Genomic DNA, 54,894 nt, shown 5'->3' on the forward strand with positions numbered 1-54,894 from the left:
GCGGCCGTTGCGCGGGTTCACGAGCGCGAAGTCGCTGCCTGCCTCGACCGCGTGCCAGAACGAATCGGGCGTCGAGAGCGACACGTTGAAGTTGCTGAGCTGGCCACGCTCCGCCTTGGCGCGGATGAAGTCGACCACGTCGGGGTGGTCGACGCGCAGGACGCCCATGTTCGCGCCGCGCCGCCGCCCGCCCTGCTTGACGACGGCCGTGGCCGCGTCGAAGACGCCCATGAACGCGACCGGCCCCGAGGCGACGCCCGCGGTGCCCTGCACCACGTCGCCGGCCGGGCGCAGCGAGGAGAACGAGAAGCCGGTGCCGCCACCGGACTGGTGGATCATCGCCATCTGCTTGAGCGCGTCGAAGACGCTCTCGAGGCGGTCCTCGACGGGCAGGACGAAGCAGGCGGCGAGCTGCCCGAGCGGGGTGCCGGCGTTCATCAGGGTCGGTGAGTTGGGCAGGAACTCGCCGCGCGTGATCGCCGCGGAGAACTCCTCCTCGCGCCGTGCCACGTCGCCGCCCCACTCCTTCTCGACCGACGCCACCGCGCGCGCCACGCGCGTCACGAGCCCTTCCCAGTCCTCGCAGACGCGGCCGTCCTCGCGCCGCGCGAGGTAGCGCGCTTCGAGCACGCGCCGTGCGTTCGCCGACAGCTCCATGCTCCCAAAGCTAGCGGGAAGCCCATGCGCCTCCGAGGCGACGAGGTTGAACCCGGGGGGAGCACGGGTAGACTGCTCGCCTCCGGAGGAGCCCCCGTGTCCGAGCCCCGCGTGATCCGCAAGCCGATCGGCAACTTCCTCGAGGACTTCGTGCCGGGGCAGACCTTCCGGCACAAGGGCGGCAAGACCCTGACCGAGGGCCTCTTCAGCACCTTCACCGAGTTCACGATGACCACGAACCCGCTGGCCAAGAACGCGCGCTATGCGCGGACCTACGGCTTCGAGGGCCTCGTCTGCCCGCCCGGGCTCGTGATGCTGCTGGCCTTCAGCCAGACCGTCGAGGACGTTTCGGAGAACGCCCGCGCCAACCTCGAGTACATCGACATGCGCTTCGGCGCGCCCGTCTACGTGGGCGACACGATCGAGGTCGAGACCAAGGTGCTCGGCGTCTCCGCCTCGAAGTCGAACCCGCGGCTCGGGGTCGTGCACGTGCAGTCGGTGGCGCGCAAGAACCTGGGCGCGCGCGACGAGGCCGTCGTGCTGGCCTGGCAGCGCAAGGTGCAGGTCTGGAAGCGCGACGAGGCGGCCGAGCTGCACACGGGCAGCGCCGAGCCCGACGCGGTGGCGGTCGAGCTGTGGCTGCCGTCCTTCGACCCGGCGCGCGACTACAAGGCGCTGGCCCATCTCTCCAACGCCGACACCTACTTCGAGGACTTCACGCCCGGCACCCGCATCGAGCACTCGCGCGGCCGCACCATGACCAGCGAGCACATCCACCTGACGGCGGTGCTCGACAACACCAGCCAGGTGCACTGCAACCAGTTCATGATCGACCTCGACCCGAAGCAGTACGTGGGCGGCGAGCTGATCATCTTCGGCGGGATCCCCTTCGTGCTCTGCCTCGGGCTCTCGTGCCCGAACGTCGGCGACAACGCGCTCGGCGACCTCGTCTACGCGACCGGCCGCCACACCGCGCCGCTCTTCGCGGGCGACACCGTCTTCGCGGCCACCGAGATCCTCGCCAGGCGCGACCACCCGACGCGCGAGGACCTCGGCATCCTCGAGACGCGGCTCCTCGGCCACAAGTTCGTGCGGAGCAAGGACGGCGAGGAGGAGAGCGCCGAAGCCCCGCCGGGCTGGAAGAAGGTGCAGATCTTCGAGCTCGAGCGCGCGCTGGTCGTGAAGCGCCGCAGCCACTACGCGTGATCGACCTCCACTACTGGCCGACCCCGAACGGCTGGAAGATCTCGATCGCCCTCGAGGAGATGGGGCTTCCCTACCGGGTCGTGCCCGTGGACATCGGGCGCGGCGAGCAGTTCCGCCCCGACTTCCTGGCGATCAGCCCGAACGGCCGCATCCCGGCGATCGTCGACCACGCGCCGCCCGGTGGCGGCGCGCCGCTCCCGGTCTTCGAGTCGGGCGCGATCCTGCTCTACCTCGGCGAGAAGAGCGGGCGCTTCCTGCCGGCCGACCCGCGCGGGCGCGTCGCGGTGAGCGAGTGGCTGCTCTGGCAGGTGGGCGGCCTCGGCCCGATGCTCGGCCAGCACGGCCACTTCCGGCTCTACGCCGCCGACCGGATCCCCTACGCGATCGAGCGCTACCGCCGCGAGGCCGAGCGCCTCTACGGCGTGCTCGACCGGCGGCTCGCCGGCCACGAGCACGTGGCCGGCGCCTACTCGATCGCCGACATGGCGATCTGGCCCTGGATCGTGACCTGGAAGCAGCAGGGCATCGAGCTCGCACGCTTCCCGCACGTGCGGCGCTGGTACGACGCCCTGAAGCAACGCCCGGCCCTCCGCCGCGGCTACGACCTCGGCCGCGCCTGGCGCGGGCAAGCGAGCGAAGCGAGCGCGCAGCGAGCCGAAGGCGAGCGAAGTGCATGAGGACGCGAGCGAAGCGAGCGCGCAGCGAGCCGAAGGCGAGCAAATGTCGTAAGGACGCGAGCGAAGCGAGCTACGCGCCCGTCCTCAGCTCCTTCGGGCGCCGCTTGCGCAGGTAGCGGCGCGGGCGGCTGTAGAGCCGGGGCTCGGGGACCCTGGGCGCCTCGCGGTCGAGCGGACAGGGCGCGCCGGTGGCGCAGATCGCGTTGCCGTACCAGCGCCCGTCGACCTTCGCGGAGGCGAGCCCGAGTGCGCGCCCGCAGCGCACGCACGAGCCGCTCGCCGCGACCATCGCCAGCTCCTCGAACACGGCCGGATCCCCGGGATCCTCGAACACGGCGCCTCCCGCTGGTCGGCGCGGACGATGACGGACCGGCGGGCGCCTTTCAAGCAACGCGGTGCGGGTAGACTCCGCGCATGGCGAAGCGTTCCCGGTGCCGGCTCGCGCTCCTCTTCCTCCTGCTCCTCGCCCCGCCCGCCCGCGGCGCCGACGGCTGGCTCGTGATCGAGGCGCCGGGGCCGGGCGCACGCACCTCGCTCCCGCTCGTCGAGGTGCGCGGCCAGGCCGCCCCGGGCGGGGCCGCCGCCCACGACCTCGTGATCGCCCTCGACGTCTCCGACTCGGTGCTGCTGCCCTCGGGCTGGGACGTGGACGGCGACGGGCCCGGCGACCGCTCGGAGCCGTGGTGGGCGGAGGCCTACGGCCGCGATCCGGTGCTCGCCCGGCGCGCCCGCGAGACCGACCTCGACGACAGCGTCCTGATGGCCGAGATCACCGCCGCCCGCGCCCTGCTCGACCGCCTCGACCTCACGCGCGATCGCGCCGCGCTGGTCGCGTTCTCCGATGCCGCGAGCGTGCTCGCCCCGCTCGGCAGCTCGCGCGCGGCGCTCGACGCCGCGCTCGCGGCCCTGCCCCGCGAGCTCACGCGCTGGGGCCGGGGCACCAACTTCGGCGACGCGATCGCCGTCGCCCAGCAGGCGCTCGGCGACGACCCCGACGCGCTCGCGCGCGGTGAGGACGGCGCCCGGGCGGGGCGGCGGCGCGCGATCCTGTTCCTCTCCGACGGCGAGCCCACGATGCCGGCCGGCCGCGACATGCCCCGCCAGCACGCGCTCTGGTCGGCGGGCGCCGCGGCCGCCGCCGGCATCCGCATCTACTCCTTCGCGCTCGGCGACGGATCCGGCGCGGGAGGCCTCCCGGAGGACCAGGCCGGCCTCGACACCTTCGCGGAGCTGGCGGCGCGCACCGGCGGCCGCTTCGAGCGCCTCGCGCGTGCCGGCGACGCGATCGCCCGCCTGCCCGAGACCGACCTCGTCGGGCTCGCCTCGCTGCACGTCGTGAACGCGACCACGGGCCGTCCGGCCCGCGCCCTGCGCCGCTTCCCGGACGGCCGCTTCGACGGCTTCGTCGAGCTCGCGCCCGGCCCGAACCGGCTGCAGGTCGAGGCCGAGGCCAGCGACGGCGCCCGCGCCAGCGCCGAGCGCGACGTGCAGCGCACGGCAGGGCCTGCCGACGCGGCCGCCACCCCCGCGCTCCTCGAGGAGCTGCGCCGCCGCACGCGTGAGGTCGAGCTGCGCGCCGAGATGGAGCGCACGCGGCGGGTGCGCTCCTCGCGCGAGCTCGAGATCCGGGTCGAGGACCCGCCTCAGGTCTTGCCGTAGTAGTACGGCGTCATCTGGTTGTGGATCGCCCCCGCCTTGACCAGGGCGTCGATCACCGGCGCCTCGATGAGCGCGCGGCGGCCGATCTCCTCGGCCTCGAAGCGCAGCGAGCTCACGCGCTCGAAGACGGGCCGCGTCCGCTCGGCGTCCTCGCCGGCCTCGAGCATCTCCTCGAGGTGCTGGGCGGTGTTCGCGACCAGGCGCATCGTCTCGAGCAGCTCGTAGTAGGTCGTGCGCTGGGCGATGTTGTGCGACATCGGGCTCTTGCGCACCGCCTCCCGGGCCTGCTTCACGGCGGCCGTGAGGTCCTGCGCGAGCTTGGTGACGCGCGCCTGGTCCCAGCGCACCGGCTCGCCGGCCGGCCGTGCCTGCGCATGGGCCGTGCCGGCGCCCAGCGCCAGCACCACGGCAGCGACGGCGATCCCCCTCCAGAAGTACGGCTGGACCATGGCTCGAGTCCTCCCCCTGAGAGCCGTCCCGCCGGACGGCGAGCGCGCGCAGCGTATCACCGATCGCGATCCCGGAGCGGGAAAAACCGCCGTGCGGCTCAGCGGATCGGCACGTCGAAGGCCCGGTCCGGGTAGGGCTCGGGCTGGTAGCTGAAGTGCCACCACTCCTGGGCGAGGGGCCGGAAGCCGCGCCGCTGCATGGCGTCACGCAGGCGACGCCGGTTCTCGCGTGCCTCGGCCGGGACGCCCGTCGAGTCGGCGTGGGAGCGCTCGTCGAAGAAGTCGAAGGGGGTGCCCATGTCGAGCGGGGTCGCCCCACCCCAGGAATCGAGCGCGACGAGCGTCAGATCCACGGTGGCCCCGCGGCTGTGCGCGGACGTCGCCGCGATGTAGCCCCGGGTCACCAGCTCGCCCTTCGGGACGCGCGGGTAGTAGGCCTCCTTGGTGTGCTCGCCGGGCTCGGCCGCCCAGCGCACGAAGCGGTCGACGGCGCGCTTCGGGCGGTAGCAGTCGAAGACCTGGAGCCCCATCCCGACCGCGCGCAGGTCGGCCTGCACCGCCACGAGCGCCCGCGCGGCCGGCTCGACGAGCAGGCAGCGGGGCGCCTCGTAGCCGGGGATCGGTGCGCCCACGAAGTTGTCGGCGCCGGCGTAGCGGATGTCCTCGAGGATCGTGTCGTCGAGGTCCGCGACCGCGACGAGCGGAGGGCCGGGCGGCGGCTCGGGCTCGCGCGGGCCACCGCCTCCGCAGCCGGGGAGCGAGCCCAGGGCCCAGAGCGCGAACGCGATCGCGAGCGCCCGACCCGACGCTGCCCCCTTGCGGCGTGTCACTGCGAGGCCTCCCACCCGCGCGGCAGTGTCGGCGAAGTGCGGCCGGCCCGCCAGCCGGCCCGGGCCATCCGCGTCGCCCTACACCAGCCGCTTCACCGCCTCCGGCATCTGCGTGGCGACGCGCACGATCGGGATGCCGGTCTGCACGTTCTGGTGCATCTCGTGGAAGGCGCGCGGCAGGTCCTCGAAGGCGTAGATCTCCTTGTGCACGGTGGGCTTGAAGACGCGGCCGTAGAGCTCGGTCGCGGCCCAGCAGCCGTCCACGGTCTCGTAGTGGGTGTGGTCGATCGTGACCTGCTTCACGCTCATCAGGGTCGAGTTGTACTCGACGACCTGCGAGAGCTGCCAGCCGGCCGAGACGTTGACGCCCTCGCGGGCCGCCACCGCGAGGCCGGCCGCGAAGACGGGGCCGCGCAGCATGTCGGCGACGATGTGCATCTGCTCGCCACCGGTGAGCTTCTTGCACGCCTCGGTGAAGGCCCGGACGTCGCCCTTGCCGGCGAAGCGGTGGAACTGCTTCTGGTCGATGCCGACGATGCCGAGCTTCTGGAGCGCGTCGCGCCGCTCGGGCGTGCCCGAGCAGAAGAAGGCGTTGTGGCCCTCGCTCCGGGCGAGCATCAGGAAGCACTCGCCGACGCCGCCGCCGAAGGAGAGCACGTTCAGCACGGCCTTCCGCTCGCGCGACACCTTGAGCCGGTAGATCCCGAGCGCGCGCCGCCACATGTGGTAGGCGGTCGGCGCGCGCAGCGGGAGCGCGGCGATCTCCCACAGGTTCAGCCCGCAGTCGAGCGGCGCCGGCACGAGCTGCCACTCGCCGACCACCGCCTCCTCGCCGTACCAGCCGATCGACTCGGGCTGGTCGTAGGCCCAGATCCGCAGCGGGTAGCCGTAGACGTCGGGCTCGCCGTTGCAGTGCGTGACGACGATGTCGCCCGGGGCGAACTTCGTGACGTTCGCGCCGACCGCCACCACCTCGCCCACCGCCGAGTTGCCCGGGTAGATCTTGCCGCCGCGCAGCTCGGTGATGTTCACCGTGTCGGCGAGCGCGGCGTGGTTGATGTTGTGCTCGCCCGAGACGGCGAGGATGCGCAGGTGCACGTCGCCGGGCCCCATCGGGCGCAGCGCGGTCTCTTCGAGCTTCACGACGCGCGCGATGTCGAAGTCCTCGAGCCGGCCGCCGACGCGCTCGCGCTCGGCGGCGATCGAGGGGGCGCTGATCGAGTAGGCACGCGGCATCGGGGGGCCTCCGGAGGGCGGGAAACGGGAGCGCGCATGCTAGCCGACGGGACCCCCGCGCGCCTTGCTGCGCGTCGGGAAAGCGGATACCGTGCGCGGCCTTAGATCGCTGGAAGGATCCCCCCTCGATGCGCTTCTACGAGTACGAGTCGAAGGCGCTGTTCCGGCGCCACGGGATGCCGCTCCCGAAGAGCGGGCTCGCCCGCGAGGCCGCCGACGCGCGCCGGATCGCCTCCGAGATCGGCGGCCCGGTGGTGCTGAAGAGCCAGGTGCTCTCGGGCGGGCGCATGAAGGCCGGCGCCGTCCGCTTCGCCGAGACGCCCGACCAGGCGGCCGCCCACTACGAGGCGATCGTGCCGATCGTGGTGAACGGCCAGCGCTGCCGCGCCGTGCTGGTCGAGGAGAAGAAGGGGATCGCGCAGGAGTACTTCGCCGCGATCACCTGGGACGGCCGCCGCAAGTGCCCGGTGCTGGTCTTCAGCGACATGGGCGGGATCGACGTCGAGGAGGTGGCCGAGAAGCACCCCGAGCACGTCTCGAAGACGCACTTCTCCTCGCTCTTCCCGATCACGCCGCGCATCGCGAAGGAGGCGATCGGCGCCACCGGCGTCACGGGCGACGCGCTCAACCGCCTCACCCCGATCGTCTTCGAGCTGATGCGCGTCTTCCTGGCCTACGACCTCACGCTCGCCGAGATCAACCCGCTGGCGCGGCTCGAGGACGGGCGCTTCGTCGTCCTCGACGGGCACATCGACATGGAGGCCGAGGCGCGCGGCAAGCACAAGCCGCTCCTCGCGGAGCTCGCCATCGCGCCCGAGGAGACGCGCCAGGCGCGCGAGGCGACGCCCTTCGAGATCCGCGGCGCCGAGATCAACGCGCAGGACCACCGCGGCGTGGCCGGCAACGTGGTCGGCTTCGACGGCGACCTCGGGCTCGTGATCGGCGCCGGCGGCGGCTCGCTGACCCTCTTCGACGCGGTCCGCAAGCACGGGGGCCGCCCGGCCAACTACTGCGAGATCGGCGGCAACCCGTCGGTGAACAAGGCCAAGGAGCTCACCAAGCTGATCCTCTCGAAGCCGGGCGTGCGCAAGATCGCGGTGATGATGAACGTGGTCTCCAACACCCGCGTGGACATCGTGGCGCGCGGGGTGATCAAGGGCTGCATCGAGGCCGGCAAGAAGCCCTCGGAGGTGATCGCGATCTTCCGCATCCCGGGCGCGTGGGAGGGCGAGGGCTTCAAGATCCTGCGGAAGTACGGCGTCGACTACTGCGACCGCTCGGTCTCGATGTACGAGGCGGCCGGCAAGGCCGTCGCGAAGATGAGGGCGTGATGCGCACCTTCCCCGGCCGTACAGAACGCCGAAGGCGAGCAAGGTCCACCGGATCCGCGCTCGCGAAGACGGGGGCCTGAGCCATGTCGATCCTGGTCGGCAGGGACACGACCTTCCTGGTGCAGGGCATCACCGGCCGCGAGGCGGTGAACCTGACCCGCGAGTGCCTCGACTACGGCTCCCAGGTGGTCGCCGGCGTCACGCCGGGGCGCGCGGGCCGCGACGTCTACGGCGTGCCGGTCTACGACTCGGTCCGCGACGCGGTCGCCAAGCACGGGCCGGTGCACGGCTCGGTGATCTCGGTGCCGCCCGGCTTCGTGCGCGACGCCGCCTTCGAGGCGATCGAGAACGGCGTGAAGCTGATCGTGATCGTCACCGAGAACATCCCGCGCCAGGAGGTGGCGCAGATGGTGGAGCTGGCCGGCCTGCGCGGCGCGCGCATCATCGGCCCGAACTGCCTGGGCCTGATCACGCCGGGCGAGTGCAAGATGGGCGGGATCGGAGGCCCGGCCGCGAACACGCGCCAGGCCTACACGCGGGGGCCGATCGGGATCATGTCGCGCTCGGGCGGCATGACCACCGAGATCGCGAGCACGCTCACCGCCGCCGGGCTCGGCCAGAGCACGGCGGTGTCGATCGGAGGCGACGCGATCATCGGCACCACCTACGCCGAGCTGATGCCGCTCTTCGAGGCCGACCCGGAGACGCGCGCGATCGCGATCTACTCGGAGCCGGGCGGCCGCATGGAGGCGGAGCTGGCCGAGTGGGTCACCGCCAACCGCAGCCGGCTCCCGGTGGTGGCGTTCATGGCGGGCCGCTTCATGGACGAGATGCAGGGCATGCGCTTCGGCCACGCCGGCACCATCGTCGAGGGCAAGGAGGACACCACGGCGGCCAAGATCGAGCGCATGGAGAAGGCGGGCATCTCGGTGGCGGAGCGCATCGAGGAGATCCCGAAGCTGCTCCAGAAGCGCCTCGGGGAGGGCGCCTGATGGCCGGCCTGTTCATCGACGTCCAGGTCGACGCGAGCGTCGCCAAGGACCCTGCCCTCACGAAGAAGCTGGTCGAGGTGTGCCCGGTCAACATCTTCGCCGCGAACGACGACGGCAGCGTGCGGATCGTCGAGGCGAACCTCGACGAGTGCACGCTCTGCGACCTGTGCGTGCGCGCCGCCCCCCCCGGAACCGTCCGCATCCTCAAGCTCTACGAGTGAGCCCGAAGGAGGCCCCATGCGCAGCCCCCGCGACTTCCTGAAGCCCCAGGCCGTCGGCGCCCCGGATCCGGTCACCGAGATCCCGGTCAAGCCGTCGCGCATGATCCACTTCTTCGACCCCTCGAACGAGAAGATGGCGGCGAAGCTGCCGGAGATCGCGAAGAAGACCGACATCCTGCTCGGCAACCTCGAGGACGCGGTCCCGGCCGATCGCAAGGAGGCCGCGCGCGAGGGGCTCGTGAAGATCGGCAAGGCCGTCGAGCTCGGCGACACCGCCCTGTGGACGCGTGTCAACTCGCTCGACAGCCCCTGGGTGCTCGACGACCTGCTCCGCCTCGTCCTCGAGATCGGGGACCGGCTCGAGGTGGTGATGGTCCCGAAGGTCGAAGGGGCCTGGGACATCCACTACGTGGACCGGCTGCTGGCGCAGCTCGAGGCGAAGGCGCGGCTGCGCCGGCCGCTCCTCGTGCACGCGATCCTCGAGACCGCGCAGGGCGTCGCCAACGTCGAGGAGATCGCGCAGGCCTCCCCGCGCATGCAGGGCATGAGCTTCGGCCCGGCCGACCTGGCGGCGTCGCGGCGCATGAAGACGACCCGCGTCGGCGGCGGGCACCCCGGCTACCGGGTGGTCTCGGACCCCGACCCGCAGAACCCCGAGGCGCCGCGCGCCGCGGCCCAGCAGGACCTCTGGCACTACTCGATCGCGCGCATGGTGGACGCCTGCACCTCGAACGGCCTGCTCCCCTTCTACGGCCCCTTCGGCGACATCAGCGACGCGGTCGGCTGCGAGGCGCAGTTCCGCGCCGCCTTCCTGATGGGCTGCGTCGGGGCCTGGTCGCTGCACCCCGCGCAGATCGAGATCGCCAAGCGGGTGTTCTCGCCGGATCCGGCCGAGGTGGCCTTCGCGCGCCGCGTGCTCGAGGCGATGCCCGACGGCCGCGGCGTCCTCATGCTCGACGGCAAGATGCAGGACGACGCCACCTGGAAGCAGTGCAAGGTGATGATGTCGCTCGCCGAGCTGCTCGCGAAGAAGGACCCGGAGCTCGCGAAGCAGTACGGGTTCTAGCGAGCGCCGCCCCGGGTCGCCCGCGCCGCCTGCACGGGCCACACCAGCTGCGCCGCCCAGCCATCCGGTACCGGCTCGCCTCCGCCGATCCCGTAACGCGCCGGCCAGCGCTGGCCCGGCAGGTACCCGGTGCCGAACAGCCGGTCGAGCCACGCCCAGTGCACGGCGAAGTTGCGGTCGCGCGCCTCGGGCTCGGCGGCGTGGTGCCAGTGGTGGAAGCGCGGCGACACCAGGACCTGCTCGAGCCAGCCGAAGCGCCAGCCGACGTTGGCGTGGATGACGGTCGCCTGCACCGCCACCCAGAGCAGATAGGCGGAGAGCGCCGCCGGCGAGAAGCCGAGCAGCAGCAGCGGCGCGAAGACGGCCGCACGGCTGCCGACGACGTCGACCAGGTGCAGCCGCGAGCCCGCCAGCCAGTCCATCGCCTCGCTCGAGTGGTGGATCGCGTGGAAGCGCCACAGGAACGGGACGGCGTGGAAGGTGCGGTGCGCCGCGTAGCCGCCGAGGTCCGCCACCACGAGCGCGCCCGCGAGCTGGAGCGGCAAGGGGGCCGCGCCGACCGCCGAGCGCAGCGCGTCGAGCGCCGGCCAGCGCAGCAGGCCGAAGAGCACGACGGCCGGCGCCATCGTCAGGAAGGTGAGCCCCTGCACGCCGACGTGGCTCACGAAGAAGTGCGCGAGGTCCGTGCGCCAGCCCGCGCGCAGCACCGGCTGCTCGCGGCGCCGCGCGAAGACGCGCTCGAGCGGGACGAAGACCAGCGCCAGCAGGAACAGGTCGAGCACGAACCAGTCGAGCCCGAGGTGGTGGGAGCGCGGCACCGGCTCCGGGACCGCGACGCCGGCGCCCCCGAGCGCGAGCCCGAGCGCGGCGAGCGCGAGGCCGGCCCCGCCGAGCCGGCGGCCACCCCCCGCGAGCAGGGCGAGCGCACCCAGCGCCAGCGCGGCGGCCAGCCCGCCCGCGATCGCCGCCCGCACCAGCGGCATCGGGTAGATCGCCCGCAGCTCGGGCGTCGTGAGCAGCGCCGGGAAGCGCAGGCACAGGACGGCCAGCAGGCCGAGCGCGCCGAGGAAGAGCGCCAGCGCCCCGGGGAGCGCCTGGCGGGAGCGGGCGGAGGGAGCGGCGGGCACCGGGATCACGGCCGCCTCATCGACGGCCGAGAGCCGCGACTGAACCGGTCGGGCGCGACCCGGCGCGCCCGCTCCGAGGGGCCGCTCGGCCCGCGCCCGGCGGCCCGCTCCCGGGCGACGGCTGAGCCCGTCGGAGCGCCGGCTACGACGCCTTCGAGAGCTCCAGCATGCGCTCGAGCGGCCGCAGCGCCCGCGCGCCCACCTCCTCCGGCACCGTCACCTCGGGCGCGAGGTCGCGCAGGCACAGGTAGAGCTTCTCCATCGTGTTGAGCCGCATGTAGGGGCAGCGGTTGCACGAGCAGCTCTCGTCGAGACCCGGGACCTGCACCAGCTCCTTGTCGGGCACGCGCTTGCGGATCTGGTGGAAGACGCCGTCCTCGGTGCCGATGATCAGCATGCGCGCGGGGGAGGCGATCGCGCGCTCGATGATCTTCTTGGTCGAGCCGACGAAATCCGACTGCGCGAGCACGGCCGCGTCGCACTCGGGGTGCGACAGCACCTCGGCGTCGGGGTGCGCGACGCGCAGCTCCGCCAGCGCGCGCGCGTTGAACTGCTCGTGCACGATGCAGATCCCGGGCCACGCGATCAGGTCGGGCCGGCCGGCCTCCTGCGCCACCCAGCGCGCCAGGTGCCGGTCGGGCGCGAAGACGATCGGCCGGTCCGCGAAGTGCCGCACGATCTCGACCGCGTTCGACGAGGTGCAGATCACGTCGGAGAGCGCCTTCACCGCCGCCGAGGTGTTCACGTAGCTGATCACGACCAGGTCCGGGTGCTCGCGGCGGTGCTCGGCGAGGAAGGCCGCGAAGTCCTCGGCCGGGCAGCCGTCCGCGAGCGAACAGCCCGCCTCGAGGTCCGGCACGACGACGCGGGTGTCGGGATTCAGGATCTTCGCCGTCTCGGCCATGAAGTGGACGCCGCAGAAGGCGATCACGGCCTGGCGGCTCTGCTGCGCGACGCGCGCCAGCGCCAGCGAGTCGCCGACGTGGTCGGCCAGGTCCTGGATCGCGTCGTCCTGGTAGTAGTGGGCGAGGATCACGGCGTCGCGCTCGCGCTTGAGGCGCCCGATGGCGTCCTCGAGGTCGCCGGGAAGGGCGTCGAGGTCGCCGGGACGGGGGCCGGAGCGGCGGGCGGGGGCGGCCATGGCGGCAACGTAGCGCCCACCCGGTCGCTGGGCGCACGGAACGACCTTTCCACTCCTTTGGGAACGCGCCTTCCCACCAGAGCCGCCGCCGGCTCCGGGCAGACTCAGAAACATCAATGATTTCGATATCTTGAGATTCTTGCTGCCAGCCCGCGGAGCGGCATCCGGCTTGCATGTCATGCAGCGGGCATTCCTTCGGGAAGGGGAAAGCATGCGACGCAGTCTGCTCTCGGCTCTGGCTCTACTCCTGGCGCTCGGCTGGTCCGTCCGGGCGGATGCGCTCCAGCTCGTTCCGGCCGCGACGGCCCGGTTGCACACCCTGGCGAGCGGGCAGCCCGGAGCCCAGTGGAATACCAGCGGCCTCGGGACGGGCGGCCAGTTGAGCTTCGATTCCGGCACCGGCGTCGCCACCCTGACCGGCGTCCTCGACGTCCTCAACTGGTTCGACACCGCCAACGGCTCGTGCGCGACGGACGCCGGCTCGAACTGCGCGTTCAACTACTCGCCGGACCTCACCTTCAGCCTCGACGCGCAGTACGCGGGCACGGTGGTGACGCCGGTCGCCCCGAACCTCGTGAACGTCACGCTGAACTTCGCGACCACCGCCAACGGGCTGCCCGACCTCACCCTGAGCGACCCGACCGACCCCGGCTTCGGCAACGTCCTCGAGGGCGACTGGCAGGCGGGCCTCTTCAACGGCAACCCGACCACGGGCTTCTCGATCAGCGTCCTCTACAACACGCTGTCGGGGACCGCCACCTTCCAGACGGCGAACTCGAGCGCCTTCCTCGCCGTCGACCCGGGCACGGCCTACGCGAGCCTGTTCGAGAGCGGCTCGAGCTACTTCGGCCTCAACATCGCGAGCCTCTCGGACTTCGGGGGCCCCGGCGGCAACCTGAGCTCGATCATCGCCTCCGCGATCGCGAGCGGCACGCTCCCGGACTTCACGGCCGAGGGCAACGGGCAGGTGTACCGGGTCACCTCCGGCGAGTTCGTGCCCGAGCCGGGCACGGTGCTGCTCCTCGCGAGCGGCCTCACGCTGCTCGTGGCGCGCCGCCGGAGCTCGTGAGCGGAAGCGGGTGAGAGGACCCGGGGCTGGATCGAGGGGAGTTCGAGGCGGGCCGGCCCGCTGGAGGTGAGAGAGGGATGACGAGAACCCGGTCGATCGCCGCCATTGCGGCGGCTGCGCTGCTCTTCCCGGCCAGCTCCTGGGCCTTCTCCTTCGGCAGCTTCGCGCCCGGCGAGCAGATCCTCTCGATCCAGCTCGCCGCGGGCGACCAGAACAGCCCGACGATCACCTTCGACGGAACGACCAACACGATGATGTTCGACGCCTCGGTGTCGACCGTCACCACGAACCTGGGCGTCTACACGGTGCCGCTGGGGGACGTGGTGTTCTCGAGCACCGTGACGATCCAGCCGGGAACGGAGTCGGTCTACCAGCCGGTGGCCCCCTTCTTCGGCGGGCAGGTGGCGGCGCAGTTCTCGAACGGCATGGCGGCGGACCTCTCGATCGTGGACATGGGGCCCGGCGGCGCCGGCCTCCTGCTCCAGGGTGACTACGCCGGCATCCTCGACTTCATCGCGAACGCGCCGGGCGGCTACGGGTTCCCGATCGTCGGCAACCTCGACGGCGACTTCTCCGTGACCGGCGGAGACGCCTCGTTCACGGCCGCGTTCGGGTCGGCCGGGAGCTACTTCGCGAACCTCGCCAGCTTCCTCACGGGCAGCGGGACGCCGGTCGGCTCCAACCTGTGCCTGATGATCGCGGGCGGCTGCCCGGGCGGAACCACGATCGGCGACTTCACGGTGAACCCGGCTGCAACCATCATCCCGGTCCCTGAGCCCGGGATCGTGGCGCTGACCGGGATCGCGCTCGTGCTGCTGGCCCGCCGTCGCGTCGTGCCCTAGCGATCCCTGGATCCGGGGCCGTCCTCGCCGCGCGCAGACCCGCCGGGTCCGCCGGACGGGGTGGACCTGGTGAGTGTCGATGAAGCGAGCCGTGCTGCTCCTGCTCCCGATCTTCGCCCTCGCGGCGGCGGGGTCGAGCTGCGAGCAGGGGACGCCGCCGACCGTCACGCTGGGGCTGAACGGCATTCCGGAGGAGATGAGCGCTCTCCTCGTCGTCCCGCCCTCGGGCTTCGTGGTGAACCTGACCATCACGCCGGGCGAGGACGCCGTCGAGCCGGCGAGCCTCCTGGCCGGGGCCAGCCGCTGGGGCGGCGGCACGTCGCCGCCGCTCGAAGGCCTGTTCGTGGCGACGCCGGGCGGCATCCAGGCAACGATCCCCCCCGCGCTTGCGCTGGCCTCGGGCACCTGGACGTTGTTCGTCATGGTCCGCGACGTGGAGGGCCGGACCGGCACCGGCTCGATCTCCTTCGCAGTTCGTGACTTCGCCGGCGGGACCCCTCCGATCGGCCAGGGCCAACAGATCTGGCTCGACTTCGAGGCGGACCGCGACGCGACGCCGGGCCCGGACTTCGCCGTCGACCTCGAGCGCTTCGGGCTCGCGTCGCCGGCGGCGCCGGCGATCGCCGCGGACGCCCGCGCCCTCGTGACCGAGGCCGTCCTCGCGCGGGTGCGCGAGGCCTACGGGCAGGACGCCGGCGGCTCGGGCGAGGGCGCCATCGCGGTGGCCTTCGGCGCCCTGCCGCCAGGGGCGGGCGACGTGACCCGGATCTGCGTGGGAGGCGAGGATCCCGGTGGCGGCTCCACGATCGGCAGCATCCAGCTCGACCCGAACAACGCCGCGCGCAACAGCGTCGAGTGCGGGACGATCCCGCCGACCGGCGTGTTCCCGCGCGAGCTTCTGGCCTACCAGAGCCAGTCCTCGTTCCACGACGTCTTCGACCCGCTGCGGCCCGAGGCCGGCGGCATCCGGCTCGGCGAGCTGCTCTGGGACGCCTTCGTGCTCGATCCCGCCTTCGACCCGCAGAGCGCTCCGCCCGAAGCGGCTGCCCGACATGCCGTTGTGATGGCGGCGATCGAGGCCTTCGCGAACGTGTTGGGATCGATCGTCGCGCACGAGGCGGGCCACGCGCTCGGCCTGGTGGCGCCGGGCCCCCCGGGCGGCGGGCTCTTCGGCGGCGGGGACGGCGCCGCCTACACGCACGCGCTGAACCCCGACGGCTCGACCCCGAGCGAGAACTTCCTGATGAAGGCGGGCAATACCTTCAACTTCGCGAAGCTCGCGGGGATCGGCTACGGGCTCCCGGCCTTCCGCCCGATCGAGCTCGCCTACCTGCGCGACCAGCTGGTGCTGGCGCCGCAGGTGAAGCAGCTCCTGGCCCCTCCCTTGCTGACGGGCATCGCCCCGTGGCAGATCAGCGGCTCGGCGCAGCTCGTCACGATCACGGGCAGCGGCTTCGCCGCGATCCCGACGGTGCGCCTGCGCAACGCGGGCTACACCTACCACGCGATGGGCGAGGCGCTCCAGTCCGGGGAGCAGATGACGTGCTGGGTGATTCCCGGGCAGGTGCCGGACGGGAGCTACGATCTCGAGCTCACCAACCCCGATGGCCAGCAGGCGCTGCTGCCCGCCGCCGTCGAGGTCTGGTGAGCCCCGCCATCAGGCGCCGCTCGCGACCCGTTCGAGCTGCTCCTCGAGCTCCCGGGTCTCGCCCTCCCAGTAGGTCGCCGTTCCGAAGTGCGGGAACGTCGAGCGGAACTGGGGCTCGTCCCAGCGCCGCGCGATCCAGCTCGAGAGCTTGAGGAAGCGCGCCGCGCGCAGGGGCTCGACGAGCTCGAGCCAGCGCGGCTCGAAGTCGCGGAACTGCCGGTAGCCGGCGAGCAGCGCGTCGCGCTGGCGGCGGCCCTCGGCGTCGCGCCCGGGCGACAGCACCCACACGTCGTGCACGGCCGGGCCGACCACGAAGTCGTCGAAATCGAGGAAGAACCAGCCCTCCCGGCCGCGCAGCAGGTTGCCGCGGTGGCAGTCGCCGTGGATGCGCAGGAAGGGGACGCCGGCGAGGCGTGACTCGTAGACGTCGGCCAGGCCCTCGACCGCCAGCGCGTAGCGATCCTCGCAGTGGGGCGGGAGGAGCCCGCGCTCGAGAAGCTCGTCGAGCGGGTCGAGGAGCGCCGTCTCCGCGTCGAGGGCGGGGCGATCCTGGGGGCGGCGCAGCGCGCCCACCGCGTGGATGCGAGCGAGCAGGCGGCCCACGATCGCGAGCTGCCCGTCGTCGAGCTCGTCGGGCTCGCGGCCACCGGTGCGGGGCCAGACGCCGAACCAGATGCCCTCGCGCTCGCCGAGCGTCGTCCCGTCCGCGAGGGCCAGGGGCGCACAGACGGGGATCTCGGCCTCGCGCAGGTCGAGGAGGAAGCGGTGCTCGTCCTCGAGCGCGGCGCGGCTCCAGCGCCCGGGCCGGTAGAACTTCACGACCACGCTCGAGGACCCAGAGGGCTTCGCGGGGGCGCCGTCCTCGAGCCGCACGTCGTAGACGCGGTTCTCGAGAGCGCGCAGGACCGCGCAGTGGCCGCTCGGGCGCAGCCCGGCCGCCTCCACCGCCTCGAGCGCGGCCTCCGGCCCCAGTGCCTCGAAGCGCGCGCTGGCCACGGCGGCGGAAGCTAGCCCCTCGGGGCGTGTTTCGGTAGCTTGGTCGCGCAGTTACACCGCGAGGCCCCGACCCCATGCGCAGCTCCCACCGCGACCGCCCCTGGGTCTTCCGCACCTACTCGGGCCACACCTCCGCGCGTGCCAGCAACGAGCTCTATCGCAAGAACCTGGCCAAGGGCCAGACGGGGCTGTCGGTCGCCTTCGACCTGCCCACCCAGACCGGCTACGACGCGGACCACCCGCTCGCGCGCGGCGAGGTGGGCAAGGTCGGGGTCCCGATCGGCCACGTCGAGGACATGCAGCAGCTCTTCGCCGAGATCCCGCTCGAGCGGATGAACACCTCGATGACGATCAACGCCACGGCGGCCTGGCTGCTCGCGCTCTACGTCGCGACGGCCGAGCGCCAGGGCGTGGACCCGAAGCGGCTCGAGGGCACCACCCAGAACGACATCGTGAAGGAGTACCTCTCGCGCGGGACCTACGCGTTCCCGCCCGAGCCCTCGATGCGGCTGATCAGCGACCTGATCGCGTACACGGTCGACGCGATCCCGAAGTGGAACCCGATCAACATCTGCTCCTACCACCTGCAGGAAGCGGGCGCCACGCCGGAGCAGGAGATCGCCTTCGCCATGGCGAACGCGATCGCCGTGCTCGACGCGGTGCGCGCGCGCCCCGACGTGCCGGCCGAGGCGCTGCCGCGCGTGGTCGGGCGCATCTCGTTCTTCCTGAACGCCGGCATCCGCTTCGTCGAGGAGACCTGCAAGGGCCGCGCGATGACGGAGCTGTGGGACGAGATCACCCGCGATCGCTACGGGGTCGCGGACCCGGCCCTGCGCCGCTTCCGCTACGGGGTGCAGGTGAACAGCCTGGGGCTCACCGAGAGCCAGCCCGAGAACAACATCATCCGGATCGTGCTCGAGGCCCTCGGCGTGACGCTCTCGAAGAAGGCCCGCTGCCGCGCGCTCCAGCTCCCGGCCTGGAACGAGGCGCTCGGGCTCCCGCGGCCCTGGGACCAGCAGTGGTCGCTGCGCATCCAGCAGATCCTGGCCCTCGAGACCGACCTGCTCGAGTACGAGGACCTCTTCGACGGCTCGCCCGTGATCGAGCGCAAGGTGCGCGCCCTGCTCGCGGGCGCCCGCGAGGAGCTCGAGCGCGTGCTCGCGATGGGCGGCGCGGTGGCGGCGGTCGAGAACGCCTACATGAAGCGGCGGCTGGTCGAGTCGCAGACGGCGCGCCTGCGCGCGATCGAGAAGGGCGAGATCCCGGTGGTGGGCGTGAACTGCCATCCGGAGAGCGAGCCCTCGCCGCTGGCGCAGGGCGCGCAGGCCTTCCTGAAGGTCGACGAGAGCGCCGAGCGCGAGCAGATCGAGCGGCTGCGCGCCTTCCGCGCCCGCCGCAACGCCAGCGAGGCGAAGGCGGCGCTGCGCGGGCTCCACGACGCGGTCGCGGCCGGGCGGAACGTCCTGCCTGCCTCGATCCGGGCCGCCCACGCCGGCCTCACGACCGGCGAGTGGGCCGGCGTGTTCCGCGAGCGCTACGGCGACTACCGCGCGCCGACCGGCGTCGCCGTCTCCACGGTGGCGGAGGCCGACCCGCAGCTCGAGGCCGTGCGCGGCCGGGTGCGAAGGCTCGCCGACGCCCTCGGGCGCCCGCCCAAGCTCCTGGTCGGCAAGCCCGGGCTCGACGGCCACAGCAACGGCGCCGAGCAGATCGCCGTGCGCGCGCGCGACGTCGGCATGGAGGTGGTCTACGAGGGCATCCGCCTGACCCCCGAGGAGATCGTGCAGTCGGCGCGCGACGAGGGCGTGCACGTGATCGGGCTCTCGATCCTGTCGGGCTCGCACGGCGTCCTGGTGGTCGACCTGCTCGAGCAGCTCCGCGCCGCCGGGCTCGCCGTGCCGGTCGTGGTGGGCGGGATCATCCCGGACGACGACGCGGCGAAGCTCCGGAGCGCGGGCGTGCGGCGCATCTACACGCCGAAGGACTGGGACCTGAACCGGATCATGAGCGAGATCGCGGAGCTCGCCGGCGAGTCGGCCGCTGCAGCCTGAGCGGCGCCCCGACGACGCCGACCTCGTGCGCCGGCTCCTGGCGGGCGACCGCGACGCCGTGCCGGCGGCCCTGAACCTGATCGACGACCGCCGGCCCGGCCGGCGCGAGGCGGCGCTCGCGATGCTCGACGCGCTCGAGCGCGAGGCGGCGGCGCGCGCCGCGCGCGGCACGCGCCGCGACCCGCCGCGGATCGGCGTCACGGGGGCCCCCGGCGCCGGCAAGTCGACGCTGCTCGACGCGCTGGTGCGCCGGCTGCGCGCGCGCGGCGAGACGGTCGGGATCGCCGCCGTCGACCCCTCGAGCCGCCGCTCGGGCGGCGCGCTGCTCGGCGACCGCGCCCGGGTGCGCGCGAGCGCCTACGACCCGGGCGTGTTCCTGCGCTCGATGGCGGCCCGCGACCGGCTCGGTGGCCTCGCCGACGCCACATGGGCCGGTGTCACCGTGCTGGCGGCCGTCTTCGACCGCGTCTTCGTCGAGACCGTCGGCGTGGGCCAGTCGGAGGCCGAGATCGTGGACCTCGCCGACACGCTGCTCTTCGTCGCCCAGCCCGGCGCCGGCGACGTGCTCCAGTTCATGAAGGCGGGGCTGCTCGAGCACCCCGACGTCTTCGCGGTGAACAAGGCGGACCTGGGGCCGCTCGCGGAGCGCACCGCCAGCGAGCTCGCGAGCGGCGTCGCGATGAGCGCGCGCGACGGCACGGGCTGGGCCCCGCCCGTGCTGCTCGTGTCCGCGCGCGACGCCCGCGGCGTCGACGAGGTGCTGGCGGCGCTCGACGCCCACCGGCGGCACCTGGAGGCGTCGGACGAGGGCGCAGCCCGGCGGCGGCGCGGGCGCGAAGCGCTGGTGGCCGGCGCGCTCGAGCGCCGCTACGGGAGCTTCGGCCTCGAGCGGATCGGCGGGCTCGACGGCCTGCGCGTGCGGCTGCGCGAAGCCGGCGACCGCTCCGGCTTCGCGCTCGTGCTCGCCCTCGGGCGCGAGATCGAGGCGGCGCTCCGTGCGCAGCCTGCCGGATCACCGGACCTGCGGTCCTCGGGATCACCGGACCTGCGGTCCTCGGGATCGCCGGAGCTGCGGTCCCCGGGATCGCCGGACCTGCGGTCCCCGGGCTCATCGGGCGAGACGCCCCGATGAGCCGCGCGCGGGCGATCCTGCGCACGGTCCTGCTCGCGCTGGCGCTGGCCTTCGGCGTCGGCTTCGCGATCGGCACCTGGCTGCGCTGTGCGGCCGAGAAGCCCGCGGTGATCCTAACGCGGGCGGCCCTCCCACTCGACGTCGGGCACGCCGGCGCGGCGGTTCTCGAGGCGGGCGAGCACGAAGAGCAGGTCGGAGAGGCGGTTCAGGTAGCGCACCGCCGCCGGGTCGAGCGTCTCCAGGCGGTCGAGTGACACCACGTGGCGTTCGGCACGGCGGCAGGTGGTGCGCGCCACGTGGAAGGCGGCGGCGGCCGGTGTCCCGCCCGGGAGCACGAAGCGCTCGAGCGGCGCGAGCTCGGCCTCGAAGATGTCGATCTTCGCCTCGAGGGCCGTCACCGCCAGCTCGTCCGGCGCGGCGATGCCGGTCTTCGCGCGGTGCCGCTCCTCGGGCGTCGCCAGGTACGCGCCGAGCGAGAACAGCTCGCGTTGGATCCCCTGGAGCAGGGCGCGCAGGTCCTCGTGCGCGGTCGCAGCGGCCGCCACGCCGAGCGCGGCCTCGAGCTCGTCCACCGCGCCGTAGGCGCCGACGCGCGGATGGTCCTTCGGCACCCGCCCCGCACCGATCAGGTCGGTCTCGCCCCGGTCGCCGCGGCGCGTGTAGATCTTCACGCCCGCAGCTCCTCGTCGATGCGGCGCTCGATCTCCGGGTCGAGGGGGGCGCGTGGCCCCGGCAGCGGCGCGCGGGCGCCCGCGCCCTGGCGGCGCAGGAAGACCCACACGATCGCGCCGCCGGCCAGGAACGCGACGACCGGCAGCACGTAGGCGGCCATCCCGAAGCCCTCGGCGCGCGGCGCCTGCAGGATCACGTCGCCCCACTGCGCATAGAGCTCGTCCTCGACGGCCTGGCGCGGGCGGCCTGCGCGCTCCTGCTCGGCGATCCACTCGCGCATCTCGGCCGCCTGGCTGCTCGGGCAGGCCATCAGCGTGCGGCCGGGGCAGAAGGGGCTCATGAGGCCGTTGTAGAGCTCGACCGCGTACGGCGGCTCGGCGGCGGCCGCCGGCAGCGCGCTCGACGCCGCCAGCAGCACGCCCGCGAGCAGCGCGGCGATGCCGAGGCTTCGCATCGTGATGGTGTCCTCTCTCAGATGTCCCAGTGGAGCTGATCGGGCTGCTCCGAGCAGTCCTGGTCGCGCTGGAGCTGGAGGTGCGCTTCGATCTGCACCTTCGAGCAGGGCGGCACCGAGTGGGTGAGCCACACGTTCCCGCCGATCACGCTGCCGCGGCCGATCACGGTCTCCCCGCCCAGGATCGTCGCGCCGGCGTAGATCGTGACGTCGTCCTCGATCGTCGGATGGCGCTTCACCCCGCGCAGCACCTGGCCCGCGCGCGGCGCCTTCGCGCCCAGCGTCACGCCCTGGTAGAGCACGACACGGTCGCCGATCTCCGCGGTCTCGCCGATCACCACGCCGGTCCCGTGGTCGACGAAGAAGCGCCGGCCGATCTTCGCTCCGGGGTGGATGTCGATGCCGGTCCGGGCGTGGGCGTGCTCCGCCATGATGCGCGGCACGAGCGGCACGCCGAGCGCGCAGAGCTCGTGCGCCACCCGATGGGTCGCGATCGCCCGGACGGCCGGGTAGGCGGCCACGATCTCGGCGTAGCTCCGGGCGGCCGGATCGCCCTCGAAGGCCGCCTCGACGTCTTCGGCGATCGCCGCGCGCACCCTCGGCAGGCGCGCGACGAAGACGGAGACGACGGTCTCGGCGTCGACCCCGGCCGGCAGGCTCAGGCGGGCCAGGATCCGGCGCAGCCAGTGGACCAGGTCCGGCAGCTCCGCTTCGAGCACCGCTCGCTCCCGGCGGTGGAGCACGAGGCGCAGGATCCGGTCGGACCAGGCGACCACGTCCTCCCACTCCGGAATGCCCTCGGCGGCGGCCTTCGAGAGCGCGTCGCCGTTGCTCGTCGAGAGGGCGGCGATCGTGGCCTCGAGCCGGTTGCCGTCCCGGGGACGATCGGGGATGCCGTCGGTCATGCGCGGAAGCTCCTGGGGCGCGCGTCGCGAGCAGGGCGAAGGTAGCGCGGCCGGGCGTCCGGCCGCCTCGGGGGATCCGGCCGGTCCCGGACGCGGCGCGCCGTGGTATCGTCGCGCCGGGCGCGCCTCCCGCGCCCGACTCCAGTGCGCAGCGGGTCGCCCTCCCCCGGACCCGAGGCCAATGCCGTCCCTGGCCGCCCCGGCGCGCCGGGGCCCGGCGCGCGGCGAAGGGTCTCTTGGCGACGGTCTACAGCCACTCCCGCCTGTCGAGCTTCGAACACTGCCCGCGCCAGTTCCACTATCGCTACGTCGAGCGCCGGGCCGTCGACACCGAGGGCATCGAGGCCTTCGTCGGCAAGCGCGTGCACGCGGTGCTCGAGCGGCTGAACCAGTTCGTGGAGCGCGGGCTCGTGCCGCCGCTCGCGAAGGTGGTGGGCCGCTTCCGCGCCGAGTGGGAGGCGCACTTCGATCCCGCGCGGATCCGCATCGTGCGCAGCGAGAACCCGGCCGCGGCCTACCGCGAGAACGGCGAGCGCTGCCTCGCCAACCACTACCGCCGCCACTACCCCTTCGACCGCGACGAGACCCTCGGGATCGAGGCGCACCTCGCGTTTCCGCTCGACGAGGCGGGCAGCTACCGGATCCAGGGCTTCGTGGACCGCCTCGCGCGCGCGCCGGACGGCGCGATCGAGGTCCACGACTACAAGACCGGCCGCTGGGTTCCCTCCCAGGAGCAGCTCGACGCGGACCGCCAGCTCGCGCTCTACCAGCTCGGGGTCCAGGCGCGCTACGGAACCGACACTCCCGTGCGTCTGGTCTGGCACTACCTCCTGCGCGACCAGGTGCGCGTCTCCACCCGCACCCGCGAGCAGCTCGACGCCCTGCGCGCCCGCACCATCGAGCTGATCGATCGCATCGAGTCCGAGCAGGCCTTCGACCCCCGCCCCGGCAGCCTCTGCACCTGGTGCGAGCACAACGACGTCTGCCCCGCGATGGGAGCCCGCAAGGCCGCCGCCGCTCCCGCCGCCACCGCCGCTCCCGCCGCGCCCCGCCAGCTCCCCCTCCTCTGAGGACCGCGCGGATCGCGCGGGAGAGCGGGCGCGGCCGGGTCGGCTAGGCTGCCCGCATGGCGCTGCGCATCGAGCGGATCCCCACCCTGTCCGACAACTACAGCTATCTGCTGCTCTGCGAGGAGAGCGGCGAGGCGGCCGTGGTGGACGCGCCCGAGGCCGAGCCGGTCGTGAAGCGCGCCGACGCGCTCGGCGCGCGCGTGACCCGGATCCTCTCCACCCACCACCATCCCGACCACGCGATGGCGAACCCGGAGCTCGCGGAGCGCTGGAAGGTTCCGGTCTTCGGGCACGCGTCCGACGCGGGCCGCCTGGCCGGCTTCACGAACGGGCTCGAGGAGGGCGACACCGTCCCGGTCGGCCGGCACCACGCACGGGTGCTCTTCATCCCTGCCCACACGCGCGGCCACATCGCCTACGTCTTCGACCAGGCCCGGGCCGCCTTCACCGGCGACACGATGTTCGCGGGCGGCTGCGGCCGGCTCTTCGAGGGAACGCCCGAGATGATGTTCGCCTCGCTCCAGAAGCTCGGCGCCCTGCCCGACGACACGCGGATCTTCTGCGGCCACGAGTACACCGAGTCGAACCTGGTCTTCGCCGCGCACCTCGAGCCGGACAACGCGGCGGTGCGCGAGAAGCTCGCCCGCGTGCGCGCGCTGCGGGCGCGCCGGGCCGCCGACTGGCACGACGCCACGCCCGGCGAGATGACGATCCCGTCCACGATCGGCGAGGAGCGCGCGACGAACCCCTTCCTGCGTGCGGCCGACGCCGCCGAGCTCGGCCGCCGCCGCGCGCTCAAGGACTCGTTCCGGGGCTGAGATGGCGCGCCCCGTCCTGCTCGCCCCGGCCGGCGCCGCCTCCTCCACTCTCGAGCATCGCGTCGCGTTCTACGAGACCGACGCGATGGGCGTCGTCCACCACTCGAACTACGTGCGCTTCCTCGAGCTCGCACGCGTGGTCTGGATGGACGAGCACGACCGCCCCTACCGCGAGTACGCAGCCCAGGGCCTGCACTTCGCGACCACCGCCGTGGAGCTCCGCTACCACCGCAGCGCCGGCTTCGACGACCTGCTCGCCGTGACCACCTGGATGGAATGGCTCCGGCGCGCCTCGCTGCGGATGGCCTACGAGATCCGCCGCGCCGGCACGCTCGTCGCCAGCGGCGCCACCGAGCACGCGATGGTCGACCTCGAGGGCCGCCCGCGCGGCATCCCGCCGGAGCGGCGCGCGGTCCTGCTCACGCGGATCGGCGCCGCGCCCCGGAGCTGAGCCCCTACGGCCGGAGCGCCTTCGGGAGCACGCGGCGCAGCAGGCCTCGCACCTGGCCCTCGGCCCAGCCGCTCGCACGCTGGATCGCGTCGAGCGCGTCGCCCTGTCCGGACCAGTGCGAGCGCACGACGTCGGGATGGACGTAGTTGAGGACGCGCGAGAGCGTCGCCGCCACGATCAGCAGGTCGTCGAGCAGGCCGAGCGGCCCGAAGAGCGCCTCCGGGAGCAGGTCCACCGGCGAGAGCACGTAGCCGACCCCGAAGAGCGCGATCGCCTTGCCGCCGGGCGGAACGCGGGGATCGCGCAGCAGCCGGAAGAGCAGCACGGTGAGGTCCGGCAGCAGCAGCAGCACGTCGCGCACGCCCGAGCGGCCGCCCGGGTGCGGCGCCACCAGCGCCTCGCGCACGCGGTCGTAGAAGCGCCTCTCGCGCGGGTTCAGGTCGATCGTCACGTGGCGGTCGCTCATCCCGCGATGGCCTCCCCTCCGTCGACGCGGATCACGTTGCCGGTGACCCAGCCGCAGCCCGGCTCCGCCAGCGCCACCAGCGCGCCGGCCACGTCCTCGGGCTGCGTGAGGCGCCCGCGCGGGTTGCGCACGCGCGAGAGCTCGAGCATCCGCTCGGAGCCCGGGATCTTGCGCACGGCCGGGGTGTCGGTGACACCCGCCTGGATCGCGTTGGCACAGGCCTCGAAGGGTGCGAGCTCGATCGCGAGCTGGCGGACCGCCGCCTCGAGCGCAGCCTTGGCCACGCTGACCGGCCCGTAGCTCGGCCAGGCCCGGCTCGAGCCCTCGCTGGTCATCGCGAAGACGCGCGCGCCGCGCTCGAGCAGCTCCGCCCCGACGAGCGCCTGCGTCCAGTCGACGAGGCTCGTCGCCATCACCTCGAGCGTCATCGCCATCTGTTGCGCGCTCACCACGCCGGCGGCGTCCTTGGCGATCAGCGGACGCAGCGTCCCGAACGCGAGCGAGTGCAGCAGCACCCGCACGCCGGGCCCACCGCACCGCTCTTCCGCGAGCGCGCCGATCACCTCGGCGCGTCGCGCCGGGTCCGCGGCGTTCACGTTGAACCAGAGCGCGCGCCGGCCCGCGGCCTCGACGTCGGCCCGGACGGCCGCGGCGAGGGGCAGCGTCGCGCGCCGGTCGAGGTGCACGCCGGCGACGTCGAGCCCGGCACGCGCGAAGGCACGCGCCGCCGCGGCGCCGAAACCGCTCGACGCTCCGAGGATCAGGCACCAGCCCGGCGCGAGGCCCATCCGCTCTCCTCCGTCAGCCCGCTCGTGTCACGGCTGGAGCACGCCGGCGAGCGCGCGGCCCTCGGCGCCCGCGAGCGGGACCTCGAGCAACGCGGCGAGCGTCGGCGCGACGTCGATCTGCCGCAGCTCCGGCACCCGCACCGCCGGGCGCAGCCCGGCCCCCCACGCCACGAGCCCCGTCGCCATGCGTGGCTCGCCGGGAGCGTACCCTCCCGCCGCCCGCTGCGAAGCCGGGCCGAGCCGCGCGCCCTCGGCCCCGTCCTCGAACACCCAGCCGGGCGCCGCGTCGATCCCGAACCACGCCTGGGGATCCGCGCCGCGCGCCAGCATCTCCTGCGCCGAGACGACGTGGAAGGCGCCCGTCTGGCCGGCCGCCTCCTCGAGCGCGCGGCGCGCGAGGAGCGCGTCGTCCTCCTGCCGCGCGTAGACGAAGGCGCTGCCGCCGTTGCTGCGGGCGAGGGCATTCCAGCGCACGACGGAGCCCCCCTGCGTGGTGATCAGGCCCACCTCCGCGAGCACGGCGTTCGGGCGTACGGCGGTGTGGACGGGGAGCGTGCCGTGGTCGCCGGTCACGACGAGCGCGCTGCTCGCAAGCCGCCCGGCGCGGCCGAGGCAGTCGACCAGGCGGCCGAGCTCGGCGTCGGCTCCGGCCACCGCCGCCTCCGCCTCGCGCGAGCCCGGCGGCGCGGCGGCGCGTGCGATTCCGGCCTGTGCGAGCACGAGCCCGAGCAGCCGCGGCGGGCTCGCGCCGGTGAGGAGGGCGCAGGCCGCCCGCACGAGCGCGGCGTCGCGTGCTGCGCCCGGCTCCGCCGGCGCGTCCGGAAGCGACTGCGCCACCGGCGATCCGTCGGTCCCGGGCCAGTCGAAGGCCGCTGCGGCACCGCCCCCGCGCCCCACCGCCTGCCAGAGCGTCTCGCCCTCGATCGCGCTCGCCGGGAGCGGCCGCGGCGCGCCGACGCCGTTCGCCTCGAGCGGCCGCAGCGCGAAGGCGCCGTGCCGGGCCGGGCTGCGGCCGGTCGCGAGCGAGACGAGGGCGGGCAGCCCCGCCGGCGGGAACACCGGATGGAGCACCTCGACGGCAACGCCGCCCCCGGCGAGCGCGGCGAGCCGGGGCGCGAGGGCCGCAGCGGCCGGCGCCGGGAGGAAGTGCGCGGGCTCGAGCCCCGGGATCGCGACCAGGACGACGCGTTCGGGCCGGCGCGGCAGGCGGTCGGCGGCCGGCAACGCGGCCTCGTCACGCGGGGCTCCCGTGAATCCACCCGGGCCACCCGCGCAGCCCGAGGCGACGGCAAGCCCGACCAGCGCAGCGGTGCGCACCGCCGCCCCCCAGCGCCGGCGGATCATGCGAGCGCGCACCGGGACGTCAGGTGAAGACCCCCCTGCGCTCCGCGAGCCCGCGCGCGAAGAGCGCCTCGATCGCCTCGCGCACGCGCGCGACCTGCTCCTCGATCACCGCGTCCTCGTCGGTCGGCGAGCCCTGGAAGTGCATCGGCTCGCCGAAGTAGATCCGGTACTTGACCGGCAGGGGCAGGAGCCCGAGCGGGCCCAGCCACGGGAAGGTCGGGGTGATCGGGAAGGCGGGCATGCCGAGCGCCTGGCCGAGCCCGCGCAGATTCGCGAGCCCCGGCTGCTGCTCCTCGGAGCCGACCACCGCGATCGGCACGATCGGCACCTGGGCCGCGAGCGCGAGGCGCAGGAAGCCGGTGCCGAAGCGCTGGAGCCGGTAGCGGTCGCGGTAGAGCTTGTTCATGCCGCGCACGCCTTCCGGGAAGACCAGCACCGCCTCGCCGGCGTCGAGCATCTCGCGGCAGGTCTCGGGCGTGCCCGCCACCGCGCCGCCGCGCGCGGCGAGCTCGCTCACGAAGGGCAGCTGCGGCACCCAGTACTCGGCCATGCTGCGCAGGATGCGCGGCGGGTCGGCCTCGAGCAGCATCGCGGTCATGACCATCGCCGCGTCGAAGGGGAGCTGCCCGGCGTGGTTGGCGATCAGCAGCACGCCGCCCGGTGGAACCTGCTCGATGCCCGCGGTCTCCACCCGGAACCAGTAGCGGTAGAGCAGGAGCACGGGGAGGATCGACTGGCGCACGCTCTCCGGATGCAGGCCCCAGGGGTCGAAGCCGAACTCGTTGAGGCGGGTCGGGATCTTCCGGATGCGGTCGTCCACCTCGTGGAGGAGGTCGCGGGCGGCGAGCGGGAGCAGCGCGCCGCCGAGGTCGCCGAGCGCGCGCTGCCAGCCGGGTCGCGGGCTCATCGTCGCACCCTCAGCGCCGCACGCTGTGGAAGATCTCTTCGAGCCCGAACAGGGGCCGGAATCCGGTCGCGTCGGCGAAGCGCTTGCCCGACAGCGTCACCGGATACTTCACGTAGTCGATCGCTCCGGACGGATAGGGCACGACGCCCCACGCGAAGAGGCGGTCGAGGAGCGGGCGCAGGATCGGCTCGGGGATCGGCCAGGCGGTGCCGCCGCTCTCACGGATCGCCACCGACAGCGGCGTCGCACCCGGCCCCACGACGTTGAAGACGCCCTGCAGCCCGTGCTCGAGGGCGAGCGCGATCGCCTCCGAGACGTCCTCCTCGTGGATGAACTGGAGCATCGGGTCGAAGCCCATCACGGTCGGGACCCGGCGCTGGCGGAGGTACTCGCCGATCATCGAGTGGACGTAGTACCCGAGCACGTTGACCGGCCGGAGCACGGAGGTGCGGATGTGGGGGTACTTCCAGATGAAGGCGGAGGCGAGCGTGTCCACCTCGACGAGGTCGCGGATCTCGGGATAGGAGCGGCTCGCACCGAGCGGATGGTCCTCGTCCATGTAGAAGGGGTTCTCGGGGAAGGCGCCGTAGACGTAGCTGCTCGAGATGACGACGAGCTTCTGGACGCCGTAGCTCACGCAGTGGTCGAGGAGCTGCTTGGTGCCGCGGACGTTCACCTCGTGGCGGATCCGGTCCGGCAGCCGGAAGTGGCGGACGAAGCCCATGTGGACGAGGGCCGTCGGCTGCTCGGTGCGCAGCACGTCCTCGAACTTGCGCTTGCGCAGGTCCACCTCGTGGACCGTCACGCCCTTCGGGCGCCCCTCCCAGGGAACACGGTCGGCACCGGTCACCTCCCAGGTGTCGAGGAGCCGCCGGGCCAGCAGACGGCCCTGGCCGCCGGCAATGCCGGTGATGAGCACCTTCTCCATGGTGGCGGGTTTTCCATGGTAGCGACATTTCCATTGATTCTCCGGGTAGTTGCGAGCCGAGAGTATCGTCCGGACCGGGCCCGGGCCAGACCCATCTCGCGGCTCTCGTGGTATAACCCAACCCGAACGACCCCCCGGAGGGATGTGCTTTGGTGGCGCCGACGGCGCGCTTCGAGGAGATCCGGATCCCGCTCGAGGAGCCGCAGCACGAGCTTGCGGCGGTCTCGGGCGTGCTCGGCGTGCCCGAGTGGTGGCCGACGGGCGCGCGGATCGGCGTCGTGCTCGCGCACGGTGCGGGCCGCGACATGACCGACCCGCTCGTCGCGGGCCTCCATCGGGGGCTCACCGAGCGCAGGTCGCTCACGCTGCGCTTCAACTTCCCGTTCGCGGAAGCGAAGCGCCCTCGCCCCGACAGTCTGGGCGTGCTCGAGCGCACCTTCCGCCAGGCGGCGGCGCTGCTCGGCCGCGATCCCACGGCGGCGCCGGCGCATCTCTTCGTCGGCGGGATCGGGCTCGGCGCGCACGCGGCGGCGCAGGCGGCCGCGCGGCTGCGCGTGAACGGGGTCTTCCTGATCGGCTACCCGCTCCACAGCCGCGACCACCCGACCCGGAACGTGAAGGCCGACGCCCTCTACCGGCTCGTCTCCCCGCTCCTCTTCATCCAGGGCACGCGCGACCGCAACTGCGACCTCGACGCGCTGCGCGCCACCCTGACGAGGGTCGGCACGCTCAAGACCCTGCACGTGGTCGAGGAGGCCGACGGCGCCATGGCCGTGCCGAAGCGCTCGGGGCGGCCCGCCGAGGACGTGACGCGCGAGCTCCTCGACGCCCTCGACTCCTGGTTCCACCAGGTCGTCGAGGGCCCCTAGCGAGAACAGGAGCGCAGGTGAGCGAAGCCGGCGACGAGCTCTACTTCGTCCAGGCTCCCGTCGGGGAGATGGCGAACCTCGCCTACCTGATCGGCAGCCGCTCGACGCGGGAGGCGCTGCTGGTGGACCCCGCCTGGAGCGTGGACGCCCTGCTCGACCGCGCCGAGGCCGACGGGATGCGCGTGGTGGGCGCCCTGGCCACCCACTACCACCAGGACCACGTCGGGGGCTCCCTCTTCGGGATGTCGATCGAGGGCCTGGGCCGGCTGATGGCGCGCCGTCCCGTGCCGGTCCATGTGCAGGCGCACGAGGCCGAAGGCGTGCGGCGGGTGACGGGCGTCTCGGCTTCGGATCTCGTCGCACACGAGGGCGGCGACGTCCTCGAGCTCGGCCGCGTGCGGGTGCGGCTCCTCCACACGCCCGGGCACACCCCCGGCTCGCAGTGCTTCCTCGTCGAGAGCGGCGCGGGCCCCGGACGGCTCGTGTCCGGCGACACCCTGTTCCTGAACGCCTGCGGCCGCGTCGACCTGCCCGGCGGCGACCCCGAGGCGATGTTCCGCAGCCTCGACGGCGTGCTGAAGCGGCTTCCCGACGAGACGATCCTCTATCCCGGCCATCTCTACGCGCCCGAGCCGTCCGCGACGATGGGCGAGCAGAAGCGCACGAACCCCTACCTGCGCGCCGCGACCGTCGATCAGTTCCTGACCTTCGTCGGCTTCTAGCCGGCGGGCTTCGGTCGCCGCGGCTCGCTGCGCATCCGCCGACGCGCGTGTCAGTCTCCTCGAGCGGAGCAGCCAACTTCGCGATTTGCTGCGGCTTTTCGACTTGCGGTCAGCTTGCGGCCCCTACCTGCGTCCGTTAGCGTTCGCCGTCCTTTCCGTCCCGGAGCGCCCGCTCCGGCGCTCTCCCGCCCGCATCGGAGGCCCCCGGTCCATGAAGATCATGGTCTGCATCAAGCAGGTCCCGCACCAGGACGCGCGTCTCGACGTCCGCGGCGACGGCACCTGGATCCAGGACGAGAACATCAAGTTCGAGATCAACCCCTACGACCAGAACGCCCTCGAGGCGGCGCTCCAGCTCAAGGACGCGGGCGGCGGCGAGGTGGTGGTGGCCTCGATCGGGCCCGAGCGGGTCACGCAGTCGCTGCGCACCGCGCTCGGCATGGGTGCGGACCGCGCGATCCACGTGAAGGACGCGGCCGCCGACGGCTCGGACGCGCTCGGCGTCGCCAAGCTCCTGGCGGCGCTCGCCAAGGCCGAGAGCCCCGACCTGATCTTCACCGGCTTCATGTCCGACGACGGCAACATCGCCGCCGTCGGCCCGATGCTCGCGACCCTGCTCGGGATCCCGCACACGACCACCGCCGTGAGCCTGAAGAAGGAGAACGGCACGGTGCAGGTGGAGCGCGAGCTCGAGGGCGGCGCCCTCGAGGTGGTGGACCTGAAGACGCCCTGCCTCGTGACGACCCAGACCGGCATGAACCAGGTCCGCTACGCGTCGCTCAAGGGCATCATGGCCGCCAAGAAGAAGCCGATCGACGTCAAGACGGTTGCCGATCTCGGCCTCGCCGGGCAGGTGGGCGCCGGCGCGGCGAAGGTCCGGATCGAGAAGCTCTACACGCCGCCCAAGGGCCAGGGCGCCGAGATCGTGTCGGGCTCGGCGGACGAGGTGGCGGGCAAGCTGGTCGGCAAGATCAAGGAGCTGGGGCTCCTCTAAGCCTCGCCCCGAAGGAGACACGCGATGGGTTCGATCCTCCTGGTGGCGGAGATCCAGAAGGGCAAGCTGCGCGAGGCCAGCCTCGAGCTGGTCAGCGTGGCGCGCAAGATCGGCGAGGCGACCGGCCGCGAGGTCAAGAGCCTGGTCGTCGGCCAGGGCGTCTCGGGGATCGCCGAGGAGCTGGCCAAGAAGGGCGGCGGCGAGGTGTTCCTCGCCGACGACGCCGCGCTCGCCAACTACAGCGTCGACGCCTACCACGCAGCGGCCAAGGCGGCGATCGCAGCCGGCTCGCCCGAGATCGTGCTGCTCTCGAACACGCCCACGGGCTGGGACCTGGCGCCGCGGCTCGCGGCTGCGCTCGACGCGGCGTTCGTGTCGGACTGCTTCGACGTCGAGGTGGCGGGGGCCGAGCTGGTGTTCCTGCGCCGCTTCTTCAACGGCAAGCTCGACGCGCGGCTGCGCCCGGTGGGCCTGCCGATCGTCGCCACGATGCAGCCGGGCGCGACGGCGGCCTTCAGCGGCTCCGCCGACGGCAAGGTGACGGCGCTCGCGGTCTCCGTCGGCGAGGGTGGCACCCGCTTCGTCGAGACCAAGGTGGCCGAGGCCAAGGGCGTCGACCTCACCAAGGCCGAGGTCATCGTGTCGGGCGGCCGGTCGCTCGGGGGTCCCGAGAAGTTCCAGGAGGTGATCAAGCCCCTCGCCGACGCGCTCGGCGGCGCGATGGGCGCCTCGCGACCGGTGGTCGATGCCGGCTGGCTGCCGCACGAGTACCAGGTCGGCTCCTCCGGCCAGATCGTGGCGCCGAAGCTCTACATCGCCTGCGGCATCTCGGGCGCGATCCAGCACCTGGTCGGCATGAAGGGGTCGAACTTCGTCATCGCGATCAACAAGGATCCCGATGCTCCGATCTTCGAGGTCGCGAACCTCGGCGTCGTGGGCGACCTCTTCGAGGTGGTGCCGAAGCTCACGGAGGCGGTCAAGGCCGCCAAGGGCTGATCTTCTTTCGTTGACACCACGGACCCCAGGGAGTACCAAGGACGGGTCGGCGAACGCACGTCGTCCCCCCATGGCTGCTCCCGCTGCTCCTCCGTCTGCCGCTCCGCGGTCATCGCCGCCGACGCGAGAGAAGGGTGCAGGCCCGCGAGCTGGCGTCGCGGGCCTGGTGAAGGGCCGGGGGGTCCCATTCCGCGACGCATTGCGGTGCTCAACGAGAAGGGCGGCAGCGGCAAGACCACGCTCGCTGCCGGATTGGGCGCGCACCTGGCGCTGTGTGGCGGCCGGCGCGTGCTCGCGATCGACATGGACCCGCAGGGGCAGCTCGGCAAGGTGCTGGGCGTGGAGGTGCGGCAAGCCCGCCGCAGCGCGATCGAGCTGCTCGTGGACGCGGTGCTCGGCCCGCCCTCGGGCGCCGGGGAGGAGGCCGCCCCGGCGCGGGCGGCCGAGCTCCCGATCCTGCCGACACGGATCCCGCGGCTCGACGTCGTGGTGGCCCACAAGGCGCTCGGGCTCGCGCCCGCCCTCGGCGCCGGCGAGCCGGAGCCCACGGGGCGCCTGCGCCGGCGCCTCGACGCGGCCCGGGGCCTCGCCCCCTACGACTACGTCCTCGTCGACGGCCCCCCGAGCTTCGGCCTGCTCACCTTGAACGTGCTGCGCGCGGTGGACGAGGTGGTGGTGCCGGTTCCGCTCACCTTCCTCGCGCTCGACGGCTGCGCGGAGCTGGTGCGCACGATCGAGAGCGTGCGCACGCGCTACGACCATCCGGGGCTGCGCATCACGATGGTCGTACCGACCTTCCATCGCCGCACGCGCCTGGCTGCCGAGGTGCTGGCGGCGCTCGAGCAGCGATTTCCCAAGGAAATCGCACACACGGTCGTCGGCTGGCACGTCAAGATCGACGAAGCGCAGGCCCGCGGGCTCTCGGTGTTCGAGTACGCGCCGGGGGACCGGGGCGCGCGGGCGCTGGCGGCGCTCGCGCAGGAGCTCGAGGCGCGCACGCCGGCGGGAGCCACCTAGGCACGCGGAGTCGGGGGAGGATGAGCGCACCCACGAACGGGGACTCGCGGCGGCAGCCGCTCCGGCTCGGGGACCCGTTCGCGCCGGTGGTCGGGCCCGATCCGCTCGCGCCCTGGCTCGATGCGCTCGACCGGCGGGCGCCCGGCGCCGAGCTGCGGGCCGCGCTCGCCGTCGAGGTCGCGGCGCCCGAGCCGGAGCCGCCGGCCGCGCCGCCGCCGGCACCGGCACCTGCCCCGCGCCCGGCCGACCTCGAGCTCGACGAGGACTGGCAGCGGCTCGCGCGGCGCGTCGGCGAGGAGCCGGCGCGCCGGCTCGCGCTGGTGGCGTCGGGCGTCGAGGGCTGGGATCGCTTCGGCCTCTCGCCGGGCGCGCTCCGCCAGGCCTTCCCCTTCTTCCTCGGGCTCTACCGCTCGTGGTTCCGCGTGCGGAGCGAGGGACACGCGCACCTGCCGGCAGAGGGTCCCTTGGTGCTCGCCGCCAACCACGGCGGCCTGCTGCCCTTCGACGGGGCGATGGCGGTGATCGACCTGCTCCTCCATGGCGACCCGCCGCGCCTCGCGCGCGCGATCGTGGACCGCTGGGCCGGCTCGCTGCCCTGGGTGAACGTCTTCTTCGCACGCGTCGGACAGGTGGTCGGCACCCACGAGAACCTCGCGCGCCTGCTCGCCGACGGCGAGACGGTGCTGGTGTTCCCGGAAGGCATGGACGGGATCCGCAAGCCGATCACGCAGCGCCACCGCCTGCAGCGCTTCCACGCCGGCTTCGTCGAGCACGCCTTGCGCGCGCGGGCGCCGATCGTGCCGATGGCGATCGTCGGCAGCGACGACCAGGCCCCGGTCCTGTTCGACGTGAAGCCGCTGGCGCGCCTGCTCGGCCTGCCCGTCGCGCCGATCACGCCGACCTTCCCCTGGCTCGGCCCGCTCGGCCTGCTCCCCTACCCGGTGCGCTACCGGATCGCCTACGGCGAGCCGCTGCGCTTCCACGAGCGCTTCGCGCCCGGCGCCGCCGCGGATCCCGCCGTCGTGCGCGCCCTGGCAGGGCAGGTGCGGCGCGCCATCCAGCACCTGATCGACGCGCGCCGATGAAGGCGGTGGTCGTCACGCACGCGGATCTGCCGCTCGGGCGGCGGATCGTGAAGCTCCTCTGGCACGAGCCCGGGATCGGGCGCCTCGTCGCGATCGGCGAGGGACCGCCGCCGCGAGCCTTCGACGCGCTCCGGGCCGGTACCGAGCCGCGGCTCGTCTACGAGCAGCTCGACCACGCCCGACAGCGATCGATCGCGGACTGGTTCCATTCGCGGCGGCTGCGCGAGATCGCGCCGGAGGCGGTGGTGTACGTGCCCCACCACGGAGCGGCGCCGGAGGGTTTGCCGGTGGTGGCGCAGGTGCCCAAGCGCGTCGCGGAGGCGCGCCTCGTGCTCCACCACGCGCTCGAGCTGCGCAGCATCCGCACGCTCGTGGCGCTCGGCAGCGCCTTCGTCTACGAGCTGGCGCCCGGCAACGCGAACCAGCTCTGCGAGGACTCCCCCCTCCGGCTCGATCCTTCCGCGCCGCCCGCGCTGCGCGCCTGGATCGACAGCGACATGCTCTTCCAGGCGGAGATCGGCAGGGCGCATGGCGCCTGGCCCTCCGGTTCATCACCCTCCGGTTCATCGCCGTCCGGTTCATCGCCGTCCGCTTCCTCGGGCCGGGCGCGCCTGCGCGTCGTGCTGCTGCGCGTGCCGACGGTGGTGGCCTCGGGGGGCTACGTGTACCTGCACCCGCTCCTCGAGGGTGCCGCCGGGCCGCGGCCGCGGCCGGCGGGCTTCGACCCGCTGTGCCCGGTGATCGCCGACAAGGACGTGGCACGCGCCGTGGCGGCGGCCCTCGCGAGCGGGGCCTGCGGGGTGTTCCAGGTCGCGGGGCACGAACGCCTGCCGCTCTCGGTCCTGGGCCGCTGGACCGGCCGGCCCACGCTGCCGGTGCCGGGTCCGCTGCTCGGCCTGGCGGCACGCGGCGCGGCGTGGCTCGGCCTCGCCGAGGCGGCTCTCGACGCGCCGCTCGCGCGCCACGGGATGAGCCTCGACGTGCGCCGGGCCGAAACGGGGCTGGGCTTCCGGCCGCGCTATCGGATCGGCCTCGCCCGGGCGGGGGACGGCGCGCTGCGCCTCGAGGCGGTTCCGGCGCCGGCCTGAGGCGCAAGGCCCCGGTGGCCGCTATCCTGCGCCCCCTTTTCGCGAGCCACAGGCGAGCGAAGCGCACCAGCCCGGGAGCCCCACCGTGGAAGTCGACACCTCGCAGTTCCGCAACGGCCTCAAGTTCCTGCTCGACGGCCAGCCCTTCGTCATGACCTTCTTCCAGCACGTGAAGCCGGGCAAGGGCGGCGCCTTCGTGCGTACCAAGGTCAAGAACCTCCTCAACGGCAAGGTGCTCGAGCGCAACTTCCGCTCCGGCGAGCGGGTGGAGCTTGCCGACATCGAGGAGAAGCACATGCAGTACCTCTACCTCGACGGCGAGAGCCTGGTCTTCATGGACCAGGAGAGCTTCGACCAGATCCCCTTCTCGCAGGAGGTGGTGGGCGACGCCCGCAAGTTCCTGAAGGAGAACACGGAGGTCGACGTGTTGTTCTGGAACGGGCGCCCGGTGAACGTCGAGCTGCCCTCGTTCATCGAGCTGCTCGTGACCCGCTGCGACCCCGGCCTCAAGGGCGACACCGCGTCCGGCGCGACCAAGCCCGCCACGCTCGAGACCGGTGCGGTCGTGAACGTCCCGCTCTTCGTCAAGGAGGGCGACGTCCTGCGCATCGACACCCGGACCGAGGAGTACGTCGACCGGGTGCGGTAAGGTCCGGTCGCGATGCGCGGCGACCAGCTCGCGAGACAGTGGAAGCTGATCCAGCGGCTCGCCCGCAGCCGTTGGGGCGCCGGCCTCGACGACCTCGTCGAGGAGCTCGGCTGCGTGCGCCGCACGGTCTACCGCGACCTCGAGGCGTTGATGGCGGCGGGCTTCCCGGTGACGACCGAGAAGCGCGACGGCCGCGTCTACTACCGCTTCGTCGAGACCTTCAAGCTCGGCGACGTCCCCTTCACGCCCGACGAGATCCTCTCGCTGGCCTTCGGCGAGGACCTCTTGCGGGCGCTCGAGGGGACCGTCTTCCACGACTCGATCCGCTCGGCGCTCGACAAGATCCGCAGCGCGCTCGGCCCGTCGGTGAGCGAGTTCCTGGCCCAGCTCGGCGAGTCGTTCCGCGTGCTGCCCGGTCCGCACGAGAGCTATGCCGCGCTGCGCGACACGATCCGGGTGCTGAACGACGCCGTGCTCGCGCGCCGCACCGTGCGCATGCGCTACCGCACGGGTGCCACGGGCCGCGAGAGGACGCGCGAGCTCGACCCCTACCGCGTCTGGTACCGCGCCGGCGCGCTCTACGTGGTGGGACACGACCACCTCTCCGACGAGGTGCGCACCTTCGCGGTCGGGCGCATCCGCGAGATCGAGACCACGGCGGCACGCTTCCGGGTCCCCGAGAGCTTCGACTTCGAGGCGCGGGTGGGGGCGGCCTTCGGCGTCGTGGCCGAACCGCCGATGAAGGTCCGCATCCTCTTCGACCGGCGCCATGCCGGTTGGGTCGGCTCGCGCACCTGGCATCCGAGCCAGCAGCTCGTGCCGCGCCGCGGCGGCGCGCTCGAGCTCACGATGGAGGTGGGCGGCGCGGCCGAGGTGCGCAGCTGGGTGCTCTCGTTCGGCTCGGGCGCCGAGGTGCTCGAGCCGCAGTCGCTGCGCGACGAGGTGCGCGAGGAGCTCGCCGGGGCGGCGGCACGCTACGCGCCGCCGCCCCGGCGCTGATCGCTCGCGCGCTCGGCTAGTGCGCCGCCGGGGCCTGCTCGCGCGAGGCCCGGTCGTAGAGCATCCCGAGGCTCCGGTACTGCGCCTCGGTCCGCTCGGTGATGAGGCCGAGGTTGCGCAGGTTCGGGATCACGGTGTGCATGTAGGGCATGCTGTTCAGCTCGGACCAGTTCGGCATCGCGAGGGCGGCCCGGGTCAGGTTGGCGCCGTCGATGCCGTACTTGGGGCCCAGCACGTGGAGCATGTCGAGCTGTTGGTTGGCGTTGAGCGCCTCGAGGATCCCGAAGGCCCAGTCCTCCATCTCCGCCTTCTCGGCGGCGTCCGCCTCGCGCACCGCGCGCCGCATGCTGAGCACGCCGAAGGCGGCGTGGCGCGACTCGTCCTGCTCGACGCGGCGGATCATCTCCTCGAGCAGGGGGTTGCGGGTCTCGCGCCGGATCAGGTCGAAGATGCCGACCGCCATGCCCTCGAAGAGCGTCTGCATCCCGAGCGTCTTCTTGCGCGCGGTGTCGGCCTGGAGCAGCCGGTCGAGCAGGACCTTGAGCGTCGGACTGATCGGGTAGATCGTTCCCATCTTGCGGGACACGAACTTCGCGATCGCCTCGATGTGGCGCGCCTCGTCGGTCACCTGGCTCGCGGCGTACCACTTCTCGTCCATCTTGGTGCAGGCGTTGGTGAGCTGGCCACAGAGCTGCAGCGCCGCCTGCTCCCCGTGCAGGAGCTGCGAGAGCAGGTGGGCGAGCTCGTCGAAGGCGGCGGCCTTCTGGGTGGCCTCGTCCTTGCCCATCAGCTTGCAGATCTGGGCCAGCATCGAGCCCTCGGGGTTCATCAGCCACTCGTCCTTCGAAACCGGCTGGGACCAGTCGAGGTCGCGTTCGGCGTTCCACTGGTTGACCTTGCCCTTCTCGTAGAGGGCGCGCAGCTCCTCGACCTCGGAGCCGTACTCCCAGGTCCAGTTCAGGGTGAGCGGCGCGGCGACGTCGGTCTTCTCGCGCAGCCGGGCGATCTCCGTCTCGTCTACGAACTCGATCACCTCGAACTGCCCGAAGCGCTTGCGATGGTCCTCGATGAGCTTGTGCATCGTCGTTCTCCCGTTGGGCGTGCGTGGGGCGCTGGTTCACCTGGATCCGGCGGGCGACGCCGCCAGACCGTGGTGGAGGAAGGCCTTGACCTCGTCCTTGTGACGCCGTACGGCGTCGGCCGAGAGCAGCGAGCCGCCGAGCAGGCCCTCGCCGAACTCGCCGGACGCGAAGTGGTAGACGGTGGCGCCGATCAGGGTCTGGAGGGTGTGGGGGCCCGCGCTCGGGCGGAAGGCGCCGCTCTCCGTCCCCTCGCGCAGGAGGCCCAGGATCCCGCCGAGGACCGACTGCAGGCGCTGCTCGGCAGCGCGCCCCTCGTCCCAGGCCTCGGCCTCGAAGGCGTCGTCCTCGAAGAGGGCGCGCAGCAGCAGGCGCGCGGCCGGCTCGCGTTCGGCGAGCGCGTCGACGAGCTCGTCGACGAGGCGGTCGAGGCGCTCGGGCGGCGAGCCGGGAGCCGCGAGCGCGACACCGAGCCGGTCGTCGAGCTGGGTGAGCAGCCGCTCGAGCACGGCGAGATAGAGCTGCGCCTTGCTGCGGAAGTGATGGAAGAGCGACGACTTCCCGAGCCCGGCGGCGTCGGCCACCTCGCGCATGCCGACCCCCTCGAAGCCGCGGCGCGCGAACAGCGCCTCGGCGACGTCGAGGATCTTGTCGCGCGAGCTCGGCGCGGCGAGCGGATCGTTGGGGGGCGTCGTCACGTGGGATCCCTGGATTCCATCGGCTTCCGGACTCGATCCGACCGACTGGTCGCCCGAACAGCCTACTCGACCATCTGGTCGGGTGCCAGACAGGATTCGGCCAGCCCCGACTCGATCTGGAGGCCCTCCTGGCAGGGGCTCCCGGGGAGGGCGTCGGGGTTGGAGCCAGGCGGCGCTAGTGAGAGCGGCCGAGGCAGCGCCCGCACGTAGGCGTCGGGCTGCCGTTCGACCGCGAAGCCCCCGGCCGCGAGCAGCTCCGGCACGCTCTCCGGGCCGATCAGATGACCGGTGCCGATCACCACGAAGCGGGCCCGCCCGTCCGCCGCCAGGGCCGTGAGCCGCTCCGCCATCCGGTGGTTGCGCTCGACGAACACCGCGCGATGGAAGGCGGCGAGCACGGGGTCGCTGCGGCCTCCGAGCAGCAGCTCGAGCAGCCGTGCCTCGTCGCCGACCTCCCAGGCCTGGAGGATCTCGCGCGTGGTCGCGAGCAAGGTCGGCGTGTTCTCGAGCATCTCGCGCAGGAGCGCGTCCTCGACCGGCGGGCCGAGCCTCCCGAACAGCGCCATCTGCTCCTCGAGCGACTCGAGCTGCGCCACCGGCTTGCCCTCTGCGGCCGCCCGGCGCAGGAACCAGGCGTCGACACCGCTCTCCGGATCGATGCCGTCCGCCTCGAACTCGAGCTGCGCGACGAGCTGCGCCAGCAGCCAGGGCCGCATGCGGCTCGCCGCCTCGAGCGGATAGCCGCGGGCGCGCAGGTAGGGCAGCAGCGCGTCCCACGTCCGGGACGAAACCACGTCGCGCAGGGTCCGCTCCGGCGGCAGCAGCCCATGGCGCTGCACGGCCTCGAGCCGCTCCAGGTCCGGCAGCCGGTCGAGGTCGACCTCGACCACCAGCGCGCCCGCGCGTGCCCAGTCGAGCTCCATCTCGAGGGGCGGCACGAGCTCGCGCCCGTCACCCACGTGGACCGAGCCGAGCAGGAAGAGCACGGCGCCGCCAGGGGCGCGAGCGTGCCAGTAGAAGGCGGCGGGAGGCGGCGGCGCGGGAGGCGGCGGCGCGGCGCAGCCGAGCCAGGCCAGCCCGAGCAGCAGCACGGCCCACGCCCATCGACGCACTACGGTTTCACGACCTCCACCGGTCCGAAGCGCTCGAGCTGCGGGCGCAGCACCTCCAGGGGGCCGACCGCCACGATCACCATCCGATCGGGGTGCAGGAGGCGGAGCGCGGCCTCGTGCACCTCCTCGAGCGTGACGTCGTTGAGGCGCGTGCGGTAGGTGTCGAGCGAGTCCCGCGGCAGGCCGTAGACATCGAGCTCCACGAGCGCGCCGGCGATCGCCGCGGAGGTCTCGAGCCCGAGCACGAAGCGGCCGGCGCTCAGACTGCGCGCGTTGCGCAGCTCGTCCCGGGAGGGGGCCTCGCGGCGCAGCCGCTCGATCTCCTCGAGCACGATGTCGACCACCCGGCCCGCCTCCGGCGCCCGCGTCGAGGTCGAGACGACGAAGGGGCCCGGGTGGCGGCGCATCGCGAAGCCCGATCCGATTCCGTAGGCGAGGCCCTCGTCGGCGCGTACGCGGCTCATCAGCCGCGCCAGGAAGCCGCCGCCGCCCAGGATCGTGTTCATGAGCCCGGCCGCGATGCGGCGCTCGTCGGTGCGCGCGATCCCCTCGTGGGCGAGCGCGAGCTGGGCCTGCCCGAGATCGGGCCGGTCCACCAGCACGACGCCGCGTGCGGGCGGGGTCGGCGTGGGGGGCGGCGGGCCGGGCGCCGGCGGCGTCCCCGCCTCCCACGCGCCGAATCGCGCGCGCACCTGCGCGAGCGCGTCCTGCTCGGCGACGTCGCCCACCACGTAGAGGATCGCGTTGCTCGCGACGAACAGGCGCCGGTGCATCGCGCGCAACACCGCGGCGTCGAGCCCGGCGACGGGCGCGGGCGCTCCCGACACCGGGAGGCCGTAGCGATGCCCGTCGTAGAGCGTCCGGGCGAGCTGGCGGCCGAGCAAGGCGCCCGGGTCGTCCTTCTCCTGCTCGAATCCGGCCAGCGTCTCCGCGCGCGCGCGCGCTACCTCGGGCGCGTCGAAGCGCGGGCGCAGGGCCACGTCGGCCAGCAGGTCGAAGAGCGTGCCCGTGTCGTCCGAGAGGCCCGAGAGCTCGACACTCACCGAGTCCATGCCTGCCGCGACGCCGAGGTCGGCGCCGATCCGCTCGACCGCGCGCGCGAGCGCCAGCGCGTCGAGCCCTCCGGCGCCCCGCTCCATCACGTCCGCCATCAGCGCCACCGCGCCGGCTTCGCCCTCCGCCTCGATCTCCGCGCCGCGCCGCAGCAGCAGGCCGACCTCGAGTCGCGGCAGCCCGTGGTCCTCGAGCACGAGCACCTCGAGGCCGTTCGCGAGCGTGCTCCGGTGCAGGCGGTCGGCGGGCACCACGGGCCCCTCCGCCACCGGCGGCGGCGGGAGCTCCCAGGCAGGCCGCGGCTGCAGCAGCGCGCAGCCGCCGAGCCCGAGCGCGGCGAGCCAGGCGGCGGCGAGGGGACGCAGCGCCCGGCTCAACCGCCGGCCCCCGGCGCGCCCGCCGGCGCAGGCTCGTCGAGCGAGACGCCGGGCGGCGGCGCCACGAGGTGGAGCACGTTGCGCTCGCCGGGCCGCAGGTAGCTGCGGGCGACCCGCTGCACGTCGGCGGCGGTGACGGCGCGATAGGCGGCCAGCCGCTCCTCGATCGGCCGGACCCGGCCGAAGGTCACCCAGTCGCCCGCGATCCGGGAGCCCAGTGCGTGGGCGGTGGCGGTGCCGCGCAGGAGGCCCACCTCGATCTGGCGCCGCGCCTTCGCGAGCTCGGCGGCGGGGACGGGCTCCTCGCGCAGCCGCTCGATCTCGCGGAAGAACAGCTCCTCGACCCGCGCGATGTCGCCGTCCGGCCGGACCATCGCGAAGGCGTAGAAGATGCCGGCGTCGTCGAGCTCCCAGTAGCCGCCCTCGGCCGCGAGGGCCTGCTGCGCCTCGTAGACGAGCCCGCGGTACAGGCGGCTCGAGCGGCCGCCCGAGAGCACGAGGCTCGCGACGTCGAGCGCCGGGCCGTCGGGGTGGCCGCTCTCCGGCGCGTGCCAGGTGGCGGCCAGGATCGGGCTGCGCACGTCGAAGTACACCGTTTCACGTCGCTCGCCGCGCTGGGGCGGCTCGCGGGTCGGGTTGCGGGGGATCGGCTCGACGCGCGGGAGGCCGCCGAAGGAGCGCCGCATCCGGGCGAGCGCGTCCTCCTCGTCGAAGGCACCGGTGATCGAGACGACGATGTTGTTCGGCGCGTAGTAGGTGTCGAAGAAGTCCCGGCACACGGCGACCGTCACCTGCTCGATGTCGCTGCGCCAGCCGATCACCGGCACGCGGTAGGGGTGCGCCATGAAGGTCAGGGCCAGGAGCGCCTCGAAGACCCGGCCGGTCGGCTGGTCCTCGGTGCGCAGGCGGCGTTCCTCGAGCACCACCTGGCGCTCGCTCGCGAGCGTGTCCTCGCCGATGCGGAGGTGTGCGAGCCGCTCGGCCTCCAGCTCGATCACGAGCGGCAGCGCGTCGGGGGCCACGTCGGCATGGTAGACGGTGTGGTCGGCGGTGGTGAAGGCGTTCACCCGGCCGCCGCGGCTCTCGATCAGCCGCTCGTGGGACTCGGGCGGCAGGCGGTCGGTGCCGCGGAACATCATGTGCTCGAAGAGGTGGGCGAGGCCCGTGTAGCGCGCCTCGTCCTTCGACCCGACCCGGACCCACATCTGGAAGCTCACGGCCGGCGTGGTCGGATCCGCCAGGGTCAGGATGGTGAGGCCGTTGTCGAGCGTGGTGACGCGCGTGCGCAGCGCAGGGTCGTCGACGTTCGCGCGCGCCGGCAGCGTCGCGGCGACGAACAGGACCAACGCCGCGAGCGCGCGGGCGGCGGACTTCGGCATGGCGGCGTAGCTTATCCGAGTTCTCCCGGGAGGCGAGTCGGGTGGAGAGCGGGCCGGCCTTGGACGCACGGATGCGGGAGATCTTCGAGCGCTGCCGCACGATCGCGGTGGTCGGCATCAAGGACGGCCCGGGCGACGACGCCTTCCGCGTGCCGGCCTACATGCAGCGCCATGGCTATCGGATCCTGCCCGTGAGCCCGAAGCTCGCCCGCGTGCTCGGCGAGCCCTGCGTCGCCTCGCTGCGCGACCTCTCGCGGCGCGACCCGGCCGGGCCGGCCGAGCTCGTGAACCTGTTCCGCGCGCCCCGGCACCTGCCGGCCCACGCCGACGAGATCCTGGCGCTCTCGCCCCTGCCCTTCGCGGCCTGGTTCCAGCTCGGCATCCGGCACGACGAGGCGGCCGCGCGGCTCGAGGCGGCGGGGGTGCGGGTCGTACAGGATCGCTGCCTGATGGTCGAGCACGCGCGGCTCACCCCCCGCTGAGGGAGCCGCGCCGGCGCGCTCCCGGGCCGCGGCCTACGGCGGGGGGGACGGATCGTCGCGGGGCGGCGGCTCCTCGCGCGCCTCGTAGTGCAGGGCGCGCGACTGGAGCCACCGCACACCGAAGACGTCGGCGAGCCCGGCGAAGAGCCGGTCGAGGACTCCGTACTTCGAGCGGCCGTGCCGGCGCGGCCGGTGCGCGACCGGCAGCTCGATCACGCGCGCGCCCGCGAGGCGCAGCAGGGTCGGAAGGAAGCGGTGGGCACCGCGCCACAGGCGCACGCGGCGAAGCGTCTCGGCGCGCATGACGCGCAGCGAGCACCCGACGTCCGTCACCGACTCGCGCGTCCACGCGTTGCGGAAGCCGTTGGCGACGGCCGACGACGCGCGCCGTCCCCAGCCGTCGCGCCGGCCCACGCGCACGCCGTTCACGACGTCGGCCCGGTCGAGCCCCGCCAGCAGGCGCGGGATGTCGGCCGGGTCGTTCTGGCCGTCGGCGTCGAGCGTCACGACGACGGCGCCGCGGGCGGCGCGGAAGCCCGCGTCGAGGGCGGCGCTCTGGCCGTGCTGGCGGTCGAGCGCGAGCACCCGCACGCGCGGGTCCTTGGCGGCGAGCTCGCGCAGCCGCGCGCGGCTCCCGTCGCGCGAGCCGTCGTCGACGAAGATCAGCTCGACGCCGCCCGTGACACCCGCGAGTGCGGCATCGAGCTCACGGTGCAGCGGCTCGAGCGAGTGCTCCTCGTCGTGGAGCGGCACCACCACCGAGAGCCAGGGCGCCGCGGCCAAGCTATGCCTCGCGGCAGAGCAGGAACCAGCTCCCGAGATCCTTCCCGTGCCGGGCCGCGGAGCCGATCGTCACGTGCTCCGACACGCCGCGCAGGGTGTCGATCATGAAGCCGTAGACGAAGCGCGAGAGTCCGCGCTCGTTGGAGCGGATCTCGGGCCAGGCGGGCGGCTTGCCCTCGGGCAGGAGGTTGTAGTCGACCAGCAGCTCGCCGCGCGCAGGATCGGGGCGCAGGACGAAGTAGCCGGAGCCGACGAGGCCGCTCACCGGCGAGTGGTTGTAGCCCCAGAGCCGGTCGGGCTGCTGCGGGTCGGCGTCGGGCGGGCGGCAGAAGCGCTTCTCGAAGTGGCTGAAGGCCGGCAGGGTGTTCTTGCCGTAGTGCCGCACGGGGGTGAGCGCGGCGCTGGACGCGGGCACCGCGTCGATCATGCGCAGGGGGCGGAAGCCGCCGACCGCCTCGTAGAGCCGGCGCTGCTCGGCGCGGCCGACGGCGCGGATCGCCTGGACGCGCTCGGCGTGTCCCATCGAGTCGAGCGTGCGCGCCACCTCGTGCGGCTTCACGACGGCCTCGCGCAGCAGGGCGAGCAGGGCGCGCGTGGCATCCGGGAATTGGGTGGAGCCAGGGGCCGATCGTTGGCTGCCGGTCGTGGCCATCGGGGACGCCTCCGTCCGGCAGGGTATCGTCCGGCCGTTCCGCCCGCCCGCCCGCAGGAGGCACCCGCCCTGTCCGGCCCCTCGTTCCGCCTGCTCGGCGCCCTCCTGCTCGCCGCCGCGGCCCTGCTCTACGGCGCGCGCCTCGGCGCCACCGGCTTCTGGGCGCCCGACGAGCCCCGCTACGGCCACGTCGCGGAGGAGATCCGGGCCGGCCGTCACGGCGCCGCGGGTCTCGTGCTCCTGCACGTGAACGGCGAGCCCTACACCCAGAAGCCGCCCCTCTACTTCTGGCTGGCCGCGGCCGCGGGCGCACCCCGCGGCCGTGTGAGCGAGGTGGCGGCCCGGCTCCCGTCGGCGCTCGCCGGTGTGGCGCTGGTCGGGGTCGTGCTCCTCTTCGGCCGGCGGCTGCTCGACGCGCGCAGCGCGCTGCTCGGCGCGGCGCTCCTGCTCACCGGCTTCGAGCTCGCCGACAACGCGCGCCGGGTCCAGCTCGACGTGCTCCTGACCCTGTGCGAGACGCTGGCGCTGGCGGCCTTCTGGCGGCTCGACCGCGGCCGCGGCCGGCCCGCCGCGAGCCAGGCGTGGCTGCACGGCGCGCTCGGCCTCGCCGTCCTGACCAAGGGACCCGTCGGCTTCCTGGTCCCCGTCCTGGTGATGGCGGCCTTCCTCGCCTGGGAGGGCCGGCTGCGGGCCCTGCGCCGCGTCTTCCCCTGGTGGGGCCCGCTCCTCTCGATCGCGCCGGCGCTCGCCTGGATCGCCGGGGCGGTCGCGCTCGCGCCGCCCGGCTTCTTCGGCGAGGCGGTGCTCGACAACCTCTTCGGCCGCTTCTTCGCCGGCACCTCCCACGAGCGGCCCTTCTACTACTACCTCTACCAGTTCCCGCTCAACTTCCTGCCCTGGTTCCTGCTCGCCCCCGCGGTCTGGAGCGCCGCCCGCCGCGAGGTCTTCGCCCCCGGTGCGGACCCCGGAGCGCGGCGGTCCTGGCGTTTCCTGCTGGCCTGGGTCGCGATCACGCTGGTCTTCTTCTCGCTCTCGAGCGGCAAGCGCGGAATCTACGCGCTCACGTGTCATCCGGCTGCCGCGCTGCTGGTGGCCGACGCCGTCTGGCGACGCGCGTGCGCGCGCGGGGGCGTGCCGCCGCTGGTCCACGCGGCCACGGCGCTGCTCGCCACTGGCCTGGCTGCGGGCGGCATCGGGGTCGCGCTTGCCGATCCGCTGCGCGACCCCGCCGCCTCGCTCGCGACGGGCGGCGCCGCGCTCGCGATCGCCGCGCTCGGCGCCGTCGCGGCCGTGGTTCTCCCGCGCGCCGCAGCACCGCTCGGAGCGCGCCTCGCGCTGCCCGTCGCGATGGTGTTCGGCTTCGAACTCGTTCTCTTCACGGTCACGTGGCCGGCCCGCGACCCCGAGAAGTCGCCGCGCTCGCTCGCCGAGGCCGCCGCCGCGCTGACGCCGGAAGAGGGCGCGATCGGCCTCGTCGGCGACCGCGCGCTGACCGGCGGACTCGCCTACTACGGCAGGCGGCGCGTGGCACCGCTCGAGTCGCCGGAGGAGATCGCCCGCTTCTTCGCCAGCGGCGGGCGCGCCGTCGTCGTACAGGCCCGCAAGCTCGATCGCGTCGAGGCGGCCGCTCCGGTCGCGATCGCCTTCCGCGCCCGCGAGGGACGCCGCCAGCTCGTGGTGGCAACGCCGCGGTCCACCGCCGGCGAGTGACGTGCGCCTGAACCGCGGGTGTCCGCGCGCGGACCGGTTGGCTAAGATGCGCCGGGCGTCTCCCCGCACAGCACTGACGCCCACACGACATCCACTGGACGTCCGTGACGAGCCCAGGACGGCGGTCCGTCCTGGCCGCACCGAGGAGGAGCCCCCCCATGGCCGAATCTGCACAGCTCCGCATCGGCGACAAGACCCTCTCGCTGCCGGTCCTGGTCGGTTCCGAGGGCGAGCAGGCCATCGATATCCAGAAGCTGCGCGCGCAGACCGGCTACATCACGATGGACCCGGGCTACGCCAACACCGGTGCCTGCCGCAGCGCGATCACCTTCATCGACGGCGACCAGGGCATCCTGCGTTACCGCGGCTACCCGATCGAAGAGCTCGCCGAGCGGAGCAGCTTCCTCGAGGTCGCCCACCTGCTGATCTACGGCGAGCTGCCGACCGAGCCGCAGCTCCGCTCGTTCCACGAGTCGATCCGCCGCCACACGATGCTCCACGAGGACTTCAAGCGCTTCTACGGCGCGCTGCCGAAGGACGCCCATCCGATGGCGGCGTGCTCGACGGCGGTGGGCGCCCTGGCCACCTTCTACCCGGACTCGCTCGACCCGCGCGACCCGCGCCAGATCGAGATCTCCGTGCACCGCCTGCTGGCCAAGCTGCCCACGATGGCGGCCTACGCATTCAAGCACTCGATCGGCCAGCCCTTCATGTTCCCGGACAACCGGCTGTCCTACGTCGGCAACTTCCTGCACCTGATGTTCGCAACGCCCTGCGAGGAGTATCACGTCGACCCCGTGGTCGAGAAGGCGATCGACCTGCTCCTGATCCTGCACGCCGACCACGAGCAGAACTGCTCGACCAGCACGGTGCGGCTGTGCGGCTCCTCGATGGTCAACCTGTTCGGCGCGATCTCGGCCGGCATCAACGCGCTGTGGGGCCCGCTGCACGGCGGTGCCAACCAGGCCGTGATCGAGATGCTGGCCAAGATCCGCGACGAGGGGATCTCGGCGCGCCAGTTCGTGGAGCGCGCCAAGAGCCGCGACGACACCTCGCGGCTGATGGGCTTCGGCCACCGCGTCTACAAGAACTTCGACCCGCGCATGAAGATCATCAAGAAGGCCAGCGACGAGGTGCTCGCCAAGCTCGGGGTCAGCTCGAAGCTGCTCGAGATCGCCAAGGAGCTCGAGGAGATCGCGCTCAAGGACGAGTACTTCATCGAGCGCAAGCTGTACCCGAACGTCGACTTCTACTCGGGCGTGATCTACAACGCGATCGGCACGCCGGAGAACATGTTCACGGCGCTCTTCGCGATCGGCCGCCTGCCGGGCTGGATCGCGCAGTGGGCGGAGATGCACCGCGATCCCGACTTCAAGATCGGCCGCCCGCGGCAGATCTACGTCGGCGCGACCGAGAGACACTACGTCCCGATCGGCGAGCGCTGAGGCGCCGGGCGGCTGCTACACCACCGCCCGGGTCACGCGCGGCGAGGTCCTGCACCTGGGCCGGCACGTGGCGCGGATCGTGCGCGACGCGACGCTGCTCGGGATCGGCCCGCTCGACCCCGAAGCGTGCCGCGCGGCGCTCGTCGCGGACGCCCGCTGCACCTTCCCGGACCGGGAAGGGATCATCCGGCTCGAGGCGCGGGCGGCGCCGGGCGGCGCGCACCGGCTCGTCGCGACGGCGCGCGAGCTCGGGCCGGAGCCGGCGTGCTGGCGCGCCGCGCTGGCGCGCGAGGCGCACCCCGGCCCGAGCGCGTGGTCGGCGGCCAAGACCAGCGAGCGCGCACTCTACGAGCGTGCGCTCGCCGAGGTGCCGGGCGCCGACGAGGTGCTGCTGGCCGACGCCGGAGGCTTCCTCGTCGAGGGGGCGCGCACGAGCCTTGCGGTCGTGCTCGCGTCCGGGGCGCTGGTCACCCCGCCGCTCGCACGCGGCGCCCAGGCCGGGATCGGGCGCGCGATCCTGCTCGCGCGGACGCCCGAGCTCGTCGAAGCCGACGTGACGATCGCCGCGCTCGCGACCGCCCGCGAGCTGGTGGCCGTCAACGCCGTGCGTGGGGCCAGGCCGGTCGTGACCCTCGGCGGCCAGCCGGTCGGCGCGGGCGTCCCGGGGCCCTGGTCCGAGCGGCTCGCGGACGCCTTCCGCGCGGGCTGAGGCGATGGCGCGCGTGATCGCTGCACCCCTGGGCCGGTAGCGAATCCGAGGCTTCCGGCCGCATGCCCGCGGCGCTCGGCGCCCGCGCCGGCCACCGCTAAGCTGCCGCCCTTCCCCGGACGGAGGCGGTCGTGAGGATCCAGGGCATCGGCGCAGTGGTGACGGGCGGCGGCTCGGGGCTCGGCGAGGCGACGGCGCGGCGGCTCGCGGAGGCGGGCGCGCGGGTGGCGATCCTCGACCTCGGGCGCTCGAAGGGCGCCGAGGTGGCGAAGTCGATCGGCGAGGCGGCGATCTTCTGCGAGGCCGACGTCGCCGACGAGGCGGCCGTCACGGCCGCGCTCGACGAGGCGGTGGGCCGCTTCGGCGGCATCCACGCCGCGGTGAGCTGCGCCGGCATCGGCACCGCGGGCCGCACGGTCGACAAGCACGGCAAGCCCTTCGACCTGAAGCTCTTCGAGCTGACCCTGCGCGTGAACCTGGTCGGCACCTTCAACGTGATCCGGCTCGCGGCAGCGCGCATGATGCAGAACGCGCCCAACGAGGAGGGTGAGCGCGGCGTGATCGTCAACACCGCCTCGGTGGCGGCCTTCGAGGGGCAGATCGGACAGTGCGCGTACTCGGCGTCGAAGGGCGGCGTGGTCGGCATGACCCTGCCGATCGCTCGCGACCTCGCCGCCAGCGGGATCCGCGTCAACACGATCGCACCGGGCCTGTTCGGGACGCCGATGCTGATGCTGATGCCCGAAGAGGCGCGCGCCTATCTGGCCAAGCAGATCCCGTTCCCGCCGCGGCTCGGCAAGCCGGTGGAGTACGCGGCGCTCGCCTGCCACATCGTCGAGAACCCGATGCTGAACGGCGAGACGATCCGGATCGACGGGGCCATCCGCATGCAGCCGAGATGAGCCGTGGATCCCGGGTGGGCGATGGGTGACGCGCGGCGCATCCTGGTGACGGGGAGCACGGGGCTGGTGGGCCGCCGGCTCGTCGACGCGCTGCGCAGCGAGGGAACGCCGGTGGGGGCCGTGACGCGCCGGCCGGAGCGGGCGCGCTTCGGAGCGGGCGCCGAGCCGGTCGGCTGGGACGGCGTGCACCTCGCGCCCGCGGAGCTCGCGCGCAGCGGCGCCGTCGTGCACCTCGCCGGCGAGCCCCTCTTCGGGGGCCTGTTCAGCGCCGAGCGCCGGCGGCGGATCCTCGAGAGCCGTGTCGACTCGACCCGCGCGCTGGTGCGCGCGATCGCCGAGCTGGCGCCCGGCGAGCGCCCGCGCAGCCTCGTGTGCGCCTCGGCGGTCGGCTACTACGGCGACCGCGGCGAGGAGGAGCTCGACGAGAGCGCGGTGCCCGGCAGCGGCTTCCTCGCCGACGTCTGCATCGCCTGGGAGCGGGCCGCGCAGCCGGTCGAGGCGCTCGGGGTGCGCCGCGTGTCGCTGCGCATCGGCGTCGTGCTCGCGCGCGAGGGCGGCGCGCTCGCGACGATGGCGCGCGCCTTCCGGCTCGGCCTCGGCGGCCGCGTCGGGAACGGCCGCCAGTGGTTCCCCTGGATCCACGCCGACGACCTCGTCGGCCTGGTCCGCGCCGCCCTCAGCGACGAGCGGTACACCGGGACGCTGAACGCGGTTGCCCCGCATCCCGTCCGCAACGCCGAGCTGACCCGCCTGCTCGGCGAGATCCTGCACCGCCCGACGATCCTGCCGCTCCCCGCGTTCGTCCTGCGCGTCGCGCTGGGTGAGCTCGCGGGCGAGCTCCTGGGCTCGCGCCGGATCGTGCCGCGCGCTGCGCTCGAGCGCGGCTTCCGCTTCGAGATCGAGGACGCCGCGCGCGCGCTCGCGGTCGAGCTCGGCTGACCCCTTCAGTCCTCGAGCGGGATCGCCGGCGCGAAGATCGCGGGGAGCACCTGCTTCACGGTGAGGTCACGCGTCCCGCGCGGCACCTCGAAGTAGCGGATCCGGATCGCGAGGGCCTCGGCCAGCGGAAACTCGCGGCGGAAGCCCTGCGCGAGGCGCTCGACCACCGCGCGCGCCTGCTCCGGATCGACGTCGGCCAGGAACAGGAGCGCGCGCTCGCGCGTGAGCCGGAACACCGAGTCCTCGACGCGCAGCTCGCTCTCCACGAAGGCCACGAACTCCGGGAACATCCGGTCGCCTTCGCCCGACGAGAAGCCCACGATCACCGAGGGCACGCGGTGCTCGCTCGCGAGCGCCGCGGTGCGCGCCAGCACCTCGCGCAGACGCAGCGGATCGTCGGACCGGGGAGCGCGGGACATCGCGGCGCCGAGCATGCCCCAGCATCGGCGGAACGCACGCGGTTCTGAAGCCCGGCACGCGGCCCGTGCGGTTGTTGCGCCTGCGTCCATTCCTTAGCCTGCACGCGAGGTTCCCGATGCGCGCAGGCTCCCCTCCGATCGCCGGCCCTCCGCCCGGTGGATCGCCCGGCGGACCGATCGGCGGACCGATCGGTGGACCGGCCGGCGAACCGGCCGGTGACCCGGTCGGCGCACCGGCCGGCGGGTCCGCCGACGCCCGAAGCGGCGAGCCGGCGCCCGGCGAGCGCCACCTCGGGCGCCTCGCCCGCGGCTTCGTGTTGCTGCTCGGCTTCACCTGCGCACAGATCGTGATCGGTGCGCTCGTGCGTGCGCACGACGCCGGACTGGCCTGCCCCGACTGGCCGCGCTGCTTCGGCGTCTGGGTTCCCGAGTTCGACTTCGCCGTCGCCTGGGAGGTCGGGCACCGCTACTACGCGAGTGCGCTCGCGCTCGGCTTCGTGGCGCTCGCGCTGGCGGCGTGGCGGATCGGCACCGGCCCGCGCCGCCTGCTCGTAGCGGCCGCCTGCGTGCTCGCCGCGCAGGTCGTGCTGGGCGGGCTCACCGTCCTGCTCCAGCTCCACGTCTCGACCGTGACGGCGCACCTGCTCTTCGGCAACGCCTTCGCGACCATCCTGCTGCTGATCGCGCTCGCCCTCCGGGAGACGGCGTCGCCGCGCCTGCGCCCAGGTCTCCCGACCGGCCTGCGCCGTGCGGTGTGGGGAGTGGCCGTGCTGGCCGCGCTCCAGGTGACGCTCGGCGGGCTCGTGTCGTCGAGCTACGCGGGGCTGGCCTGTCCCGAGTGGCCCACCTGCAACGGCGGCGTGTGGTTCCCGACCTGGCAGGGACGGGTGGGCCTGCACCTGGCCCACCGCACGAACGCGTACCTGCTGGTCCTGTCCCTCGTCGCCGTGGCCTGGTCCGCGCGCCGCCAGGCCGGCCTCGCCCGGCCCCTGCGCCTCGCGGCCGGGCTCGCGCTGCTCCAGGCCGGCGTCGGCGTCGCGAACGTGCGGCTGGCACTCCCCGTCGAGATCACGGGCCTCCACTCGGCCGTGTCGGTGGCGATCGTGCTGGCGATCGCGACGGCGCTGCGCGAGGCCTGGCTGCGTCCGGTGGGCTTCGAGGCGCGCCGCGCGCGCGTGGTCGTGGTCGGCGCCGGCTTCGGCGGCCTCGCGGCGGTGCGGGCGCTCGGCGATACCCCGCTCGAGGTGCTGCTCGTCGACCGCGAGAACTACCACGCCTTCCTGCCCCTGCTCTACCAGGTGGCGACCTCGGGCCTCTCGGCGCAGGACGTGACCCACCCGGTGCGCTCGATCGTCCGCAGGCTCCCGAACGTGCGCTTCCGGATGGGCGAGGTGAGCGACGTGGACCTGGCCGGCCGCGCCGTCACCACCGCCGACGGCGCCCGCCTGCCCTACGACGCCTTGATCCTCGCGCCCGGCAGCCACACCGAGTACTTCGGCAACGAGAGCGCGGCCGCGCGCGGCTTCCCGCTCCATCACGTCGAGGACGCGATGGCGCTGCGCAACCAGGTGCTGCGCTGCCTCGAGCGCGCCGCCGACACCGCCGAACCGGCCGCGCGCGACGCGCTGCTCGGCTTCGTCGTGGTGGGCGGCGGTCCCACCGGCGTCGAGCTGGCCGGCATGCTCGCCGAGATGCGCCGGCACGTCGTGCCGCGCGACTTCCCGGGCCTGGCGCCCGCGATGCGCGTCACCCTCGTCGAAGGGCGCGACCGGCTGCTCGGCGCCTTCCCCGAGGCGCTCACCCGGCGCGCCCTCGAGCAGGTGCGTGAGCTCGGCGTCGAGGTGCGGCTCGGCGCGCTGGTCGAGGCGGTCGAGGCGGACGGCGTGCGGCTGCACGGAGGCGAGCGGCTGCGCGCGCGTACCGTGGCGTGGGCCGCGGGGGTCCGCGGCGCCGACCTCGGCGCCCGGCTCGGCGTTCCGCTCGGGCGCGGCGGCCGCTTGCCCGTGCGGCCGACGCTCCAGCTCGACGGACACCCCGAGGTGTACGCGATCGGGGACCTGGCGCTCGTGCAGGGGGCCGAGGCGCTGCCGCAGCTGGCGCAGGTGGCGATGCAGCAGGGGCGCTGCGCAGCGGGCAACGTCGTACGCACCCGGCTCGGCCGCCCGCCGCTCGCCTTCGCCTACCGCGACCCGGGGGCGATGGCGACGATCGGGCGCAACCGTGCCGTCGCGCAGGTCTTCGGCCTGCGGCTCGCCGGGCGGCTCGCCTGGTGGATGTGGCTGGTGGCGCACATCGTGTTCCTGGCCGGCTTCCGCAACCGCGTGGTCGTCTTCGTCAACTGGGTATATGCCTTCTTCACCTACGACCTGGGCGTGCGCTCGATCGTGGGCCCGCGCCGGCCGGGCGCCGAGACGCGGCGCGGCGCGGCCCGGTCCGCCGACGCGGCCTGACGCGGGCCCGTGGCGCCGGGAGCGCGCCGGGAGCGGGGCGGGCGGGCGGCTGCTAATCCTCCGGCCCCGCCAGGAGACCGCCGTGCGTCCCTACCAGCTCTTTGCCGCCATGCAGCCCGAGCAGGCACGCGCCCTGCTCGCCGCGCTCGAGGAGAAGGCGCCGATCGCGTGGGCGCAGGCGCTCGGGCTCACGGCGGGGGCGCTCAAGGCGCGGCCGGTCTTCGTGAAGAAGCAGCCGCCCGAGCGGCGCGCCGAGCTGATGCGCAAGGCGCTCTCGCGGGTGGCATCGAGCCCGATCGCCGAGGAGATGCTGGCCGTCTACTTCCTCGATTGCCGCAACGAGCTGCTGGTCGACTGGCTCGACCGGATCGGGGTCGAGCACGAGAAGGGCACCCTCGCGGGCGATCCCGCCGAGCCGCCGGCCGAGCGTCTCGCCGAGGCCGTGGCGGGGTTCCGCGAGGCGGCCGCCGGCGCGGCGGACCGTGCCGATCGCGAGCTCCTGCTGCGCGCCTTCGCGGCCCAGGGCTCGATCGAGTGGCCGGCGCTCGAGCGGCTGCTGGCCGGCTGAAGCAGCGACGCGCTGGTCCTGCCGTCGCGGCGGGACCAGCGCGCCCTCGGAGCACGCGCGGGCGCGGATCAGCCCTTGAACTTCTCCATCAGCAGCTTGAGCTCGTCCGTGATGCTCTCGGGGATCACGTAGCCCTCGGTGTCGCGGATCTGCGGGACGTGGTCGCGCACCTGCTCGGGGGTCGGCTTGACGCCCTTGCCCGCGAACCAGCCCTGGGTGAGCCCCACGAACATGCGCGCGTAGCGCCCGCCGCCCACCGACCAGATCGAGTGCGTCTCCTGGCACTGCTCCGAGACCAGGTAGGTGACGAGCGGAGTCACCTGCTCGGGATCGAGCGCCTCGGCGAGCGGGCCGAGGAGGTCCTTGGTGAGGCGGGTGTTGGCGATCGGCGCCAGCACGTTGCACTTGATGTTGTACTTCGCGCCCTCGAGCGAGAGCACGTTGCAAAGCCCCACCAGCCCCATCTTCGCCGCCCCGTAGTTGGTCTGGCCGAAGTTGCCGAGGAGGCCGGCGTTGGAGGCGGTGAAGACGATCCGCCCGTAGCCCTGCTCCTTCATCTTCGCGAAGGCCGGCTGGGTCACGAAG

Annotated in this window: 57 protein-coding genes (2 of these 57 only partly in view); 32 read left to right on the forward strand and 25 right to left on the reverse strand. The window is 73.6% G+C overall.

Translation table 11 applies throughout. The annotated features are described in order from the left end of the window. Positions 1-657, reverse strand: the start of a protein-coding gene (locus OZ948_05750) for an adenosylcobalamin-dependent ribonucleoside-diphosphate reductase (protein MEB2344225.1). Its footprint begins 1,098 nt before the window's first position; 657 of the gene's 1,755 nt are visible here — the first part of the coding sequence; it begins with the start codon at positions 655-657; its stop codon lies off the left edge, out of view. A 96-nt stretch (positions 658-753) separates the two neighbouring features. On the opposite strand from OZ948_05750, the gene OZ948_05755 reads away from it, so the two are divergent. Further along, on the forward strand, positions 754-1,863 hold the full coding sequence (locus tag OZ948_05755; GenBank protein MEB2344226.1) for a MaoC family dehydratase: 1,110 nt from the start codon (positions 754-756) through the stop codon (positions 1,861-1,863). Beyond that, positions 1,860-2,540 carry a glutathione S-transferase N-terminal domain-containing protein gene (locus OZ948_05760; GenBank protein ID MEB2344227.1) on the forward strand — a complete coding sequence of 227 codons (681 nt, stop codon included), beginning with the start codon at positions 1,860-1,862 and terminating at the stop codon, positions 2,538-2,540. Before OZ948_05755 ends, OZ948_05760 begins: the two co-directional genes overlap by 4 nt. A 70-nt stretch (positions 2,541-2,610) precedes the next feature. Here the strand turns inward: OZ948_05760 and OZ948_05765 are convergent, their stop codons facing one another. Then, entirely contained in the window at positions 2,611-2,874 is a 264-nt protein-coding gene (locus OZ948_05765) for a hypothetical protein (protein ID MEB2344228.1), read from the reverse strand. Between the two features lie 80 nt (positions 2,875-2,954). On the opposite strand from OZ948_05765, the gene OZ948_05770 reads away from it, so the two are divergent. Continuing rightward, a complete protein-coding gene (locus OZ948_05770; protein MEB2344229.1) occupies positions 2,955-4,199 on the forward strand; it encodes a VWA domain-containing protein in 1,245 nt (414 codons plus the stop codon). On the opposite strand, the gene OZ948_05775 is transcribed toward OZ948_05770, so the two are convergent. From OZ948_05775 to OZ948_05785, 3 genes are all read right to left on the reverse strand, one after another. Continuing rightward, positions 4,184-4,648 carry a hypothetical protein gene (locus OZ948_05775; protein MEB2344230.1) on the reverse strand — a complete coding sequence of 155 codons (465 nt, stop codon included), beginning with the start codon at positions 4,646-4,648 and terminating at the stop codon, positions 4,184-4,186. The genes OZ948_05770 and OZ948_05775 overlap by 16 nt on opposite strands. 98 nt (positions 4,649-4,746) lie before the next feature. Next, the gene (locus tag OZ948_05780; protein MEB2344231.1) at positions 4,747-5,478 is read right to left on the reverse strand and encodes a M15 family metallopeptidase; all 732 of its coding nucleotides are present in this window, start codon (positions 5,476-5,478) and stop codon (positions 4,747-4,749) included. A gap of 78 nt (positions 5,479-5,556) precedes the next feature. After that, on the reverse strand, positions 5,557-6,714 hold the full coding sequence (locus OZ948_05785) for a zinc-binding alcohol dehydrogenase family protein (GenBank protein MEB2344232.1): 1,158 nt from the start codon (positions 6,712-6,714) through the stop codon (positions 5,557-5,559). Positions 6,715-6,842: 128 nt separating this feature from the next. On the opposite strand from OZ948_05785, the gene OZ948_05790 reads away from it, so the two are divergent. From OZ948_05790 to OZ948_05805, 4 genes are all read left to right on the forward strand, one after another. Further along, positions 6,843-8,045, forward strand: a complete 1,203-nt coding sequence (locus tag OZ948_05790; GenBank protein ID MEB2344233.1) for an acetate--CoA ligase family protein — start codon at positions 6,843-6,845, stop codon at positions 8,043-8,045. Positions 8,046-8,128: 83 nt separating this feature from the next. Next, positions 8,129-9,037, forward strand: coding sequence for a CoA-binding protein (locus OZ948_05795; protein MEB2344234.1), 909 nt, complete (start codon positions 8,129-8,131; stop codon positions 9,035-9,037). Then, entirely contained in the window at positions 9,037-9,258 is a 222-nt protein-coding gene (locus OZ948_05800; protein ID MEB2344235.1) for a hypothetical protein, read from the forward strand. The genes OZ948_05795 and OZ948_05800 overlap by 1 nt, the downstream gene beginning before the upstream one ends. 16 nt (positions 9,259-9,274) lie before the next feature. Beyond that, the gene (locus OZ948_05805) at positions 9,275-10,324 is read left to right on the forward strand and encodes a CoA ester lyase (protein ID MEB2344236.1); all 1,050 of its coding nucleotides are present in this window, start codon (positions 9,275-9,277) and stop codon (positions 10,322-10,324) included. Here OZ948_05805 and OZ948_05810 read toward each other — a convergent pair. Continuing rightward, the gene (locus tag OZ948_05810; GenBank protein ID MEB2344237.1) at positions 10,321-11,460 is read right to left on the reverse strand and encodes a sterol desaturase family protein; all 1,140 of its coding nucleotides are present in this window, start codon (positions 11,458-11,460) and stop codon (positions 10,321-10,323) included. The two genes, OZ948_05805 and OZ948_05810, sit on opposite strands and share 4 nt — an antisense overlap. 133 nt (positions 11,461-11,593) lie before the next feature. Then, complete coding sequence (gene nadA / locus OZ948_05815; protein MEB2344238.1) at positions 11,594-12,592, reverse strand: quinolinate synthase NadA; 999 nt, start codon at positions 12,590-12,592, stop codon at positions 11,594-11,596. A 211-nt stretch (positions 12,593-12,803) separates the two neighbouring features. Here nadA and OZ948_05820 point away from each other — a divergent pair, with 211 nt between their 5' ends. The 3 genes from OZ948_05820 to OZ948_05830 all read left to right on the forward strand — a co-directional run bounded on the left by OZ948_05820 (position 12,804) and on the right by OZ948_05830 (position 16,151). Next, entirely contained in the window at positions 12,804-13,661 is an 858-nt protein-coding gene (locus tag OZ948_05820) for a PEP-CTERM sorting domain-containing protein (GenBank protein ID MEB2344239.1), read from the forward strand. Positions 13,662-13,738: 77 nt separating this feature from the next. Beyond that, complete coding sequence (locus OZ948_05825) at positions 13,739-14,503, forward strand: hypothetical protein (GenBank protein MEB2344240.1); 765 nt, start codon at positions 13,739-13,741, stop codon at positions 14,501-14,503. A gap of 79 nt (positions 14,504-14,582) precedes the next feature. Next, entirely contained in the window at positions 14,583-16,151 is a 1,569-nt protein-coding gene (locus OZ948_05830; GenBank protein ID MEB2344241.1) for a hypothetical protein, read from the forward strand. A 9-nt stretch (positions 16,152-16,160) separates the two neighbouring features. On the opposite strand, the gene OZ948_05835 is transcribed toward OZ948_05830, so the two are convergent. Continuing rightward, on the reverse strand, positions 16,161-17,147 hold the full coding sequence (locus OZ948_05835) for a serine/threonine protein kinase (protein ID MEB2344242.1): 987 nt from the start codon (positions 17,145-17,147) through the stop codon (positions 16,161-16,163). A 74-nt stretch (positions 17,148-17,221) separates the two neighbouring features. Here OZ948_05835 and OZ948_05840 point away from each other — a divergent pair, with 74 nt between their 5' ends. Together OZ948_05840 and OZ948_05845 are read left to right on the forward strand one after the other, a co-directional pair. Continuing rightward, positions 17,222-19,198 carry a protein meaA gene (locus tag OZ948_05840; protein ID MEB2344243.1) on the forward strand — a complete coding sequence of 659 codons (1,977 nt, stop codon included), beginning with the start codon at positions 17,222-17,224 and terminating at the stop codon, positions 19,196-19,198. 25 nt (positions 19,199-19,223) lie between these two features. After that, positions 19,224-20,330 carry a hypothetical protein gene (locus OZ948_05845; protein MEB2344244.1) on the forward strand — a complete coding sequence of 369 codons (1,107 nt, stop codon included), beginning with the start codon at positions 19,224-19,226 and terminating at the stop codon, positions 20,328-20,330. Positions 20,331-20,443: 113 nt separating this feature from the next. Here OZ948_05845 and OZ948_05850 read toward each other — a convergent pair whose 3' ends face one another. The 3 genes from OZ948_05850 to OZ948_05860 are packed head-to-tail and all read right to left on the reverse strand — an operon-like array spanning position 20,444 to position 22,361. After that, positions 20,444-21,001, reverse strand: coding sequence for a cob(I)yrinic acid a,c-diamide adenosyltransferase (locus tag OZ948_05850; GenBank protein ID MEB2344245.1), 558 nt, complete (start codon positions 20,999-21,001; stop codon positions 20,444-20,446). Next, positions 20,998-21,456, reverse strand: coding sequence for a cytochrome c-type biogenesis protein CcmH (locus tag OZ948_05855; protein ID MEB2344246.1), 459 nt, complete (start codon positions 21,454-21,456; stop codon positions 20,998-21,000). The genes OZ948_05850 and OZ948_05855 overlap by 4 nt, the downstream gene beginning before the upstream one ends. A 17-nt stretch (positions 21,457-21,473) precedes the next feature. After that, complete coding sequence (locus OZ948_05860; protein MEB2344247.1) at positions 21,474-22,361, reverse strand: serine acetyltransferase; 888 nt, start codon at positions 22,359-22,361, stop codon at positions 21,474-21,476. 236 nt (positions 22,362-22,597) lie between these two features. Here OZ948_05860 and OZ948_05865 point away from each other — a divergent pair, with 236 nt between their 5' ends. The 3 genes from OZ948_05865 to OZ948_05875 are packed head-to-tail and all read left to right on the forward strand — an operon-like array spanning position 22,598 to position 24,700. Further along, complete coding sequence (locus tag OZ948_05865) at positions 22,598-23,431, forward strand: PD-(D/E)XK nuclease family protein (protein ID MEB2344248.1); 834 nt, start codon at positions 22,598-22,600, stop codon at positions 23,429-23,431. A gap of 56 nt (positions 23,432-23,487) precedes the next feature. Beyond that, complete coding sequence (gene gloB / locus OZ948_05870; protein MEB2344249.1) at positions 23,488-24,249, forward strand: hydroxyacylglutathione hydrolase; 762 nt, start codon at positions 23,488-23,490, stop codon at positions 24,247-24,249. 1 nt (position 24,250) lies between these two features. Then, positions 24,251-24,700, forward strand: coding sequence for a thioesterase family protein (locus tag OZ948_05875; GenBank protein ID MEB2344250.1), 450 nt, complete (start codon positions 24,251-24,253; stop codon positions 24,698-24,700). A 4-nt stretch (positions 24,701-24,704) separates the two neighbouring features. On the opposite strand, the gene OZ948_05880 is transcribed toward OZ948_05875, so the two are convergent. Genes OZ948_05880 through OZ948_05900 form a run of 5 tightly spaced genes read right to left on the reverse strand, consistent with a single transcriptional unit; the run spans position 24,705 to position 29,133 of the window. Next, positions 24,705-25,166: a DUF1232 domain-containing protein gene (locus OZ948_05880; GenBank protein ID MEB2344251.1), complete on the reverse strand. Its 462-nt coding sequence runs from the start codon at positions 25,164-25,166 to the stop codon at positions 24,705-24,707. Then, positions 25,163-25,954 carry an SDR family oxidoreductase gene (locus OZ948_05885; protein ID MEB2344252.1) on the reverse strand — a complete coding sequence of 264 codons (792 nt, stop codon included), beginning with the start codon at positions 25,952-25,954 and terminating at the stop codon, positions 25,163-25,165. Before OZ948_05885 ends, OZ948_05880 begins: the two co-directional genes overlap by 4 nt. 27 nt (positions 25,955-25,981) lie before the next feature. Further along, positions 25,982-27,298 carry an alkaline phosphatase family protein gene (locus tag OZ948_05890; protein MEB2344253.1) on the reverse strand — a complete coding sequence of 439 codons (1,317 nt, stop codon included), beginning with the start codon at positions 27,296-27,298 and terminating at the stop codon, positions 25,982-25,984. A 19-nt stretch (positions 27,299-27,317) separates the two neighbouring features. Next, positions 27,318-28,205 carry a lysophospholipid acyltransferase family protein gene (locus OZ948_05895; protein ID MEB2344254.1) on the reverse strand — a complete coding sequence of 296 codons (888 nt, stop codon included), beginning with the start codon at positions 28,203-28,205 and terminating at the stop codon, positions 27,318-27,320. Between the two features lie 10 nt (positions 28,206-28,215). Continuing rightward, positions 28,216-29,133 (reverse strand): NAD-dependent epimerase/dehydratase family protein, encoded by a 918-nt coding sequence (locus OZ948_05900; protein ID MEB2344255.1) that lies wholly within the window; start codon positions 29,131-29,133, stop codon positions 28,216-28,218. A gap of 152 nt (positions 29,134-29,285) precedes the next feature. Here OZ948_05900 and OZ948_05905 point away from each other — a divergent pair, with 152 nt between their 5' ends. From OZ948_05905 to OZ948_05945, 9 genes are all read left to right on the forward strand, one after another. Then, positions 29,286-30,002, forward strand: coding sequence for an alpha/beta hydrolase (locus tag OZ948_05905; protein MEB2344256.1), 717 nt, complete (start codon positions 29,286-29,288; stop codon positions 30,000-30,002). A gap of 17 nt (positions 30,003-30,019) precedes the next feature. After that, complete coding sequence (locus tag OZ948_05910; GenBank protein MEB2344257.1) at positions 30,020-30,724, forward strand: MBL fold metallo-hydrolase; 705 nt, start codon at positions 30,020-30,022, stop codon at positions 30,722-30,724. A gap of 211 nt (positions 30,725-30,935) precedes the next feature. Then, on the forward strand, positions 30,936-31,718 hold the full coding sequence (locus OZ948_05915) for an electron transfer flavoprotein subunit beta/FixA family protein (protein MEB2344258.1): 783 nt from the start codon (positions 30,936-30,938) through the stop codon (positions 31,716-31,718). Positions 31,719-31,742: 24 nt separating this feature from the next. Beyond that, entirely contained in the window at positions 31,743-32,714 is a 972-nt protein-coding gene (locus OZ948_05920) for an electron transfer flavoprotein subunit alpha/FixB family protein (protein ID MEB2344259.1), read from the forward strand. 204 nt (positions 32,715-32,918) lie between these two features. Beyond that, the gene (locus tag OZ948_05925) at positions 32,919-33,731 is read left to right on the forward strand and encodes a ParA family protein (GenBank protein MEB2344260.1); all 813 of its coding nucleotides are present in this window, start codon (positions 32,919-32,921) and stop codon (positions 33,729-33,731) included. 20 nt (positions 33,732-33,751) lie between these two features. Beyond that, positions 33,752-34,816, forward strand: a complete 1,065-nt coding sequence (locus OZ948_05930) for a lysophospholipid acyltransferase family protein (protein MEB2344261.1) — start codon at positions 33,752-33,754, stop codon at positions 34,814-34,816. After that, a complete protein-coding gene (locus OZ948_05935) occupies positions 34,813-35,904 on the forward strand; it encodes a hypothetical protein (GenBank protein ID MEB2344262.1) in 1,092 nt (363 codons plus the stop codon). Before OZ948_05930 ends, OZ948_05935 begins: the two co-directional genes overlap by 4 nt. Before the next feature lie 85 nt (positions 35,905-35,989). Then, positions 35,990-36,553: an elongation factor P gene (gene efp / locus OZ948_05940; GenBank protein ID MEB2344263.1), complete on the forward strand. Its 564-nt coding sequence runs from the start codon at positions 35,990-35,992 to the stop codon at positions 36,551-36,553. 12 nt (positions 36,554-36,565) lie between these two features. Beyond that, positions 36,566-37,552, forward strand: a complete 987-nt coding sequence (locus OZ948_05945) for a WYL domain-containing protein (protein ID MEB2344264.1) — start codon at positions 36,566-36,568, stop codon at positions 37,550-37,552. 16 nt (positions 37,553-37,568) lie between these two features. Here the strand turns inward: OZ948_05945 and OZ948_05950 are convergent, their stop codons facing one another. The 5 genes from OZ948_05950 to OZ948_05970 form a co-directional block, all read right to left on the reverse strand. Beyond that, a complete protein-coding gene (locus tag OZ948_05950; protein MEB2344265.1) occupies positions 37,569-38,633 on the reverse strand; it encodes a ferritin-like domain-containing protein in 1,065 nt (354 codons plus the stop codon). A gap of 36 nt (positions 38,634-38,669) precedes the next feature. Then, positions 38,670-39,329, reverse strand: coding sequence for a TetR/AcrR family transcriptional regulator (locus OZ948_05955; protein ID MEB2344266.1), 660 nt, complete (start codon positions 39,327-39,329; stop codon positions 38,670-38,672). 62 nt (positions 39,330-39,391) lie between these two features. After that, entirely contained in the window at positions 39,392-40,420 is a 1,029-nt protein-coding gene (locus tag OZ948_05960; protein ID MEB2344267.1) for a TraB/GumN family protein, read from the reverse strand. Between the two features lie 20 nt (positions 40,421-40,440). Beyond that, positions 40,441-41,871: a pitrilysin family protein gene (locus OZ948_05965; GenBank protein ID MEB2344268.1), complete on the reverse strand. Its 1,431-nt coding sequence runs from the start codon at positions 41,869-41,871 to the stop codon at positions 40,441-40,443. Then, on the reverse strand, positions 41,868-43,250 hold the full coding sequence (locus OZ948_05970) for a pitrilysin family protein (protein MEB2344269.1): 1,383 nt from the start codon (positions 43,248-43,250) through the stop codon (positions 41,868-41,870). The genes OZ948_05965 and OZ948_05970 overlap by 4 nt, the downstream gene beginning before the upstream one ends. Before the next feature lie 59 nt (positions 43,251-43,309). On the opposite strand from OZ948_05970, the gene OZ948_05975 reads away from it, so the two are divergent. Further along, positions 43,310-43,732: a CoA-binding protein gene (locus OZ948_05975; GenBank protein MEB2344270.1), complete on the forward strand. Its 423-nt coding sequence runs from the start codon at positions 43,310-43,312 to the stop codon at positions 43,730-43,732. A 33-nt stretch (positions 43,733-43,765) separates the two neighbouring features. On the opposite strand, the gene OZ948_05980 is transcribed toward OZ948_05975, so the two are convergent. Together OZ948_05980 and OZ948_05985 are read right to left on the reverse strand one after the other, a co-directional pair. Beyond that, positions 43,766-44,515, reverse strand: coding sequence for a glycosyltransferase family 2 protein (locus OZ948_05980; protein ID MEB2344271.1), 750 nt, complete (start codon positions 44,513-44,515; stop codon positions 43,766-43,768). Position 44,516: 1 nt separating this feature from the next. After that, positions 44,517-45,167 (reverse strand): hypothetical protein, encoded by a 651-nt coding sequence (locus tag OZ948_05985; GenBank protein MEB2344272.1) that lies wholly within the window; start codon positions 45,165-45,167, stop codon positions 44,517-44,519. Between OZ948_05985 and OZ948_05990 the strand changes: the two genes are divergently transcribed. The 5 genes from OZ948_05990 (at position 45,147) to OZ948_06010 (ending at position 50,872) form a co-directional block, all read left to right on the forward strand. Continuing rightward, positions 45,147-46,877, forward strand: a complete 1,731-nt coding sequence (locus tag OZ948_05990; GenBank protein MEB2344273.1) for a glycosyltransferase family 39 protein — start codon at positions 45,147-45,149, stop codon at positions 46,875-46,877. The genes OZ948_05985 and OZ948_05990 overlap by 21 nt on opposite strands. Before the next feature lie 158 nt (positions 46,878-47,035). Then, entirely contained in the window at positions 47,036-48,322 is a 1,287-nt protein-coding gene (locus OZ948_05995; protein MEB2344274.1) for a citrate synthase, read from the forward strand. Beyond that, positions 48,240-49,031: an aminotransferase class IV gene (locus tag OZ948_06000; GenBank protein ID MEB2344275.1), complete on the forward strand. Its 792-nt coding sequence runs from the start codon at positions 48,240-48,242 to the stop codon at positions 49,029-49,031. The genes OZ948_05995 and OZ948_06000 overlap by 83 nt, the downstream gene beginning before the upstream one ends. A 131-nt stretch (positions 49,032-49,162) precedes the next feature. Further along, entirely contained in the window at positions 49,163-49,933 is a 771-nt protein-coding gene (locus tag OZ948_06005) for a 3-hydroxyacyl-CoA dehydrogenase (GenBank protein MEB2344276.1), read from the forward strand. 3 nt (positions 49,934-49,936) lie between these two features. Then, positions 49,937-50,872 carry a TIGR01777 family oxidoreductase gene (locus OZ948_06010; protein MEB2344277.1) on the forward strand — a complete coding sequence of 312 codons (936 nt, stop codon included), beginning with the start codon at positions 49,937-49,939 and terminating at the stop codon, positions 50,870-50,872. A 5-nt stretch (positions 50,873-50,877) separates the two neighbouring features. Here OZ948_06010 and OZ948_06015 read toward each other — a convergent pair whose 3' ends face one another. After that, entirely contained in the window at positions 50,878-51,291 is a 414-nt protein-coding gene (locus OZ948_06015) for a hypothetical protein (protein MEB2344278.1), read from the reverse strand. A gap of 116 nt (positions 51,292-51,407) precedes the next feature. Between OZ948_06015 and OZ948_06020 the strand changes: the two genes are divergently transcribed. Further along, complete coding sequence (locus OZ948_06020; GenBank protein ID MEB2344279.1) at positions 51,408-53,741, forward strand: COX15/CtaA family protein; 2,334 nt, start codon at positions 51,408-51,410, stop codon at positions 53,739-53,741. Between the two features lie 82 nt (positions 53,742-53,823). Then, a complete protein-coding gene (locus OZ948_06025; GenBank protein ID MEB2344280.1) occupies positions 53,824-54,309 on the forward strand; it encodes a hypothetical protein in 486 nt (161 codons plus the stop codon). A gap of 68 nt (positions 54,310-54,377) precedes the next feature. Here the strand turns inward: OZ948_06025 and OZ948_06030 are convergent, their stop codons facing one another. Further along, positions 54,378-54,894 carry the 3' portion of an SDR family oxidoreductase gene (locus tag OZ948_06030; GenBank protein MEB2344281.1) on the reverse strand. The gene runs 389 nt beyond the window's last position, so 517 of the gene's 906 nt are visible here — the last part of the coding sequence; its start codon lies beyond the right edge, outside the window; its stop codon occupies positions 54,378-54,380.

Source organism: Deltaproteobacteria bacterium, from assembly GCA_035063765.1.
Classification (GTDB): domain Bacteria; phylum Myxococcota_A; class UBA9160; order UBA9160; family PR03; genus CAADGG01.

Bases quoted from the DNA above. Each gene is read 5' to 3' on its own strand.
- OZ948_05915 (MEB2344258.1), top strand. From the start codon at position 30,936: ATGAAGATCATGGTCTGCATCAAGCAGGTCCCGCACCAGGACGCGCGT.
- OZ948_05775 (MEB2344230.1), bottom strand. From the start codon at position 4,648: ATGGTCCAGCCGTACTTCTGGAGGGGGATCGCCGTCGCTGCCGTGGTG.
- OZ948_05875 (MEB2344250.1), top strand. From the start codon at position 24,251: ATGGCGCGCCCCGTCCTGCTCGCCCCGGCCGGCGCCGCCTCCTCCACT.
- OZ948_05830 (MEB2344241.1), top strand. From the start codon at position 14,583: ATGAAGCGAGCCGTGCTGCTCCTGCTCCCGATCTTCGCCCTCGCGGCG.
- OZ948_05840 (MEB2344243.1), top strand. From the start codon at position 17,222: ATGCGCAGCTCCCACCGCGACCGCCCCTGGGTCTTCCGCACCTACTCG.
- OZ948_05945 (MEB2344264.1), top strand. From the start codon at position 36,566: ATGCGCGGCGACCAGCTCGCGAGACAGTGGAAGCTGATCCAGCGGCTC.
- OZ948_05935 (MEB2344262.1), top strand. From the start codon at position 34,813: ATGAAGGCGGTGGTCGTCACGCACGCGGATCTGCCGCTCGGGCGGCGG.
- OZ948_05950 (MEB2344265.1), bottom strand. From the start codon at position 38,633: ATGCACAAGCTCATCGAGGACCATCGCAAGCGCTTCGGGCAGTTCGAG.
- OZ948_05800 (MEB2344235.1), top strand. From the start codon at position 9,037: ATGGCCGGCCTGTTCATCGACGTCCAGGTCGACGCGAGCGTCGCCAAG.
- OZ948_05895 (MEB2344254.1), bottom strand. From the start codon at position 28,205: ATGAGCCCGCGACCCGGCTGGCAGCGCGCGCTCGGCGACCTCGGCGGC.
- OZ948_05985 (MEB2344272.1), bottom strand. From the start codon at position 45,167: ATGGCCACGACCGGCAGCCAACGATCGGCCCCTGGCTCCACCCAATTC.
- OZ948_05890 (MEB2344253.1), bottom strand. From the start codon at position 27,298: ATGATCCGCCGGCGCTGGGGGGCGGCGGTGCGCACCGCTGCGCTGGTC.
- OZ948_05920 (MEB2344259.1), top strand. From the start codon at position 31,743: ATGGGTTCGATCCTCCTGGTGGCGGAGATCCAGAAGGGCAAGCTGCGC.
- OZ948_05880 (MEB2344251.1), bottom strand. From the start codon at position 25,166: ATGAGCGACCGCCACGTGACGATCGACCTGAACCCGCGCGAGAGGCGC.
- OZ948_05805 (MEB2344236.1), top strand. From the start codon at position 9,275: ATGCGCAGCCCCCGCGACTTCCTGAAGCCCCAGGCCGTCGGCGCCCCG.
- OZ948_05790 (MEB2344233.1), top strand. From the start codon at position 6,843: ATGCGCTTCTACGAGTACGAGTCGAAGGCGCTGTTCCGGCGCCACGGG.
- OZ948_05860 (MEB2344247.1), bottom strand. From the start codon at position 22,361: ATGACCGACGGCATCCCCGATCGTCCCCGGGACGGCAACCGGCTCGAG.
- OZ948_05930 (MEB2344261.1), top strand. From the start codon at position 33,752: ATGAGCGCACCCACGAACGGGGACTCGCGGCGGCAGCCGCTCCGGCTC.
- OZ948_05995 (MEB2344274.1), top strand. From the start codon at position 47,036: ATGGCCGAATCTGCACAGCTCCGCATCGGCGACAAGACCCTCTCGCTG.
- OZ948_06020 (MEB2344279.1), top strand. From the start codon at position 51,408: ATGCGCGCAGGCTCCCCTCCGATCGCCGGCCCTCCGCCCGGTGGATCG.
- OZ948_05770 (MEB2344229.1), top strand. From the start codon at position 2,955: ATGGCGAAGCGTTCCCGGTGCCGGCTCGCGCTCCTCTTCCTCCTGCTC.
- OZ948_05825 (MEB2344240.1), top strand. From the start codon at position 13,739: ATGACGAGAACCCGGTCGATCGCCGCCATTGCGGCGGCTGCGCTGCTC.
- OZ948_05970 (MEB2344269.1), bottom strand. From the start codon at position 43,250: ATGCCGAAGTCCGCCGCCCGCGCGCTCGCGGCGTTGGTCCTGTTCGTC.
- OZ948_05820 (MEB2344239.1), top strand. From the start codon at position 12,804: ATGCGACGCAGTCTGCTCTCGGCTCTGGCTCTACTCCTGGCGCTCGGC.
- OZ948_05885 (MEB2344252.1), bottom strand. From the start codon at position 25,954: ATGGGCCTCGCGCCGGGCTGGTGCCTGATCCTCGGAGCGTCGAGCGGT.
- OZ948_05900 (MEB2344255.1), bottom strand. From the start codon at position 29,133: ATGGAGAAGGTGCTCATCACCGGCATTGCCGGCGGCCAGGGCCGTCTG.
- nadA (MEB2344238.1), bottom strand. From the start codon at position 12,592: ATGGCCGCCCCCGCCCGCCGCTCCGGCCCCCGTCCCGGCGACCTCGAC.
- OZ948_05855 (MEB2344246.1), bottom strand. From the start codon at position 21,456: ATGCGAAGCCTCGGCATCGCCGCGCTGCTCGCGGGCGTGCTGCTGGCG.
- OZ948_06015 (MEB2344278.1), bottom strand. From the start codon at position 51,291: ATGTCCCGCGCTCCCCGGTCCGACGATCCGCTGCGTCTGCGCGAGGTG.
- OZ948_05795 (MEB2344234.1), top strand. From the start codon at position 8,129: ATGTCGATCCTGGTCGGCAGGGACACGACCTTCCTGGTGCAGGGCATC.
- OZ948_05785 (MEB2344232.1), bottom strand. From the start codon at position 6,714: ATGCCGCGTGCCTACTCGATCAGCGCCCCCTCGATCGCCGCCGAGCGC.
- gloB (MEB2344249.1), top strand. From the start codon at position 23,488: ATGGCGCTGCGCATCGAGCGGATCCCCACCCTGTCCGACAACTACAGC.